Annotated in this window: 47 protein-coding genes (2 of these 47 running past the window's edge); 20 read left to right on the forward strand and 27 right to left on the reverse strand. The window is 70.7% G+C overall.

Translation table 11 applies throughout. From position 1 onward, the window contains the following. A protein-coding gene (locus ACILSK_RS16525) for a PHA/PHB synthase family protein (RefSeq protein WP_395728269.1) crosses the window boundary here: on the reverse strand, window positions 1-891 show its 5' portion. It extends 921 nt beyond the left edge of the window; only the first 891 of its 1,812 coding nucleotides appear in the window; the start codon lies at window positions 889-891; its stop codon lies beyond the left edge, outside the window. Then, window positions 888-1,313 carry a helix-turn-helix domain-containing protein gene (locus ACILSK_RS16530; RefSeq protein ID WP_395728270.1) on the reverse strand — a complete coding sequence of 142 codons (426 nt, stop codon included), beginning with the start codon at window positions 1,311-1,313 and terminating at the stop codon, window positions 888-890. Before ACILSK_RS16530 ends, ACILSK_RS16525 begins: the two co-directional genes overlap by 4 nt. A 432-nt stretch (window positions 1,314-1,745) precedes the next feature. Here ACILSK_RS16530 and ACILSK_RS16535 point away from each other — a divergent pair, with 432 nt between their 5' ends. The 5 genes from ACILSK_RS16535 to ACILSK_RS16555 all read left to right on the forward strand — a co-directional run bounded on the left by ACILSK_RS16535 (window position 1,746) and on the right by ACILSK_RS16555 (window position 8,005). Continuing rightward, window positions 1,746-2,540, forward strand: a complete 795-nt coding sequence (locus ACILSK_RS16535; RefSeq protein ID WP_395728271.1) for a TrmH family RNA methyltransferase — start codon at window positions 1,746-1,748, stop codon at window positions 2,538-2,540. A gap of 64 nt (window positions 2,541-2,604) precedes the next feature. Beyond that, on the forward strand, window positions 2,605-3,090 hold the full coding sequence (locus ACILSK_RS16540; protein WP_395728272.1) for a DUF2537 domain-containing protein: 486 nt from the start codon (window positions 2,605-2,607) through the stop codon (window positions 3,088-3,090). Between the two features lie 136 nt (window positions 3,091-3,226). After that, window positions 3,227-4,495 (forward strand): alpha/beta hydrolase family protein, encoded by a 1,269-nt coding sequence (locus tag ACILSK_RS16545; protein ID WP_395728273.1) that lies wholly within the window; start codon window positions 3,227-3,229, stop codon window positions 4,493-4,495. A gap of 119 nt (window positions 4,496-4,614) precedes the next feature. Further along, window positions 4,615-5,244: a hypothetical protein gene (locus tag ACILSK_RS16550; protein WP_395728274.1), complete on the forward strand. Its 630-nt coding sequence runs from the start codon at window positions 4,615-4,617 to the stop codon at window positions 5,242-5,244. Between the two features lie 22 nt (window positions 5,245-5,266). After that, on the forward strand, window positions 5,267-8,005 hold the full coding sequence (locus ACILSK_RS16555) for a LuxR C-terminal-related transcriptional regulator (RefSeq protein WP_395728275.1): 2,739 nt from the start codon (window positions 5,267-5,269) through the stop codon (window positions 8,003-8,005). A 29-nt stretch (window positions 8,006-8,034) separates the two neighbouring features. On the opposite strand, the gene ACILSK_RS16560 is transcribed toward ACILSK_RS16555, so the two are convergent. Together ACILSK_RS16560 and ACILSK_RS16565 are read right to left on the reverse strand one after the other, a co-directional pair. Further along, window positions 8,035-9,900, reverse strand: coding sequence for an ABC transporter ATP-binding protein (locus ACILSK_RS16560; protein ID WP_395728276.1), 1,866 nt, complete (start codon window positions 9,898-9,900; stop codon window positions 8,035-8,037). Then, window positions 9,897-11,726 carry an ABC transporter ATP-binding protein gene (locus ACILSK_RS16565; protein ID WP_395728277.1) on the reverse strand — a complete coding sequence of 610 codons (1,830 nt, stop codon included), beginning with the start codon at window positions 11,724-11,726 and terminating at the stop codon, window positions 9,897-9,899. The genes ACILSK_RS16560 and ACILSK_RS16565 overlap by 4 nt, the downstream gene beginning before the upstream one ends. A 625-nt stretch (window positions 11,727-12,351) precedes the next feature. Here ACILSK_RS16565 and ACILSK_RS16570 point away from each other — a divergent pair. After that, entirely contained in the window at window positions 12,352-13,674 is a 1,323-nt protein-coding gene (locus ACILSK_RS16570; protein WP_395728278.1) for a glycosyltransferase 87 family protein, read from the forward strand. Here the strand turns inward: ACILSK_RS16570 and sepH are convergent. The 5 genes from sepH to ACILSK_RS16595 all read right to left on the reverse strand — a co-directional run bounded on the left by sepH (window position 13,625) and on the right by ACILSK_RS16595 (window position 19,309). Then, complete coding sequence (gene sepH / locus ACILSK_RS16575; RefSeq protein WP_395728279.1) at window positions 13,625-14,539, reverse strand: septation protein SepH; 915 nt, start codon at window positions 14,537-14,539, stop codon at window positions 13,625-13,627. The two genes, ACILSK_RS16570 and sepH, sit on opposite strands and share 50 nt — an antisense overlap. Window positions 14,540-14,665: 126 nt before the next feature. After that, window positions 14,666-15,793 (reverse strand): phosphoserine transaminase, encoded by a 1,128-nt coding sequence (gene serC, locus ACILSK_RS16580; RefSeq protein ID WP_395728280.1) that lies wholly within the window; start codon window positions 15,791-15,793, stop codon window positions 14,666-14,668. Window positions 15,794-16,437: 644 nt separating this feature from the next. Continuing rightward, complete coding sequence (locus ACILSK_RS16585; RefSeq protein WP_395728281.1) at window positions 16,438-17,346, reverse strand: endonuclease domain-containing protein; 909 nt, start codon at window positions 17,344-17,346, stop codon at window positions 16,438-16,440. 537 nt (window positions 17,347-17,883) lie between these two features. Then, window positions 17,884-18,996 carry a citrate synthase 2 gene (locus tag ACILSK_RS16590; protein ID WP_395728282.1) on the reverse strand — a complete coding sequence of 371 codons (1,113 nt, stop codon included), beginning with the start codon at window positions 18,994-18,996 and terminating at the stop codon, window positions 17,884-17,886. 187 nt (window positions 18,997-19,183) lie between these two features. Next, window positions 19,184-19,309, reverse strand: coding sequence for a hypothetical protein (locus ACILSK_RS16595; protein ID WP_395728283.1), 126 nt, complete (start codon window positions 19,307-19,309; stop codon window positions 19,184-19,186). 59 nt (window positions 19,310-19,368) lie between these two features. Between ACILSK_RS16595 and pdxH the strand changes: the two genes are divergently transcribed. Genes pdxH through ACILSK_RS16610 form a run of 3 tightly spaced genes read left to right on the forward strand, consistent with a single transcriptional unit; the run spans window position 19,369 to window position 22,166 of the window. Then, window positions 19,369-20,046, forward strand: a complete 678-nt coding sequence (gene pdxH / locus ACILSK_RS16600) for a pyridoxamine 5'-phosphate oxidase (RefSeq protein WP_395728284.1) — start codon at window positions 19,369-19,371, stop codon at window positions 20,044-20,046. Next, window positions 20,043-21,512, forward strand: a complete 1,470-nt coding sequence (locus tag ACILSK_RS16605; RefSeq protein WP_395728285.1) for an MFS transporter — start codon at window positions 20,043-20,045, stop codon at window positions 21,510-21,512. Before pdxH ends, ACILSK_RS16605 begins: the two co-directional genes overlap by 4 nt. A 54-nt stretch (window positions 21,513-21,566) precedes the next feature. Continuing rightward, entirely contained in the window at window positions 21,567-22,166 is a 600-nt protein-coding gene (locus ACILSK_RS16610) for a hypothetical protein (RefSeq protein ID WP_395728286.1), read from the forward strand. A gap of 80 nt (window positions 22,167-22,246) precedes the next feature. On the opposite strand, the gene ACILSK_RS16615 is transcribed toward ACILSK_RS16610, so the two are convergent. Continuing rightward, window positions 22,247-23,623: a cryptochrome/photolyase family protein gene (locus tag ACILSK_RS16615; protein WP_395728287.1), complete on the reverse strand. Its 1,377-nt coding sequence runs from the start codon at window positions 23,621-23,623 to the stop codon at window positions 22,247-22,249. Window positions 23,624-23,722: 99 nt separating this feature from the next. Beyond that, a complete protein-coding gene (locus ACILSK_RS16620) occupies window positions 23,723-25,111 on the reverse strand; it encodes a citrate synthase (protein ID WP_395728288.1) in 1,389 nt (462 codons plus the stop codon). Window positions 25,112-25,412: 301 nt separating this feature from the next. Between ACILSK_RS16620 and ACILSK_RS16625 the strand changes: the two genes are divergently transcribed. The 3 genes from ACILSK_RS16625 (at window position 25,413) to ACILSK_RS16635 (ending at window position 29,278) form a co-directional block, all read left to right on the forward strand. Next, window positions 25,413-26,933: a long-chain fatty acid--CoA ligase gene (locus tag ACILSK_RS16625; protein WP_395728289.1), complete on the forward strand. Its 1,521-nt coding sequence runs from the start codon at window positions 25,413-25,415 to the stop codon at window positions 26,931-26,933. A 131-nt stretch (window positions 26,934-27,064) separates the two neighbouring features. Continuing rightward, window positions 27,065-27,979, forward strand: a complete 915-nt coding sequence (locus ACILSK_RS16630) for a hypothetical protein (RefSeq protein ID WP_395728290.1) — start codon at window positions 27,065-27,067, stop codon at window positions 27,977-27,979. A gap of 93 nt (window positions 27,980-28,072) precedes the next feature. Continuing rightward, the gene (locus ACILSK_RS16635) at window positions 28,073-29,278 is read left to right on the forward strand and encodes a polysaccharide deacetylase (RefSeq protein WP_395728291.1); all 1,206 of its coding nucleotides are present in this window, start codon (window positions 28,073-28,075) and stop codon (window positions 29,276-29,278) included. A gap of 204 nt (window positions 29,279-29,482) precedes the next feature. On the opposite strand, the gene ACILSK_RS16640 is transcribed toward ACILSK_RS16635, so the two are convergent. From ACILSK_RS16640 to ACILSK_RS16655, 4 genes are all read right to left on the reverse strand, one after another. After that, complete coding sequence (locus ACILSK_RS16640) at window positions 29,483-30,241, reverse strand: MerR family transcriptional regulator (protein WP_395728292.1); 759 nt, start codon at window positions 30,239-30,241, stop codon at window positions 29,483-29,485. Window positions 30,242-30,338: 97 nt separating this feature from the next. Next, window positions 30,339-32,486 carry an ArnT family glycosyltransferase gene (locus ACILSK_RS16645; protein ID WP_395728293.1) on the reverse strand — a complete coding sequence of 716 codons (2,148 nt, stop codon included), beginning with the start codon at window positions 32,484-32,486 and terminating at the stop codon, window positions 30,339-30,341. Window positions 32,487-32,488: 2 nt separating this feature from the next. Further along, window positions 32,489-33,775, reverse strand: a complete 1,287-nt coding sequence (locus tag ACILSK_RS16650) for a glycosyltransferase (protein WP_395728294.1) — start codon at window positions 33,773-33,775, stop codon at window positions 32,489-32,491. A gap of 138 nt (window positions 33,776-33,913) precedes the next feature. Further along, window positions 33,914-35,134 carry an alpha/beta hydrolase family protein gene (locus ACILSK_RS16655; RefSeq protein WP_395728295.1) on the reverse strand — a complete coding sequence of 407 codons (1,221 nt, stop codon included), beginning with the start codon at window positions 35,132-35,134 and terminating at the stop codon, window positions 33,914-33,916. Window positions 35,135-35,327: 193 nt separating this feature from the next. Between ACILSK_RS16655 and ACILSK_RS16660 the strand changes: the two genes are divergently transcribed. Further along, window positions 35,328-35,558: a hypothetical protein gene (locus ACILSK_RS16660; protein WP_395728296.1), complete on the forward strand. Its 231-nt coding sequence runs from the start codon at window positions 35,328-35,330 to the stop codon at window positions 35,556-35,558. Between the two features lie 16 nt (window positions 35,559-35,574). On the opposite strand, the gene ACILSK_RS16665 is transcribed toward ACILSK_RS16660, so the two are convergent. The 4 genes from ACILSK_RS16665 to ACILSK_RS16680 form a co-directional block, all read right to left on the reverse strand. Next, window positions 35,575-38,400: a BTAD domain-containing putative transcriptional regulator gene (locus tag ACILSK_RS16665; RefSeq protein WP_395728297.1), complete on the reverse strand. Its 2,826-nt coding sequence runs from the start codon at window positions 38,398-38,400 to the stop codon at window positions 35,575-35,577. Between the two features lie 138 nt (window positions 38,401-38,538). Further along, entirely contained in the window at window positions 38,539-38,790 is a 252-nt protein-coding gene (locus ACILSK_RS16670; RefSeq protein WP_395728298.1) for a hypothetical protein, read from the reverse strand. Between the two features lie 66 nt (window positions 38,791-38,856). Then, entirely contained in the window at window positions 38,857-39,855 is a 999-nt protein-coding gene (locus tag ACILSK_RS16675) for a C45 family autoproteolytic acyltransferase/hydolase (protein WP_395728299.1), read from the reverse strand. A 250-nt stretch (window positions 39,856-40,105) separates the two neighbouring features. Beyond that, window positions 40,106-41,044, reverse strand: a complete 939-nt coding sequence (locus tag ACILSK_RS16680; protein WP_395728300.1) for a DNA-3-methyladenine glycosylase family protein — start codon at window positions 41,042-41,044, stop codon at window positions 40,106-40,108. 317 nt (window positions 41,045-41,361) lie between these two features. Between ACILSK_RS16680 and ACILSK_RS16685 the strand changes: the two genes are divergently transcribed. Continuing rightward, window positions 41,362-42,564 (forward strand): hypothetical protein, encoded by a 1,203-nt coding sequence (locus ACILSK_RS16685; RefSeq protein ID WP_395728301.1) that lies wholly within the window; start codon window positions 41,362-41,364, stop codon window positions 42,562-42,564. Window positions 42,565-42,612: 48 nt separating this feature from the next. Here ACILSK_RS16685 and ACILSK_RS16690 read toward each other — a convergent pair whose 3' ends face one another. After that, window positions 42,613-43,824 (reverse strand): PucR family transcriptional regulator, encoded by a 1,212-nt coding sequence (locus ACILSK_RS16690; RefSeq protein ID WP_395728335.1) that lies wholly within the window; start codon window positions 43,822-43,824, stop codon window positions 42,613-42,615. Window positions 43,825-43,927: 103 nt separating this feature from the next. Here ACILSK_RS16690 and ACILSK_RS16695 point away from each other — a divergent pair, with 103 nt between their 5' ends. Further along, window positions 43,928-45,031, forward strand: a complete 1,104-nt coding sequence (locus ACILSK_RS16695) for a ferredoxin reductase (protein ID WP_395728302.1) — start codon at window positions 43,928-43,930, stop codon at window positions 45,029-45,031. 41 nt (window positions 45,032-45,072) lie between these two features. After that, window positions 45,073-46,269 carry a fatty acid desaturase family protein gene (locus ACILSK_RS16700; RefSeq protein WP_395728303.1) on the forward strand — a complete coding sequence of 399 codons (1,197 nt, stop codon included), beginning with the start codon at window positions 45,073-45,075 and terminating at the stop codon, window positions 46,267-46,269. 6 nt (window positions 46,270-46,275) lie between these two features. On the opposite strand, the gene ACILSK_RS16705 is transcribed toward ACILSK_RS16700, so the two are convergent. The 7 genes from ACILSK_RS16705 to ACILSK_RS16735 all read right to left on the reverse strand — a co-directional run bounded on the left by ACILSK_RS16705 (window position 46,276) and on the right by ACILSK_RS16735 (window position 52,246). After that, a complete protein-coding gene (locus ACILSK_RS16705) occupies window positions 46,276-46,776 on the reverse strand; it encodes a VOC family protein (protein WP_395728304.1) in 501 nt (166 codons plus the stop codon). A gap of 110 nt (window positions 46,777-46,886) precedes the next feature. Next, window positions 46,887-47,441 (reverse strand): RNA polymerase sigma factor, encoded by a 555-nt coding sequence (locus ACILSK_RS16710; RefSeq protein WP_395728305.1) that lies wholly within the window; start codon window positions 47,439-47,441, stop codon window positions 46,887-46,889. Between the two features lie 210 nt (window positions 47,442-47,651). Further along, window positions 47,652-48,728 carry an alpha/beta fold hydrolase gene (locus ACILSK_RS16715; RefSeq protein ID WP_395728306.1) on the reverse strand — a complete coding sequence of 359 codons (1,077 nt, stop codon included), beginning with the start codon at window positions 48,726-48,728 and terminating at the stop codon, window positions 47,652-47,654. Window positions 48,729-48,768: 40 nt separating this feature from the next. After that, window positions 48,769-49,179 carry a hypothetical protein gene (locus ACILSK_RS16720; protein WP_395728307.1) on the reverse strand — a complete coding sequence of 137 codons (411 nt, stop codon included), beginning with the start codon at window positions 49,177-49,179 and terminating at the stop codon, window positions 48,769-48,771. Window positions 49,180-49,256: 77 nt separating this feature from the next. Continuing rightward, window positions 49,257-50,840, reverse strand: coding sequence for a sensor histidine kinase (locus tag ACILSK_RS16725; RefSeq protein ID WP_395728308.1), 1,584 nt, complete (start codon window positions 50,838-50,840; stop codon window positions 49,257-49,259). Continuing rightward, window positions 50,818-51,576, reverse strand: coding sequence for a response regulator transcription factor (locus ACILSK_RS16730; protein WP_395728309.1), 759 nt, complete (start codon window positions 51,574-51,576; stop codon window positions 50,818-50,820). The genes ACILSK_RS16725 and ACILSK_RS16730 overlap by 23 nt, the downstream gene beginning before the upstream one ends. A gap of 70 nt (window positions 51,577-51,646) precedes the next feature. Further along, a complete protein-coding gene (locus ACILSK_RS16735; protein ID WP_395728310.1) occupies window positions 51,647-52,246 on the reverse strand; it encodes a Rieske (2Fe-2S) protein in 600 nt (199 codons plus the stop codon). Between the two features lie 371 nt (window positions 52,247-52,617). Between ACILSK_RS16735 and ACILSK_RS16740 the strand changes: the two genes are divergently transcribed. The 4 genes in view from ACILSK_RS16740 to ACILSK_RS16755 are tightly spaced (at most 53 nt apart) and all read left to right on the forward strand, a layout consistent with a single transcriptional unit that may run on beyond the window. After that, the gene (locus tag ACILSK_RS16740) at window positions 52,618-53,940 is read left to right on the forward strand and encodes an extracellular solute-binding protein (RefSeq protein ID WP_395728311.1); all 1,323 of its coding nucleotides are present in this window, start codon (window positions 52,618-52,620) and stop codon (window positions 53,938-53,940) included. A 34-nt stretch (window positions 53,941-53,974) separates the two neighbouring features. After that, complete coding sequence (locus tag ACILSK_RS16745; RefSeq protein WP_395728312.1) at window positions 53,975-55,570, forward strand: ABC transporter permease subunit; 1,596 nt, start codon at window positions 53,975-53,977, stop codon at window positions 55,568-55,570. Further along, on the forward strand, window positions 55,567-56,520 hold the full coding sequence (locus tag ACILSK_RS16750; protein WP_395728313.1) for a sugar ABC transporter permease: 954 nt from the start codon (window positions 55,567-55,569) through the stop codon (window positions 56,518-56,520). The genes ACILSK_RS16745 and ACILSK_RS16750 overlap by 4 nt, the downstream gene beginning before the upstream one ends. 53 nt (window positions 56,521-56,573) lie before the next feature. Then, window positions 56,574-57,205: the 5' portion of an ABC transporter ATP-binding protein gene (locus ACILSK_RS16755; RefSeq protein WP_395728314.1), read on the forward strand. 565 nt of this gene lie beyond the right edge of the window; the window shows 632 of its 1,197 coding nt (coding positions 1-632); it begins with the start codon at window positions 56,574-56,576; its stop codon lies off the right edge, out of view.

The raw sequence follows: 57,205 nt of genomic DNA on the forward strand, positions 1-57,205 counted from the left end.
GCTGATCAGGAACACGGTGTGGCCGTGGTCCACCGCCCACTGCACGAGACTGCGGCCGGGGGACAGATCCATGATGTAGTACTTGTTGATCCACGGCGGGCTGAACAGCAGTGGTATCTCGAACACCTGCTCGGTGGTCGGACTGTACTGGATGAGCTCCATCAGGTCGTTGCGGAACACGACCTTGCCGGGCGTGACGGCCAGGTTCTTGCCGACCTCGTAGACGCCCTTGCGGTACTGGCTGGGCATCCCGTTGTTCTCGGCCAGGTCGTGCAGGAAGTTCTGGGCACCCTTCATCACCGACAGGCCGCCGGTCTCGATGGCCCGGCGCATCGCATCGGGGTTGGTGGCGAACGAGTTCGTCGGGGCGACCGCGTCGACCATCGCCTGGGTGAGGAAGGCGACCTTGACCCGGAGCGCGTCCTCGATCGGCGCACCCTCGACCAGGTCCTCCAGGGCCTGCTCCCAGAGCTCGAACTCCTGGCGGAGCAGCCAGAACGCGGCGTTGTCCTTCCACGCCGGATCGGCGAATCGCTTGTCCCGCTTCTCCTCGACCGGACCGTCGACCTTGGCCCCGACGGCGCGCGCGCCCGCGGTGGCCCAGGCCCGCAGGATGCCGGTGGCGTACCGGGTGCCCACCTGGAGGGCCAGGTTCGGCTCGGTGGCCAGCGCCATCGCCGTTCGGGTGAACGCCGGGATCGCCGCCACGGCGTCCATCCGGCCCAATGGAGTGCTGGAGAACTGGCGCTCGGCCCGGTTCAGGACCTCGGAGATGCTCGCCCGCACCCGCCTGTCGAGCTCGTCCCAGGGGGAGGAGTCCAGGGACGGCTCCGGCTTCGGCCCCACCTCATCCCAGGACAGGTCCAGCGGCTTGGTGTCCGCAGCGGTCATGTGACTTCTCCTCGATCGGCGGTGGGACTCTCGGTCAGGGCCGCGCCGTTGCGGCGCCCTTTGATGCGGCGACGTTCATATGTCACCTGGCGAAAGGCCAGGTATGACTCCTCCAGCGCCTTGCGCTGCACAGTGGTCAGATCGGGATCGGCCCGGATGGCGCCGACGACGGGCGGCGGGTCGCGGTCGAGGTCGGGTTCGGGGGTCGGTGGGCGGAGCGAGTCGGCCGACATCTGCAGCGAGTCGGCGATGGCGTTCAGCACCTGGTCCGACGGATCGCGCAGCCCACGTTCGATCTGCGACAGGTAGGGATTGGAGATGCCGGCCATCGCGGCGAGTTGCCGCATCGGCAGCGAGGCCATTTCTCGCTGTCGGCGAATCATCTCGCCGAGTGACATCGTCTCGGACCACGAATGGTTCATCAATTTCCAGCCTAGGTGCGGCCGCGTCGATCAGTGGCGCAACCGGGCAACTCGAAGGGTGACGAAGATGGCAATTCCCGGAGAAAATCGGGCCAAAGTGTCGATTCGCCCGGCGAAGTACCGGGCAGGCCGCGAAATTCAGGCGACCGACCGATCAAGTCGGCGGCGGCGCCGTGTCGGTGGTGCGCATCGCGCTCTCCTCGCCCGCCGAGGACGTCGGCAGTGACTCCAGGTTAACTCCCGGTTCGCAAGTTAGCAGTGGAGTTGCTAACCGGCTAACGATTCGCCATCATATGTGATGACGGTCACACTTTGTGAGATCGGTCACCGGGCATCACGGAATCGATCGAGCCGTGCGTCGGCTCCGATCGTCGCTGCGACGACTCCGTGACCTGTGCAAACGGAGCCCGCCGGGACCATCAAGATGGGGAGATGAGCAAACCCAGCCGGATCGACGACCCCGACGACCCGCGCCTGGCCGACTTCCGCGACCTGACCCGCGCCGACCGGCGACCGGATCGACCCGGCGGGCGGGGCCTGGTGATCGCCGAGGGCACCGTCGTGGTCCGTCGGCTGCTCGCCTCGCGGTACCCGCTCCGGGCGTTGCTCGGCCTGGCCCGCCGGTACGACGAACTCGCCCCGGATCTGGACGGATCGGACGCCCCGTTCTACGTCGTCGACGCCGAGCTCATGGCGACCGTCATCGGCTTCCACCTCAACCGCGGTGTGCTGGCCACTGCCGATCGCATTCCGCCGTCGCCGGCCGGCGAATTGCTCCGGAATGCACGATCCGTCGCCGTTCTCGAAGGCGTCGGCGACCACGAGAACCTCGGGTCGATCTTCCGCAATGCGGCCGGTCTCGGAATGGGTGCGGTTCTGCTCGGTGATGGCTGTGCCGACCCGCTGTACCGGCGCAGCGTGCGGGTATCCATGGGCACCGTCCTGCACGTGCCCTTCGCGCCGCTGCCGTGGCCGGACGACGGAATCGACCAACTGCGAGACAACGGCTTCCGCATCATCGCGCTGACCCCGGCGGGCGAGCTCCGGCTGACGGACGCGGAGCTGGACGGGCGGATCGCGATACTCGTCGGGTCCGAGGGGCACGGACTGACCGAGGCGGCCATGGCAGCAGCGGACGCGCGGGTCCGGATTCCGATGCACCGCGGCATCGATTCGCTCAACGTGGCCACCGCCGCGGCGATCGCGTTCGCCGCGCTGCCCGGCTGAGGGCGGGCCCCCTGCGGCAGACTGGACCGGTGACGTCCATCAGCCGCCCGAACGGGACCAACCGGTGACCGACGAACCGGATCCGGCCGCGCCGGGCCAGGAGCGCCGCACCCGGCTGCGGGTGGTCGGTGACGTTCCCGATCTGCCGGCGGTGCCGGCCGGGGATCCCGACCTCACGGTCGACCTGATGGACCCGGCCGGCCGTGCCCTGCGCGTCGACGACGAGCCGGTCGATGACCACGCTGTCGATGATGAGGCCCATGAGTGGGCCTGGGTCGCCGAATGGCGGGATTCGGGGGAGCCGGCGCCGTGGGGCACCGGACTTCCCCTGGCGGCATTTGCCGCGCTGCTCGCCGCGGTGGCGATCTGGGTGTTGTCGGCCGGCCTTGCCGATCGTCCGGTGCTGGCGGTCGCGCTCAACCTCCTGGTCGCTGGTGGCCTGGTGCCGGCGATGTGGCTCTCCCGGAACCTTCCGGTGCTCCGCTGGTTCGCGATCGGGGCCGCGGTGGGCGTGGTCGGCGGGTGGATCGCCGCGCTGATGATGCTCTGACCCGTCCGCACCCGCGTCCCGCGCCGGTTCGGCCGATATCCGCCAGTGTGCGGATGTCTCGCGATCCGTTTCCGGACAGGATCGGATCGAGCCGCTCCGAGAACCGGATCGGCGACGACGATTTCAGGAGCAGACGATGACATGGACCGCGGCGGGGACCTTCAGCAAGGATCCGGGATTCGACTTCGAGGCGCGATGCGCGCTGGGCCGCGCGGCGATCGGCGTCGGTGACGTCGGGCTCGTGCTGGCCACTCTGGATCGGATCAGCGGTCCTCGCCCACCACACGGGCCCGACCCGGCCGCACCGGGCGCGTCCGCCGTCGGGGAACCGCAGGTCTGGTTCGACGAGTGGTCGGCCACCGCGCGTGACCTCGCCGCCCGGGCCGATGCCGCGGCCGCCGGCGGCCACCCGCAGACCGCCGGCTGGGCCTACCTCGCGGCCGCCGACTACTTCGCCGTCGCGCTCGGTGCCCTCGACGGGCTGCCCGATCAGTCGGTGCTGGCGCCGACGTTCGAGCGGTACCAACGGTGTTGGCACGGATGGCTCGATGCGTCGGCGGGCGCGCATCTCCGGGTCGAGATCCCCTACGAAGGCACCACGCTGCCGGGTTGGCTGCTGCGCCCGGACGCCTCCGGCGCGCGCCGGACCACCCTGGTCGTGACCAACGGCAGCGACGGATCGCTGCCCGCATTGCTCGCCAACGGTGCGTCGGAGGCGCTGGCCCGCGGCTGGAACGTGTTCCTCTACGACGGGCCGGGGCAGCAGTCGATGCTGTTCCAGCGGGGGGTTCCGTTCCGGCCGGACTGGGAGGCCGTGCTGACCCCGGTCGTCGACGCGTTGGTCGCCCGGGACGACGTCGACCCGGACGCCCTCGTCGGCTACGGCATCAGTCAGGCGGGCTACTGGCTGCCGCGCGCGCTGGCCTTCGAGCATCGGCTGGTCGCCGCCGTCGCCGACCCCGGGGTGATGGACGTGTCGACGTCCTGGCTCGGCCATCTGCCGCTGGTCATGATCGACCTCCTGCGCAGTGGCGACAAGGCCACCTTCAACGGTGACATGGCGCAGATGGGCAGCGACCCGGAAGCCGAGCGCACCTTCCGGTTCCGGGCCCGACCGTACGGGCTGGCCGAGGATCCGTTCGACGTGTTCACCGAGGTCATGGCCTACAACCTGGCCGGTGTCGTCGGTCAGATCCGCACCCCGCTGCTGATCACCAGCCCGGCCGACGAGCAGTTCTGGCCCGGGCAGAGCGAGCAGCTCTCCGACGCCCTCACCGGTGAGAAGCAACTGCTGCGCTTCACCGCCGAGCAGGGCGCCAACTGGCACTGCCAGCCGATGGGACGGCAACTGACCAACAAGCTGATGCTCGACTGGCTGGCCGACCGGCTCCCCGCCGCCCGCTGAACACTGCCCCGCTCGCCGCCGCGGCGCGGCAATCCGCGGCCTTCTGCACCGCACCCCCGACCCCACATCTGAAGCACCGCCGTCCCCGCGGTCGCACCTCGAAACCGAAAGAGTCTGTCATGAAACCCCTGTCGCTGATTCTCGGGTTCATCCCGTGGATCGCCTTCTCCTTCCTGGCGCACCGCATCGCCGCTGACTCCGTCGCCTGGAGTGGCCTGATCGGCCTGCTCCTGGTCCTGGGCACCATGGCGCTGCAGAAGCCGGCCTGGCCGCCGTCCGTGCTCAACATCGGCATGCTGATCCCGTTGACCACGATCACCGTGGTGGGGTTCGTCGGCGGCCCGGATGTCGATGCCTGGTTGTACGACTGGGCGGTGCCCGGGGTAGGGCTCTTCCTCGGCGCCTTCATCCTGGCGCTGGTTCCGTTCGCGCCGTTCACCGAGCGTTTCGCCCGGGAGTCCACGCCCAAGGCGTACTGGGGTTCGCCGACCTTCAACAAGATCAACCGCGTGCTCAGCGCCGCCTGGGGAGCGGCGATCGTGATCATGGGCCTGTGCAGCCTGCTGGTGGCCGCCCTGAACTTGTACAGCGACGACTTCGCCACCCCGGCCACGGGTGAGCTGCTGCTGAACTGGGTGGTCCCGATCGTGGTGATCGTCGCAATGATCAAGTTCACCGTGCACTATCCCGAGAAGGTGCGGTCGCAGGTGCGCGCGCCGCAGGCCCCGGCCGCGCCCTCGACCACATGAACGGCGAACTACGCTGACCCGGATGGCGCAGCAAATCGGTGGCGACGCTCCGGTCGACCGCGCCGCCGTCACCGAGTTGCTGCGCTCGCACGTCGACGCGGCGATCACCGACCGGGTGGGCACCAGCCTGTGCGTGATCGCGCCGGCGGGCATGGGCAAGAGTCATCTGGTCCGCTCGATTCTCGACGCGGCGGTCGGCCCAGCGGCCGCGCTGCGGGCGGTCGGGGATCATCGCCGCCGGAACGAGCCGTTCGCCGTTCTCGGGCAGCTGTCCGGACCGGTGCCGGTCGGGGAGGACCCGGCCGAGATTGCGTTCGACCGCATCGACGAGCTGTGTGCCGCCGGCCCGCTCGTGGTCTGGGTGGACGATGCCCACCACGCCGACGCCGCGTCGTTGGCCGGGCTGCGCCGGCTGGTCTGGGCCAGCCGGTCGTTGCCGTTGACGGTGGTGCTGTCGGCGCGCCCGTTCCCGACGCCCGATCAGTTGCAGTTGCTGCTCCGCCAGGTGCAGGTCACCGTCGAGCTCCCGCCGATGGACCGGATGATGACCGAGCGGTTGGTCCACGACCGGCTCGGCCGCTGGCCGGGGCCGCGGCTGCGGCGGATGCTGGAGGCCGGCGGCGGAAACCCGCTGTTCGTCGGCGAACTCATCCGGGCACTGATCGAGGCCGGCGGGCTGCAGGAGGTCGGATCCGATTCGGTCGAGGTCGCGTCCGGTGCGGTGGCGCCGGCCGCGGCCCTGGACGCCGTGATTCGCGGCCACCTGGAGGAGTTGGACGACACCACCACCGAACTGCTGTCGGCCCTGGCCGTGTGGGGCACGGCCGCCACGCTGACCGATCTCGCCGATGTGCTCTTCAGCTCCGACGACGCGCTGGCGCCGGCCCGTGCCCGGGCGGTCAAATCCGGGGTCGTCCACGCCGATTCGTCAAGAGGCATGCTCGATTTCGCTCACGACTTGTTCCGCGAGGTGGCGTACGCGGCCGTGCCCGACGCGAGCCGGCGGAGCCTGCACCGGCGGGTTGCCGCGGTGCTGACCGAACGCGGCAGCGGGCCGGCGTTGGTGGCCGAACACCTGCTGCAGGCGGCCACGGTCCGGAGCCGGCAGGATGGCGCCGATCGGGAACTGCTCGACGCCCTGAATGCGGCCGTGGAATCCAGCGGTCAGTTCGCCCCGCAGGTCGCGGTCGACCTGTTGAAGGTTGCCGATGAGTTGACCGTCCGGAGCGATCCGGCGGCCGAGGGTCTACTCCTGCAGCGGGCCGCCGAGTTGTTCCGCACCGGACACGGGACCGCCGCCGAACGGCTGGTGCTGGAGCGGATCGGCAGCGTTCGCGATCCCGCGGTGGCCGCCGGCCTGCAACGGGTATTGATCACGTCGCAGATCAACCGGGCCGATGTGGACGCCGCCCTGGTCAGTATGGGTCACACGTTGGCCATCGAGCGGCTGCCCGCACCGGTTCGCCGCGGGCTGTCGGCGCAGCGTCAATGGCTGCTCCTGCTCGGTGGCCGGTTCGGGCTCCTCGGTGACCTGGACGCGATGCTGACCGACGCGCGGGCGGCGGACGACGTCGCGGCGCAATCCACCCTGGTGCTCACCGCGGCCGTCCTGTCCTACGTCCGCGGCGACGGCCGGGGCGCGCTCCGCACCTTCGCCGAACAGCCGGAGCTGATGTCGGCCGACCTCGGTGCCCTGGCGGGGACCACATCGATGGTGTGGCCCGCGATGTTCCGGCTGGACGTCGACGGCACGGATTCGGCCGCGCCCGAGTTGGAGCGGGCCCGGGCGACGGCTGCCCAGATCAACAGCCCGTGGGTGTATCCGTTTCTCGGCTTCGTCGCCGCGGGTGCCGGTTGGGCGTCGGGTGATTGGGATGGTGCCGTGGCCGAGGCCGACGCGGCCCTGGAGATGGCGGAGGAGACCGGTACCGGGTGGATCTCGATCCCGGTGGGCGAGCGCATCGACATCGACGCCCGCCGTGGGCTCGTGCGGGCGGCGCGACAACGTCTGGAAGAGTTCCGGTCCCGACGCCTGCCCGACCAGTTCGGGCGGGGTGACGTGGATGTCGCCGAGCTGTCCATCCTGGAGGCCGAGGGCTCCCTCGACGGCGCCGCCGCGCTGGCCGAGAGCTACTGGACCCGGGTGCGGACCCAGCCCGGGCTCGGCGGCGCCGACTTCGCGATCGATGTGGCGCGACTCGCGCTGGTCGGGTTGCGCCCGCACCTGGTCGAGCAGGTCATCGCCGACGTCGAGCGGTTGCCGCCCGAGCAGCGGACGCCGGGCGTGCTGGAACTGATCCGCGGCGCCGCGCGTTCCGACCCGGCCGAGATCGGGCGAGCCCACGCGATGTTCGTCGAACGTGGATTCCACGTCCGCGCCTGGCACGCCCAGGAGGAACTGGCCTGCGCCCTGGTCGCCGTGGGTGACCGGCCGGGTGCGGTGGCCGCCATGGAGGAGGCGATCGCGGGGTACGAGCGCATGCGGTCGATCGTCGATCGCGACCGGCTGCTGGCCCGGATGCGGCTGCTGGGGATTCGCCGCGGGTCCCGGCAGGCGCACCGCACCCAGGCCAGCGGCTGGGACGCGCTCACCGCTACCGAGCGCCGGATCACCGACCTCGTCTGCGACGGGCTCACCAACCGGGAAATCGCCGCCCGCCTGTACATCTCGCCGCGCACCGTGCAGTCGCACGTGTCGCACGTGCTGGAGAAGACCGGGCTGCGCTCCCGGGTCGAGGTGGCCGCCGCCGCGCCCCGATGAGCCGGTCCGGGCCGGCCGGACGCGCGTCCTCAGACCAGCGAGTCCCGCCAGGCCGCATGCAACGTGGCGAAAGCACCGGTGCCGGCCAGCAACTGCGCCGGCGGACCGTCCTCGACGATCCGGCCGCCTTCCATCACCAGCACCCGCTCGGCGATCTCGACGGTGGACAGCCGGTGGGCGATGATCAGCGACGTGCGCCCGCGGAGCACCGTGCCCAGCGCCCGCTGCACCGCCCGCTCGGCGGGCAGGTCGAGCGACGCGGTGGCCTCGTCGAGGATCAGCACGGCCGGGTCGGCCAGGAACGCGCGCGCGAACGCCACGAGCTGGCGCTGCCCGGCGGAGAGCCGGCCGCCGCGCTTGCGCACGTCCGTGTCGAAACCCTCGGGCAGCGAACGGATGAACTCGCCGGCCCCGATGGCATCGGCCGCGGCCTCGATGTCGGCGCGGGACGCCGACGGCCGGCCCAGCGCGATGTTGTCCGCCACCGAGCCGGCGAACAGGAACGACTCCTGGGTCACCATCACCACCCCCCGGCGCAGCTCGGTGGTGCTCAGCGAGGCGACGTCCACACCGTCCAGCGTCACCGAACCGGTGGTCGGGTCGTAGAACCGGGCCAGCAGTTTGGCCAGCGTCGATTTGCCGGCGCCGGTGGCGCCGACCACGGCCACCGTCTGACCGGCCGGGATCACCAGATCCAGCGGTGACAGCACCGGAACCCGCGGGGTGTATGCGAACTCGACGCCGGCGAAGCGGATCTCACCCGTGGTGGGGGAGGGCAACGGGCGCGGGTCGGCCGGTTCGGGGACTCCGGGGGTCTCCTCGAGCAGCCCGGAGATCTTCTCCAACGCCGCGATCGCGCCCTGGTAGGCGTTGTAGAACATGGCCAGCTCGTCCAACGGGTCATACATCCGCCGCACGTACAGCAGGAACGCGGCGAGGACGCCGATCGCCAGCGTGCCGTCGATCACCTGGACGGCGCCGAGCACCATGGTGGCGACCAGGCTCAGGTTGCCCAGCAGCCGCACGGTCGGGGTGTAGATGCCCAGTGCGACCAGGGCATCGCCGTTGGCGTCGGCGTTCTGGTCGTTCACGGCCGCGAAGATGGCCGCGTTGCGCGACTCCCGGCGGAACGAGACCACCGCGCGCAGGCCGTTCATCGTCTCGGTGAACTGGACGATGACCGCCGCGATGAGGCTCCGGGTCCGCCGGTAGATGCGCCGCGATCGGTGCTGGAACCACCGGGTGGCGAGCAGGATCGGCAGGAAGGCGGCGAGCGCCACCAGGGCGAGGTCGACGTCGAGGACGAGCAGCGTGACGCTGATCGCCACCACCGACAGGACGCCGGAGATCAGCCCCTCCAGTCCCTCGCCGGCCAGATCGTTCAGCGAGTCCAGGTCGCTGGTCAGCCGGGAGATGACCCGGCCGGACGTGTACTTCTCGTGGAAGGCCAGGCTCAACGACTGGGCATGGGTGAACACCCGCCCGCGCAGGTCGAGCAGCATCGCCTGGGTCACCCGCGCGGACAGCCGGACGAAGATCGCCTTGCCGACCGCGTTGATGATGCCGGCCGCCAGGTAAGCCAGGGTGGCCAGCACCAGGGGTCGCCCGTCCCCGTTCGCCAGGGCGGGCACGGCCGAGTCGATGCCGTAGGCCACGGCCAGCGGACCGACCAGGTAGGCGAGCTCACTGATCACGACGACGATGCCGGCGAGCAGTGCCCACCCCCGGTAGGGCCGGATCAACGAGCCGAGCAACCCGCGTGAGCGGGCCCGCAGGCGCAGGCCCACCCCGGTGGAGATGTCGTCGACGTCCTCGGCGGCGACCCCGCGCCAGGCGTCGTCGGCGTCCGGTGCCAGGTCCGGCAGCGGCGTCGGGCTGGTCATGGCATTGTTCATCGCGCGTCTGAAACCTCCGTTCGGCTGGTCAGCAGGTCGCGGTAGTCGGGGTTGGACGCGAGCATCTCGGCATGGGTGCCGACGGCGCTGATCCGCCCGCCGGCCAGCAGCGCGACCCGGTCGGCCAGCAGGACGGTGGACGCACGGTGCGCGACCACCAACGCGGTCGTGCCGGTGAGCACGGAACGCAACGCCTGCTCGACCCTGGACTCGGTGTGGATGTCCAGCGCGGACAGTGGGTCGTCCAGCACCAGCACCTCGGGACGGCCGATCACCGCCCGGGCCAACGCCAGGCGCTGCCGCTGCCCGCCGGACAGCGACAGACCTTGCTCACCGATCCTGGTGTCCAGCCCCCACGGCAACCCGGCCACGAAATCCGCTTGGGCCAGCTGCAGGGCCGCCCACACGTCGTCGTCGGTGCCGTCCGGCCAGCCGAGCAACACGTTCTCCCGGACCGATGCGGAGAACAGGGTGGGTTCCTCGAACGCCACCGCGATCCGGCGGCGAAGCTGCGCCAGGTCAAACTCTCGGATGTCGGTCCCGTCGAGCACGATCCGGCCGCCGGTGACGTCGTACAGCCGGTTGACCAGCGCGGTGAGGGTCGTCTTGCCCGATCCGGTCGCCCCGACCAGGGCGATCGTCTCGCCGGGCCGGACATCGAGATCGATTCCGCGCAGCAGATCGCCGCGGTCGGCCGGGGTGTCGGCGAATCGGAATCGGACCGCCTCGAACCGCAGATGACCCCGCCGCGGAGCCATGGGCCGGACGGGTCGGGCCGGCGAGGTGATCGTCACCGGGCTGTTCATCACCTCGAAGTACCGTTCGGTGGCGCTGGCGGCGTCGTTCGTCATCGCCAGCAGCCAACCGATCGAGTCGATCGGCCACCGCAGGCTCAACGCGACCCCGAAGAATGCGACGAGCGTCCCGGCGGACATCGAGCCGCCGGCGACCTGGACGATGCCGAAGAACAGGGTGAGGCCGAACGCGATCTCCGGAATGACGATGACCGAGCCCCACAACCTGGCCACCACCGCCGCCTTGGTCAGCTCGGTGGCGCGCAGGCCCCGCGCCGACGCGGCGAATCGACGGGAGTAGTGAGAGCTCCGGCCGAACGCCTTGAGGATCCGGATGCCGAGGACCGATTCCTCGACCATGCTGGCCAGATCGCCGACCTGGTCCTGGCTGCGCCGGGCCAGCACCTGATAGCGGGACTCGTAGCGGAAGCACAGCGCGACCAACGGGACCGCCATCACCGCGATGATCAGGCCGAGCTGCCAGCTGAGCATGAGCAGGACGACCAGCCCGACCCCGAAGGTCGCCAGGTTGACGAACAGGAACACCAGACCGAAACCGAGAAAGCGCCGGATCGTCGCCAGGTCGGAGACGGCACGGGACATCAACTGCCCGGTGGGCCATCGGTCGTGGAACGCCACCGGCAGCCGTTGCAGATGGTCGTAGATCGCGGCTCGCATCCTGGCCTCGACCCGCATGGTGGGACGGGCCGACAACATTCGCCGCGCCCAGAACAGCAGCGCCTCCAGCACGCCGAGGGCGAGCAGGGCCGCGCCCGGCACCCACAGGCCGGCGAGGTTCTGCTGGGTGATCGGCCCATCGATGACCTGCTGGATGACCAGCGGAAACGCCACCGCGCACAGGGTGGCGGCGAGCGCGGCCACGGCGCTGAGAATCAGCGCCGGGAGGGCCGGCCGGACGAAGGGCAGCAGGCGGCGCAGGCTCGCCACCGCCGGTACGTGCGCGTCGACCCCCGGCCGCGGCGGGGTGGTGCCGCGGTCGGTGATGACGGATGCTTCGGTGGTCTGGCTCATGGCGCTCGCCAGGCTACGTCCGACCTACGACAACGCTCATCGCCTTTTCTGCCCGCCCGGCACCCCTCCCGCCGGCTGGCCCTCCGCGAGAAGCCGCCCCTCGGCTGAGCCGCCCCGGGCCGGCCCGCCCCGCCCTGCCACGCCCGAACCCGCCCGCCCCGCCCCAACCGCCCGAACCGCCCCGCCCGAACCGGCCCGCCCCGCCCGCCCCGCCCGAACCGCCCCGCCGCCGCCTGAGACCGGCCCGGGCCCCCCGCCCGCGCGGATCAACTACGCCGACACGGCTGAAACGACGCCGAATGTGACGTCCGGGACGGACGTCAACGACTTCATCCGCGCGGCAAAGTTGTCGAAATGAAGATCCGCTTCGAGAAAGATGGGAGTATCGTGTGACCCGGATCACTGGGCAAGTGATCCACCAGTCGGGCCACACGCCGTCCAGCTGACGCACGGCCCGTCTCCGGGTGCCCGCTCGCGCCGAGTGTGGACACCCGGTTCCGGACCGCCGGGGTCCGGGTCCCCGAGCCGGGGAGTCGAAACCCGGCGGTTCGGCTCTTTCTCTGGGCTCGCCCACAGCTCCCTCGGTCACCGTTGCGGTGACATCCGGCGTCCGAGGAGCTCATTCGTGCTGACCACATCCAACAAGGCCGGCGGCCGCGTGGGGCCCGCCATGGTTGTCGTCGCCACCGCCGCGGTGGCGATCGCGGTGCGGTTCGCCTTCGTGAACGAGGTGAACAGCGACTACCGGGCGTTCCTGAGCCCGTGGTACGACGCACTCTCGGCCGGTGGTGGACTGCGGGCCATCGGCCAGCAGATCGGTAACTACAACCCGCCCTACCTGTACCTGCTGGCGGTGATGACGTACCTGCCCATCCCGAAGATCATCGCGATCAAGCTGGTTTCGATGGTGTTCGACGTCGTGCTGGCCGCCTTCGCCGGGTTGATCGTGCGCCGCCGGTTCAATTCCTGGACGTCCGCCGTGGCGTTCGCCGTCGTGCTGGCCGCGCCGACCGTGCTGCTGAACAGCGGCTACTGGGGGCAGTGCGACTCGATCTACGCGGCGTTCTGCCTGGGCAGCCTGTACTTCCTGCTCCGCGGGCGGTCCTGGTGGGCGTGCGTGTTCTTCGGCCTGGCCCTGTCATTCAAGCTCCAGGCGATCTTCTTCCTCCCGGTGCTGCTGATCGTGCTGGTGGCGAACCGGCGGCGACTTCTTCCGCTGCTGGCGGTGCCGGTGACGTTCCTGGTCATGCTGCTACCCGCGGCCGTCGCCGGCCGCAGCTGGCGCAGCCTCCTGACGGTTTACCCGGACCAGGTGACCGGCGGGGCCGGTAGTGGATTCGGCCGTGCCGGTGGCGGCTTCGGCGGCGGTGCCCCGAGCTTGTCGGGCGGCCTGGGCGCCTGGACCCAGAACGGGCCGACGATGTTCCAGTGGGTCGGCGGGTCGGTCGGCTGGGAGGTGTTCGGCCTGGTGGTGGCCGCCGGGTTGCTGCTCGGGCTCGGGGTCCTGGCCTGGCGGACCCGCCCGCTGGGCGAGCCGCAGATCATCCTGCTGACCACCGCGACGGTGCTGGCCGTGCCGTTCTTCCTGCCCCAAATGCACGAGCGTTACTTCTACCTGGCCGACGTCATGACCATTGTCGCGGCGTTCTACCTGCGGCGGTTCTGGCCGGTCGCAGTCGCCGTGTCGGCAAGTTCGCTGCTGGCCTATGCGCCGTTTCTGTGGAGGATCACGCCGGTGCCGCTCCCGTTGGTATCGTTCTTGGAGTTCCTCGCCGTCGTCGCCACCCTGGTGGCCGCGGCGCATGTCCTGACGACACCCGGCAGCCGCTGGATCCGCGGCTCGACGATCGCCGTGGCCAACGGACGGTGGGAGGCGCCGGAGTGGGACCCGGCGCTGATCAGCCCTTCGGGTGGCCGCCCAGCAGAACGTCCTCCCAGCCCGGCATGACCGGCCGCTGCCCACGCCGGGACGGGCGGGTCGGGGTCTGATCGGTCCCGGTGAGTCCGGCTGCCGGCGCCGAGTGATTCGGAGCCGGCAGCGGCTCGGGGACGACCGGGGGCGCGACCGCCGGTGTCGGCGCGACCTCGGCGCGACGGGTCCCGGCGGGATGCCGGGACGACTGCTGGGTCACCGCCGGCGGTTCGGCATCCGGCGGACCGAACAACGACGCCTCCGGCGCCGATGCCGGAGTGGGCGCCGATGTGGTGCCCGCCTCGGCGATGGTGCGCAATGGCCGCGGTGCCGGGTCGAGCAGTTCCCGGGCCGCATCGTCGATGGAGCGCAGGGTGTTCGTTCGGCTCCCGGTATGGATCTCCCAGGTGGCCATGTTGTCGCTGCGCCCGGCCTGCCAGTGCACGGCGACCACCCAGCCCCCGTCGTGCGGCTTGTAGGCGTCCCACCGGATGCTGTCCGCCTGACCGCGCTGCCGCAGGGTGGCGGTGACGAGCTCCTCGAGGGTCTTACGGGTGGGGTTGCCGTCGACCATCGGATGCGCGGCCCGCGCCTTGTCCGCCATGCTGGCCCGCTCGAGCATCACCGGGTAGGCGTAACTCTCGATCCGGGAGACGCTGGTCACCGCTTCGGAAGCAACCGCGGCGACCGTCTTCCCCGCGCGGATCCGAGCCTGGATCTCCTTGGGCCGCAACTGCGGATCGGTTTCCACCGCCCGCCGACCGGCGCCCTTGAGCTCGCCGCGGGCCGCGGCGCGCAGGCGCTCGTCGGAGCGCAGCGAGAAAACCTCGCCGGTGACCGTGTCCTCGCAGAGCAGGTTTTCGCCGTCCTCGGCCATCCCCAGGACCCGCAGCGCGCGCATCGGCGTTCTCCTCCCCGCAGCACTCTTCAAGCGTCACCGGGACGTTATCGCGCGGTTCGACGCCCCTCGCCCAGGCGCGCCGAACGGGTCCGGGCGGCCGCGGGGCGAGGTCGCGATCGAGCGCCCCTACAGCCGTTCGACGACGTAGTCGACGCAGGCGGTGAGCGCGGACACGTCGTCCGGTTCGACGGCCGGGAACATGCCGATGCGCAGCTGGTTGCGGCCGAGCTTGCGGTACGGCTCGGTGTCCACGATGCCGTTGGCCCGCAGCGCCTTCGCGACCGCCGACGCGTCGACGGAGTCCGCGAAGTCGATGGTGCCGACGACCTGCGAGCGCAATTCCGGACGGGCCACGAACGGCGTGGTGAACTCCCGGGCGTCGGCCCAGGTGTACAGCCGCGAGGAGGAGTCCCCGGTCCGCTTGGTCGCCCAGTCCAGACCGCCCTGACCGTTCAGCCAGTCCAACTGATCGGCCAGCAGGAACAGGGTCGCGACGGCCGGTGTGTTGAGAGTCTGATCCTTGACCGAATTGTCCAGCGCGGTGGCGATGGACAGGAACTCCGGGATCCACCGGTCGGTGGCCGCGATCTCGGCGATTCGGTCCAGCGCGGCGGGCGAGGCGATGGCGATCCACAGCCCGCCGTCGGACGCGAACACCTTCTGCGGCGCGAAGTAGTAGACGTCCGCCTGGGTGATGTCCACGGGCAACCCGCCCGCACCGGAGGTGGCGTCGATCAGGACCAGTTGGTCGTCGGTCGCCCCGTCCGGCCGGACGACCGGGACGGCGACGCCGGTGGAGGTCTCGTTGTGCGCCCAGGCGTACACGTCGACGTCGGGGTTCGCCGCGTTGTCCGGCGCGTCGCCGGGTGCCGACTTGATGACGACCGGGTCGGCCAGGAATGGCGCATTGCCGGTGACGGTGGCGAACTTGCTGGAGAACTCGCCGTACGTCAGGTGCTGTGACCGGTTGCGGACCAGGCCGAGCGCGGCGGCGTCCCAGAACGCGGTGGTGCCGCCGTTGCCCAGGATGACCTGGTACCCGTCGGGCAGGCCGAACAGGGTGGACACGCCCTCCCGGACCCGCCGGACCAGCGTCTTCACCGGGGCTTGCCGGTGCGACGTGCCCAGCACGGACGCGCCGGATCCGGCCAGCGCCGCCAACGCCTCCGGGCGGACCTTGGACGGACCGCAGCCGAACCGCCCGTCGGTCGGCTTGAGTTCCTCGGGCAGGACGATGGCGGTGCTGTCGGCCATGGCGGCGCTGTCTCCTTGACGTGGCTGTCGGGCTCCCGCCTGGCCGCGTGGCCGGGGCGGGTCGGCCCCAATCTTGCCAGCCGCGCGGTTCAACTCCGGCCGCACGGATCCTCTGACCGCCGAATGTGACGGGTGTGACGCCGGTCGATCGGTTCATCCGCGCGACGGGTGACGGCGCTGGGCGCCGGGTGGTCGCCGGTGGTCGCCGGCGTCGGGGAGCGAGCACCCTCCTGCGGGTGTTGCGCTGGCGGTGTGCCGGTCGCGCTGGCGGGGCGGGCCCGCGGGGGCGTTGGTCGGCTGTGGGTCGAGCGAGGGTGCGTGGCCGGTGTACTTGCGCTGGCGGTGTGCCGGTCGCGCTGGCGGGGCGGGCCCGCGGGGGCGTTGGTCGGCTGTGGGTCGAGCGAGTGGTGCGTGGCCGGTGTACTTGCGCTGGCGGTGTGCCGGTCGCGCTGGCGGGGCGGGCCCGCGGGGGCGTTGGTCGGCTGTGGGTCGAGCGAGTGGTGCGTGGCCGGTGTACTTGCGCCGGCGGTGTGCCGGTCGCGCCGGCGGGGCGGGCCCGCGGGGGCGTTGGTCGGCTGTGGGCCGCGCGGGGTCGACCTGGTTCGGCGGGGTCGGGGCGGTCGGGGCGACTGGCGCAGCGACAACTATCCGGATAACTGTTGAATGGCGGCGCGGATCTCCCGGACGGCTCGATCGGGTTCCTGACGGAGCTGCCACCAGGTGAAGCGGAGCACGGTCCAGCCGGCGATCGCGAACTCGTTCTGCCGCGCACGGTCGGCTGCGAAGCGCTCGTGACTGGTATGGAACGCGAACCCGTCCACCTCCACCAGCAGTTTGATGCCGGGGAAGACGATGTCACCGACCCGGTTCGTCAATCCCAGCCGGACCGGGGCGTTGGCGACCCACCCGGTGATCCCGGCATCCCGTAACGCGCGGTGCAGCAGCCGTTCGGCCTCGGACTCGGCACCACCCTCCGCCGCTCGGAGGATCTGGGCTCGGGCGACGGAACCGCGTCCCACCCCCAGTGCCCGATGTGCCTCGAGCACCATCTCGACGCTGACCCAGCGCCGGCGCACGGCGTTGTCGAGGAGTTCCGGACCCTGGACAGGGAGGAGCTGCGCGATGGCGAACTCGGTCCGGGCCACGCGTATTCCGTTCCAGTAGGCGATCCAGAAGTCGTGGATGCGCTGGCGGTGCGCAACGATTCGTGGTTTGAGCTCCGGAACTCGCAATCGGTTCGGGGTTGCCAGGTCGACTCTGTCCAACGGCGCATCCGAGCGTCGCTGCCAGAACAGCGCAGCGGCTCCGGTGACGATCGAGTCCGGCCCGGCCCACAGCTGGGCCGCCCGGATGAAGCCGAGATCATCGAGCTTGCCCGGGTTGGTGAGGTACACGCTGGGCAGGACCCGTGACCACTGCTCGCGACGAAGGAAGCCCTCGATCTGCCAGGCGGGGACACCGGCGCCCAATGCCTGGGACCGAGTGAGCAGGCCGCACTGTCGGCGGATGTGGTCGGCGGCCCTACTGGGCAACGGCGGCGCTGGGCGGGGCACCGTGTCAGTGCACACGGCGCAGCCGGTCCGTTGGGCGGCGCGGCCCAGATTGTGGATAACCGGAACCGACCGAGCCGAGCGAGTGGTGCGTGGCCGGTCTACTTGGGCCGGTGGTGTGCCACTGGCGCCGGCGGGGCGGGCCGCGGGGGCGGTGCTCGGCTGTGGGCCGAGCGAGTGGTGCGTGGCCGGTCTACTTGGGCCGGTGGTGTGCCACTGGCGCCGGCGGGGCGGGCCGCGGGGGCGGTGCCCGGCTGTGGGCCGAGCGAGTGGTGCGGGGCCGGTCTACTTGGGCGGGTGGTGCGCCGGTCGCGCCCGACGCCGGTGCCCGGCGGCCGCGACCGGAGGCGGTGAGACCGGAGATTGTGCGCGGGGGACCGACGCCCGGCCCCGGCTCCGACCGGCGCCGGGACCGACCGGCACCAATCGCCGCCCGCGGCCAATCGCCGCCCGCCACCAATCGCCGCCCGGCCAATCGCCGCCCGCCACCCGGCGGCGGCAGGGCCGCCGGGCGCCGAGTCCGTCCGAGGTCGAGAGCCGTCAGACGGTGACGGCCAACGCCGGGTTGCCGGCGACGGCGTCGACGCCGCGCGGGCCGTGCCCGTCGTAGACGGCGGAGGGGCGGACGAGCCGGCCGAGCCGCTTCTGCTCGAGGATGTGCGCGCTCCAACCGGCCGTCCGGGCGCAGGTGAACATGGCCGGCATCATCGCGGCGGGCACGCCGGCGAAGTCCAGGATCACCGCGGCCCAGAACTCCACGTTCGTCTCGATCGCCCGATCCGGCCGGCGTTCGCGCAGGATCGACAACGCGGCCTGCTCCAGCGCGGCGGCCGCCTCGTACCGGGGTGCGTTCAGATCGCGGCAGGTGCGGCGCAGCACGCGGGCCCGCGGGTCCTCGGCCCGGTACACCCGGTGGCCGAAGCCCATCAGCCGTTCGTGGTTGTCCAGGATCCGGGTGACCAGGCCGTGCGGGTCACCGCTGGCCTCGACCTCCTTGACCATCGGCAGCACTCGGGCCGGGGCGCCGCCGTGCAGCGGGCCGGACATCGAGCCGATCGCGCCGGTGATGCTGGCCGGCACGTCCGCGCCGGTCGAGGCCACCACTCGGCCGGTGAAGGTGGAGGCGTTCATGCCGTGCTCGGCCGCCGACACCCAGTACGCGTCCAGTGCGCGCACCTGCTGGGGATTCACCTCGCCGGTCCAGGCCAGGACGAACCGCTCCACGACGGACGCGGTGGCTTCCAGTTCGCCGGCCGGGACCGCGGGCCGCTCGCCGCGGGCGGAGTGGGCGGCGTAGGACAGCACCGCGGACGTGGTCTGCGCCAGGTGATCTCGGGCCTGCTCATCGGTGATGTCGAGCAGCGGGCCGAACCCACGCGCGGGTGCCAGAAGGGGCAGCGAGGCCTGGACGTCGACCCGGACGTCACCGGAGCGGAACGCCGGCGGCGCGGTTTCCACCGGCAGACGGGCGCCGAACTCGTCATCGACGAGCAGCGCCCAGGCGTCCTCGAAGCCGACCCGGCCGACCAGATCCTCGATGTCGACCCCGCGGTACCGCAGTGATCCGCCGTCGCGATCGGGTTCGGCGATTGCGGTGTGGAAGGCGACCACGCCCTCGAGACCGGGGACGAAGCTTGAGCCATTCGTTGCCATCTGTACCTCCACGCCGAGGATGGACCGGAGCGCCGATGCGCCGGGGATGGGTCGAGCGGGAAAGCGGTTGTCCGCGTTCACGACCCACCTGGGGTCCATGTCGGCGGGGTCAAGCTGGGGGAGGTCGCTGAACTCATTGGTGGGTGGACAGGCTCGGCCAACCGGTGAATTGCGCCTCACCGTCACCTCACAATGCCTGCGACCCGGCCGGTAGGGCCAGCGTCAAGAAGGTGGCCTTGATCACGCCTTTACCTTTCTCGGTCGTAGAACGGTGGGTGGACGGGTCGCCGGCGAGGTCGGCGTAGCGTCGCATCGGGCCGGACGAGAGCCCGACCCGAGGACCGACCCGGGTGGACGCGAGCGAGGACGCAGATGGTGCAGCGCGACGACGGGGATCGGGTACGGATGGCCGCGATGCGCGAGGAGTACTCGTTGACCGGTCTCGCCGAGCAGGACCTGGCCACCGATTGGGTCGACCAGTTCGACCGCTGGCTCCAGGACGCGATCGTCGCCGGTCTGCCCGAGCCCAACGCGATGGTGCTGGCCACCGCATCGCCGACCGGTGAGGTGGCAAGCCGCACGGTGTTGTGCAAGGGGGTGGACGCGTCCGGAGTCGCCTTCTACACCAACCTGGGCTCGGACAAGAGCCGTGATCTGGCGGCCAATCCTCGGGCGGCGGTGACGTTCCCGTGGATCGGACTGCAGCGTCAGGTGCACGTGCGCGGCCCGGTGGAACGGGTGTCCGACGAGCAGGCCGAGCGGTACTGGGCGAGCCGTCCGCGCGGATCAAGGCTCGGCGCGTGGGCCAGCCCGCAGTCGTCGGTGCTGCCCGACCGGGACGCCCTCGAACGGCTGCAGACCGAGGTCACCGAGAGGTTCGGCGGCCCGGCGGGGGAGTCGATCGTCATCCCGTTGCCGGACTTCTGGGGCGGTTGGCGGATCGTCCCGGAGACTGTCGAGTTCTGGCAGGGGCGGCGCGCGCGGTTGCACGACCGGCTGCGGTACCGCCGCACCACCGAAGGCTGGGTCATCGAGCGTCTGGCTCCATGACGAGCGACGGCCCCCTGACGGGCGACGGCCTGGGGAGCCGCGCCGACGGGTCGGTGCGGAGCGGTCCGACGAGCACCGGCCCGGTAGGCACCGACCAGCCGGCCGGAACCGGGCCGCAGCAGATCCAGCAGCGCCCAGAACCGGCCGGAACCGGTCCGACGAGCACCGATCGGTCAACAGGTACAAGCCCATCGGACAAGCCCGGCCGGTCGTGGCGCAACGTCGGCCCGGACCTGCGCCCGCTGAGCGTGCCGGCCTACCGGCGGCTGTTCATCGGGCAGGTCTTCACCGTCGTCGGGTCGATGATCACCGCGGTCGCGGTCCAGCAGCAGGTGTTCGACCTGACCGGCAGTTCGGCCTGGGTGGGGTTCGCCTCGTTGGTGGCACTGGTGCCGCTGGTGATCTTCGGACTGCTCGGTGGTGCGATTGCAGACACCTACGACCGGCGCAAACTGCTGATCATCACGTCGATCGGCATCGCGGTCACCAGCATCGGCCTCTGGCTCGCCGCGCTGGCCGCGAGCGAGTCGGTGTGGACGGTGTTCGCGCTGCTGGCGCTGCAGCAGGCATTCTTCGCGGTCAACCAGCCGACCCGCAGTGCGATCATCCCGCGGATCGTGCCGGTGGAGATGGTGCCGTCGGCCAACGCGCTGGGCATGACGGTGTTCAGCATCGGGGTGATCGTGGGCCCGCTGCTGGTCGGCGTGCTGATCCCGCTCGTCGGGCTGGCCTGGCTGTACTTCATCGACGCGCTCACCCTGGTGGCGATCCTCTACGCCGTGCTCCGGCTGCCGCCGATCCCGCCGCTGGGGGAGCAGCGCGGGCGGGCCAAGGTCGTCGACGGCCTGCGCTACCTGTGGCTCAAGCCGCTGCTGCTGATGACGTTTGTCGTCGACATCATCGCGATGGTTTTCGGCATGCCCCGGGCGCTGTTCCCGCAGATGGCCGAGGAGACGTTCGGCGGGGCGATCGGCGGCGGCTACCAGCTCGGCGTGCTCAACGCCGCGCTGGCCGTCGGCACCCTGATCGGCGGGCTGACCGGCGGCTGGATCCACCGGGTGCACCGGCAGGGCATCGCGATCGTCGCCGCGATCGTGGTCTGGGGCGCCTCGATGGCGCTGTACGGCACCACGTCGATCCTCTGGCTGGCGGCCATCTTCCTGGCCGTCGGGGGGTGGGCCGACCTGGTCAGTGCGGTCTACCGATCCACCATCCTGCAGGTCAACGCGACGGACGAGATGCGCGGCCGGATGCAGGGCGTGTTCACCGTGGTGGTGGCCGGCGGGCCGCGGGTGGCGGACGTGGTGCACGGCCTGGTCGCATCCGCCACCTCGACCGCGTTCGCGACGACGGCCGGCGGCATCGCCGCCATCGTGCTGACCCTGCTGGCCGCGGCGATGGGCCGCTCGCTGATCCGGTACGACACCCGCCACCGCCCCGACACCGGCCGCGCGGCGCCCGACTGACCGGACCGGCACAATCAGCGGGCAGAATCAGCGGCCAGGAGGTCCGAGGAAGAGATGATCGCTCCCCGCCCGCACGACCCCCAGGACTGGGCCCCCTACCTCCGGTTGGAGGACGCGGTTCGGGCCTACATCCGCGACGCCGACGCCGCGCTCGACGAGTTGGCCGGGGTCATCGACGCCGCCGACGTGCGCTCGTTCACCTGCGAACTCGTCCCGTCCGGCCAGCCCTGGGGGGAGGCGTTGTGGCAGGAGATCGCGGTGACCGACGGGCAACGGCTCATCCTGTGGCACGGCGACGACGAGGTCGACGACGACCGGCCGGACGCCCTGATGTTCTCCTCGTCGCTGCGCACCATCCCGCTGACCGCGGTCGTCGACCAGGGGTTGCGGCAGCGGTTCCGCACCGAACCGGACGGGTCGCGATCGATGAACGCGGTGATGCTGTACCTGTCGACCCAGACGCCGGAGAAGGCGGTCACCGAACTCGCCGAGGCGAACGAGACCCGCACCGTGCAGTACGTCGAGACGTACCGCTTCAGCAAGTCCGTGACGGACGGTGGGTTGGCGCAGATGCAGCGGCTCCTGCAGTTCGGGCGGGCGTTGTCGCGGGCCGTCGGGACGGGTGCCCGACGCGCGTCCGGCGGCCCCCGATGATCATCGGATCGGTCATGCCAGGCGCAGGAACGGGCTCCTGATCAGCGCGCCGGGATGAGACGATCGGACGGAGTCGCCGGTCAGCGCGCCTCCCATCGGCGCAGGGCCTCGGCCCGCTCCTCGGCGTGGTCGACGATCGGCTCGGGATAGCCGGCGGGCCCGCCCCCGTCCAGTTCCCACGGCCGGTGCACCTTCTTGCCCGGCACGTCCCGCAGCTCGGGCACGTAGGCACGGACGAAATCACCGGACGGATCGAACTTCTCGCCCTGGGTGAGCGGGTTGAAGATCCGGAAGAACGGCGCCGCCTGGGGTCCTGACCCGGCGACCCACTGCCAGCCGTGATTGTTCGACGCGTAGTCGCCGTCCACCAGATGCTCCAGGAAATGCTCGGCCCCTCGCTGCCAGGGCAGGTGCAGATCCTTGATCAGGAACGAGGCGGTCGCCATCCGCAACCGGTTGTGCATCCAGCCCTCGGCCAGCAGTTGGCGCATACCGGCGTCGATGTAGGGGTATCCGGTCCGCCCGGTCCGCCACGCCGCGAACCGCTCGTCGGCGGTCGCCCCGGAATCCCACCGCATGCCCTGGATGACCGGGTCGACCGACGTCCACACCGATGCCGGGAGATGAAAAACGGTGTCCGCGTAGAACTCCCGCCAGGCGAGCTCCCGCCGGTACGCCGCCGCGCCGGTCGACCGCCGCCCGGCCAGCTCGGCCAGCAGCGTGCGGGGGTGGATGCACCCCCACTTCAGGTGGACCGACAGCCGGCTGGTGCCGGGCCGATCGGGCCGGTCCCGGTCCTGGTCGTAGGCATCGATCCGGTCGGCCATGAAGGATTCCCAGGCGGCGGACGCGGCCCCTTCGCCGGCGTCGGGCAACGTCATCCCGGACGGCACCGTGCGCGCGTATTCGGCCGGGTCGTGGGCCGGGACGCCGTCGGCGTCGGCCGGGCGCACCCAGTCGACGCCGGAGCCGGACGTCGCCGGACCCCGCCAGCCGTGCTGTGTCCAGGCCCGGAAGAACGGGGTGAAGACGGCGAACCGGCCGCCGTCGCCCTTGCGCACCCGTCCCGGGCTGATCGCATAGGGCGAACCGGTTGCCACCCAATCGATTCCGGCGTCGGCGAGGGCGGCCGCGACCGCGGCGTCCCGGCGTCGCCCGTACGGCCCGTAGTCGCCGGTGACGTGCACCGCGTCGGCCCCGACGGACCGGGCGATCCGGGGGATCGCCGTGGCCGGCCGCCCGTGGGCGACCAGCAACCGACCGTCCATCGACTCGGCGAGCGCCGCCAACGCGGCCGCCAGGAACGCCCGCCGCGGCGCGCCGGACGCCGTCAGCGGTACATCGTCGGCCAGGAACACGCCGAGCACCCGACGGCCGTCCGCGGCCGCCGCGGCCAGCGCCGGATGGTCCTGCAACCGCAGGTCGCGCCGGAACCACAGCACACTCGTCTTCGTCACTCGACCACGCTCACTCCGACCACGCCCATGAAGACGACGATGCCCGCCCGGCCGCGACGTCAAACGACGTCGGACCGGGCGGGCGTGCCGATCGGAAGGTCAGCGCTGCTCGGTCGGGATGTAGTCGCGCTCGGTGTAGCCGGTGTAGACCTGCCGCGGGCGGCCGATCTTGGTGGCCGGGTCGTTGATCATCTCGCGCCACTGGGCGATCCAGCCGGGCAGCCGGCCCAGCGCGAAGAGCACGGTGAACATCCGGGTCGGGAAGCCCATCGCCTTGTAGATCAGGCCGGTGTAGAAGTCCACGTTGGGGTAAAGCTTGCGGGAGATGAAGTAGTCGTCCGACAGGGCGACCTCCTCCAGCTGCTTGGCCAGGTCGAGCAGCTGGTCGGCGGCCCCGAGGTCGGCGAGCACCTCGTCGGCGGTGGCCTTGACCAGCGCCGCGCGGGGGTCGTAGTTCTTGTAGACCCGGTGTCCGAAGCCCATCAGCTTGACGCCGGGCTCGCGGTCCTTGACCCGCTTGACGAACCGGGCGACGTCGCCGCCGTCCTTGCGGATGCCTTCCAGCATCTCCAGGACCGCCTGGTTGGCGCCGCCGTGCAGCGGTCCGAACAGCGCGTTGATCCCGGCCGAGACGGACGCGAACATGTTTGCGTTCGACGAGCCGACCAGCCGCACGGTGGAGGTCGAGCAGTTCTGTTCGTGGTCGGCGTGCAGGATCAGCAGCTGGTCCAGGGCGCGGACCAATTTGGGGTCGACCTCGTACGGCTCGGCCGGGAACCCGAAGGACATCCGCAGGAAGTTCTCCACCAGCGTCAGCGAGTTGTCCGGGTACAGGAACGGGTGGCCGACCGATTTGCGGTATGCGTACGCGGCGATGGTCGGGAGCTTGGCCAGCAGCCGCACGGTGGACAGTTCGACCTGTTCGGGATTGAACGGGTCGAGCGAGTCCTGGTAGAAGGTCGACAGCGCGCTGACCGCGCTGGACAACACGGGCATCGGGTGCGCGTCCCGGGGGAAGCCGTCGAAGAACCGCTTGAGGTCCTCGTGCAGCATGGTGTGCCGGGACAGCCGCTTGGTGAACGCCTCGAGTTCGGCCGGGGTGGGCAGCTCACCGTGGATCAGCAGGTAGCTGGTTTCGATGAACGTCGAATGCTGCGCCAGCTGTTCGATCGGGTACCCGCGGTACCGCAGGATGCCGACGTCACCGTCGATGTAGGTGATCTTCGACGTGGTGGACCCGGTGTTGGTGAACCCAGGGTCCAGGGTGATCACCCCGAGGGTGGTCAGCAGCTTGGAGATCTCCATGCCCGAGGCGCCCTCGGTGGCCGGGATCACCTTGAGGTCCAGTTGCTCACCGCCGAACTCCAGCGAGCCGGTGGCCGGCGCCTGGATCGTGGCCTCGGTCGGCGGCAGGAACTGGATGGTGCCGGTCGCCTCGGCGGACCCCGGCGGATTGACCGGGGTCGGGGCGGCGTCGGTGCTGGTCATCGCGGTCATTCGCCTCTCGTTCGGGTCAGATGGCAACGGCCAAGCAGGCCAGTGGGGCTGCGGCGGGCACGTCGGAGGTGGCGCTGGTGATGTCGAGATTACTGGTCGGGGGGGACGCGCCGAGCCGCGGGCGGCCCGATCATGGCCCGATCGGGGGGACGCGGGGGAGGTTTACTCGGCAGTAACCTGGATGTGACGCAGCCGACATTCCCGGCGGCCCGAGGTGGTCGACAGTGGGTGTTGTCGCAGCTCCGGCGGGCAATGGTGCTCGCCGACGACTCACGGAAGGTCAGTGACAAGGATGAGTGTGAGCCTGGCGGCGATCCTGTCGGAATCGGCGCTCCGGTACCCGGATCGGGACGCGGTGGTGATGGGGCCGCAGCGGATCTCCTACGCCAGGCTGTGGGAGGAGTCACGTCGCTACGCGGCGGTTCTGCGCGAGCGGGGCATCGGCCCGGGCGACCGCGTCGCGCTGCTGGTGCCCAACGTGCCCGATTTCCCCCGCGCCTACTACGCCGTGCTGTCGTTGGGTGCCGTGGTCGTGCCGGTGCACGCCCTGCTGGTTGCCCGGGAGATCGGCTTCGTGCTGACCGATTCGCAGGCGAAGCTGCTCATCGCGGCCGGTCCGCTGCTCGAGCAGGGGATACCCGGCGCCGAGCAGGCGGGCGTCCCCGTGCTGGCCCTGCTCGGCGCGCCCGACGGGGTCGCCCGGCTGGACGAGCTGGCCGCCCAGGCCGAACCGATCCGCGCCTACGTCGAACGCGAGCCGCAGGACGAGGCCGTCATCCTCTACACGTCGGGCACCACCGGGGCGCCCAAGGGTGCGGTGCTGACCCAGCTCAACATGACGATGAACGCGATCATGAGCGCGTCCAACGTGCTGGGCCTGACCGCCGCCGACGTGATCCTGGGCTGCCTGCCGCTGTTCCACTCGTTCGGCCAGACCTGCGCGATGAACGCCGGGTTCTTCGCGGGCAGCACCCTGGTGCTGCTGCCGCGGTTCGACGGCGCCGCCGCCCTCGACCTGATCATCAACGAGAAGGTCAACGTGTTCGAGGGCGTACCGACGATGTACATCGCTTTGCTGGCCGCCGCCCGCGAGGACGAGCGGCGGCCCGAGCTGCGCCGCGCGGTGTCCGGTGGAGCGAGCCTGCCGGTCGCCGTCATCGACGCGTTCAAGCGGGTGTTCGGCGCCGACATCTACGAGGGCTACGGGCTGTCCGAGACCTCCCCGGTGGCCACGTTCAACCAGGCGGTGTTCGGCCGCAAGCCCGGCACCGTCGGCCGGCCGATCTGGGGCACCGACGCGGAGATCGCCGATCCGGCGATCGAGGACCGGATCGAACTGCTGGCCCAGGGGCAGGTCGGCGAGGTCGTGCTGCGCGGGCACAACATCTTCGCCGGCTACCTCAACAATCCTCAGGCCACCCGGGCGGTGCTGGTGGACGGCTGGTTCCGCACCGGCGACCTCGGCAGCATGGACGCCGACGGCTTCCTGTCCATCGTCGACCGGAAGAAGGACCTGATCATCCGCGGCGGGTTCAACGTCTACCCGCGCGAGGTCGAGGAGGTGCTGGCCGCCCACCCGGGCATCGCCCAGGTCGCCGTCGTCGGCGTGCCCGACGCGACCCACGGCGAGGAGATCTGCGCGGTCGTCGTGCGCTCGCCCGAGGGTCAGGACCTGGACGCCGACACGCTGATGGCGTGGTCCCGGGAAAAGCTGGGCCGGCACAAGGTGCCGCGGCGGGTGGAATTCGTCGAGTCGCTCCCGCTGGGCCCGAGCGGCAAGATCCTCAAGCGGGAGCTGGTCAAACAGCTCTGACGGCCTGTCAAGCGAGTTTGTTCGGCCGGCGTATCTTCCGGCTCCGTCACTACTCCTGAGGTGGTCGCGTGCCGCTTGCCCCGCGCGGGGCGGGCGGCATGCCATCACCAGTGAACATCGACGGAGGAACCATGCATATATCGGCCCGATCGGCCATCACGGCCGCGGCGTCGGCCGGCCTGTTGTTCGTGCTGGCCGCCTGTGGCGGCGTCGGCGGAACCCCGGCGGTGGGCAACGCCGCGGCCGCCGCCGGCAACACCACCGCGCCCACCACCAAGACGTCGACGTCGACCCGGACGGCGACCCCGACCCGGACGGCAACCCCGACCAGCACCGCGACCGATCTCACCCTGGCCAGCGGGGTGACCATCGAAGAACTCAAGGGCGACATCGACGACGCGCAAACCGTCGTCGACGGATTCTGGACCACCCATTGGTCGGACTACTTCACCGGCACCTACGTCGCCCCGACCGTGGTCGGCCTGTACGACGGCACCGACCCGGACACCGCCCCCGAGTGCGGGGGAGAGCCGCTGGAGGCCTACAACGCGTTCTACTGCCCGGCGAACGACTCGGTCGCCTGGGACGCCAGCCTGCTGGTCACCGGAGCCGACCAGATCGGCGACTCCTGGGTATTCCTGGTGGTCGCGCACGAATGGGGCCATGCCATCCAGGCCCGGCTCGACGGAACCCTGGTCGCGCAGGCGGACGAACTGCAGGCCGACTGCCTCGGCGCGGCCGCGCTGTACGGGGCCGCCGCCGACGGCACCCTGAGCTTCGACATGGGCGACGAGCAGGAGCTGGTCACCTCGCTGTCCGCGCTGGCCGACCAGATGCCGTGGACGATGACCTCCGACCACGGCGACGCGTTCCAGCGGGTGCAGTGGTTCACCCTGGGCCGCAACGGCGGCGTCAACGCGTGCATCGACGTGCTGCAGGACCCGTCGGCGTCGACGGTGCCCAGCACCATCGACGTCTCGCCGTCGACCGTCCCCTCCGCCGACGTCCCGCCGCCCACCGGCGGGGGCGCACCGCCCACCGCTTGACGGTTCTTCACGTGACACCCACGCCGATGTCCCCGGCGTGGGTGTCCGTGCGTGACACCCTCGGAATGGAGTCTGAGTCGAAACGAGGGATGCATGCGCTCGCGTCTGCTGGTGGTCGGGGCCGTCCTCGGCCTGACCGTCGTCACCGGTGTCCTGATCTACCAGGGCAACACGGAGAAGGCGACGGCCTCCTCCGCGGCGTCCAGCACTTCCGGCGGGGTGTACGCCGAGGACACGGCCGACCCGACCATCCCGGAGGTCACCGCCCCGGGCGAACGACCGGCGACGAACGTGCCGATGACCAAGCTGGAACCGGGCGACACCCCGCCGCAGTTCATCATCTTCTCGTTCGATGGCGCCGGTTCCCACCAGCGGTGGAACGAATTCATGTCGGTCGCCGACGAGTCGAACTCCCGGTTCACCGGGTTCCTGTCGGGGATCTACCTGCTGGGTGACGAGGGCAAGTACGCCGGTGCCTACACCGGTCCGGGGCACAAGACCGGCGCCGCGGCGATCGGCTACGGTGGTCCGGAATCCGAAATCGTCACCGAGGTCAACGATCTCAACACGGCCTATATGAAGGGCCATGAGATCGGCACCCACTACAACGGCCACTTCTGTGACGACGCCCCGCCCGGCGGCAACCAGTGGACCACCGCCGATTGGAACGACGAGCTGGACCAGTTCTACAAGTTCGTCAAGGACTGGAAGACGATCAACGGCTACACGGACGCGCCCGACCTGATCGTGCCGCCGGAGACGATCAAGGGTGGCCGCACCCCGTGCCTGACCGGCAAGCTCGACACCCTGATCCCGGCGTGGAAGGCGCACGGTATGACGTACGACTCGTCGATGCCGGCGCCCCGCAACGGCCTCTACTGGCCGCAGAAGGTCGACGGCATCTGGGAGTTCTACATGCCGCAGGTCTACTCGCCCGGGTTCGAGGGCATGACGACCGCGATGGACTACAACTTCTGGGCGAAGTTCAACGGCGCCCGGGACGAGCCCGACACCGCGCCCGAGTTGCGGTCGATCGTCAAGGGCACCTACGAGTTCATGTTCGACCAGGCCTACAACGGCAACCGGGCACCGATCCTGATCGCCAACCACTTCAACAAGTGGAACGGCGACTCGTTCAACCCGCCGGCGATGGATTTCATGAAGGAGAAGTGCGGCCAGCCGGACGTCATCTGCGCCACCTACCAGGACGTCATCGCCTGGATGGAGCTGCAGGACCCGGCCGTCCTGCAGGAGCTGCTCGACCGGGCGCCGGTGGCGGCCAAGGCGCCTGATTCCTGACGGCCTGGCCGCAAGGGCCCCGAGGTTGGCTGATCAACCCCGGCCCCCCGAGGTTTCGCTGATCAAAGCCGGTCCGAACCGGACAGAACGCCGGCGGTGACGCGGGTTTGATCAGCCAACCGGGGTCCCGGCGCTGCCGGTCGGGCGCCAGTGGAGCAACGCCGGCTCAAGAGAGCCGGCCCTGCGCCACTGGGCCCGTGCCGCCTACGCCTCGTGCCGGTCGGCGTTGGCGTGGATCGCGTCCCGCAGCCATCGGGCCAGGCCCGGCGCGACGTCTTCGTAGGTGCGGGTGAACCGCTCGTCGGCCAGGTACATGTCGCCCAGCCCCCGATGCATGGCGTACCCGCAGTCGTAGAACGTCGCGATCGAGGCTCGGTGCTCCTCGGCGAGGTCCATCGCCTCGACGCTGTCCGGGGCGGCGCCGCCGGTCATCGCGGCGGCCAGCCGACGGTTCAGGTCGTCACCGGCCTCTTTGATCTCGATCCACTGTTGCTTGGACAGCTTGGACGTCCGTTCCTGCGACTGCTTCCAGGCGTCCGTGTCGCCCCACCGCTGCTCCGCCTCGGTCTCGTAGTCCGCGCTGTAGTTCGGCCCGAAGATCTCGAATTTCTCTTCGGGCGTCAGTTGAATTCCCATGGTGTGGGCCTCCAGTTCCTTGTCGACGGCCGCGACCATGGCCTGCAGCCGGCCGATCCGGTCGGCCAGGAGCTCACGCTGCCGTCGCAGGTGGGCGCCCGTGCCGGCCGTCCGGTCGGCCAGAATGGTCGCGATGTCGTCGAGGGAGAAGCCGAGCTCCCGGTAGAACAGGATGTGCCGCAACCGATCCAGGTCGTCCTCCGAGTACCGGCGGTAGCCGGCGGAGGTCCGGTCCTGGGGTTCCAGCAGACCGATCTGGCCGTAGTGGTGCAACGTCCGGACCGTCACCCCCGCCAGCTCGGCCACCTGCCCGACCGAGTAACTCATCCGCTCTCCTTCGATGACGTCCGGGTTCCGATCACCCGGACGTCATCGAGCATGCGGCCTGACGTTGCGTCAGGGTCAAGGCGAAATCCGGAGAATCTCAGGATGTCGACCGGAGGTCGTACACCGTGACCCCGCCGACGGTGCTCGACGTGAAGGTCGACTGCACCCATTCCTCGATCGCGGAGTTGGTGCCGCCCCGGCCGCCGCCCAGTCCGCCGCCGGCGATGTAGTAGCTGATGTCGCCGTCGGCCACGTACTGCTGGAACTGCTCCAGGGTGGGGTACGGGTCGCCGGAGAAGCCACCGATCGCCATCACCGCGGTGTGCGTGTTCAGGATGTACGGCGCCGCGGACTGTGCTCCCGAGACCGCCGCGGACCAGCGGGTGGCCGTCGCATTCAGCAGGTTGATCAGGTCCGCGCTCACCGTGGTACCCCCGCCGCCGAAGCCGCCGCCCGCACTACCGGCCGGCGGGATGACGCCGGTCCCCGCCTGTCCGGTGCCGCCGGCGGTGCCCTCGGCGGGCGCCTGGCCGTCGCCGGCCGCGCCGGCCGCCGACCCGTCCGGTGTCGTCTCCTGGCTGCCGGTGGTAGCCCGGTCCGGTCGGGCTCCTCCGCCGAAGCCGGCGCGGCCGGCGGCCGCGCCGAAGCCGCCGGCGGACGAGCCCGCGGGCCCGGAGGTCGGGATCGACCCGGAGTGCGCGGTGGCGGCGGTCGCGACGGTCCACGCGGCCGCCCCGGACAGCGCGGTCAGCGACCCGACCAGCAGCCCGACGACCGCGAACCGCCGCCACGCGCCGGCCGAGACCACCAGCAGGGCGGCGCCGAGCAGCGAGCCGACCAGCACGATCCAACGCAGCCAGGGCAGCCAACTCGAGTCCCGCGACAGCAGCACGAACGACCAGGCACCGGTGGTCGCGATCATCAGCGCCAGAATGGCCCGGACGACGTGGTTGCTGCGACCACGCCAGAGCTCGCGGCCGGAGATGGCCACCGTGGCCGCGACGAACGGCGCCATGGCCACCGCGTAGTACGGGTGGACGGTGCCTGCCATGAAGGAGAAGACCAGCGCCGACACCACCATCGCGCCGCCCCACAGGATCAGCCCGGCCCGGATCCGGTCGGTGCGGGGGAACCGCCGGGTGAACCACAGCCCGGCGAGTAACCCGATCAGCGCGGCCGGCAGCAGCCAGGAGATCTCGGTGCCGAACGAGCTACCGAACATCCGGCCCAGCCCGGTGGACCCGCCGAACCCCCCGTTGCCGCCGAATCCGCCGCCGGCCCCGCCGACGCCACCGGCTCCGGCGCCACCGGCGCCTCCGTCGGCGGCCGCGCTCTCCCGGCCGAAGATCCGGGCCAGCCCGTTGTAGCCGATGGCCAGCTGCCACAGCGAGTTGTCGGTGCTGCCGCCGATGTACGGGCGGGAATCGGCCGGCCACAGTGACACGAGCAGCACGTACCAGCCGGCGGAGACGATCAACGCGCCGCCGGCGGCGAGCAGGTGCCAGACCCGGGTCCACCACCCGGCCCGGCCGGCGACCAGGTAGGCCAGGGCGAAGGCCGGCAACACGATCAGGCCCTGCAGCATCTTGGTGAGGAAGGCGAAGCCGAGGGCGACGCCGGCCAACAGCAGCCAGCGCACCGCCGTCCGGCCGCGCTCGGTCTCGATCGCCCGGGCGACGAAGTACGCGGCCAGGGTCATCAGGAACACCAGCAGCGCGTCCGGATTGTTGAACCGGAACATCAGCGCGGCGACCGGGGTCAGGGTGACCAGCGTTCCGGCGATCAGCCCGGCGGCGTCCCCGGACCAGCGGCGGACGGCCGCCCAGACCAGGGCGACGGTGCCGACGCCGAGCAGGGCCTGCGGGATCAGCATGGACCACGAGCTGAACCCGAAGATCCGGCCGGACAACGCCATCAGCCAGATCGACGCCGGCGGTTTGTCCACGGTGATGGCGTTGGCCGGGTCGAGTGAGGCGAACAGCCAGGCCTTGACGTCCTCGGTGCCGGCCTTGACCGCGGCCGCGTAGAAGTCGTTCGCGTCACCGGAGGCGGACAGGTTCCACAGGTACAGCACCGCGGTGACGGCGAGCAGCCCCCACAGGGCCGGCCGGGCCCAGCGTGGGTCCCCGGTTGCGCCGAGGAACAGCCGGCCCGCCCGGCTGCGCTGCATCGGCGGGGGCGGCGGTGGGGGTTGGTGTGCGGGGGGCGGCGCCGCGGTCGCGGGTCCGTCGGTCAGGGTCGACATGGCTATTCCTCGGTGGTGGTCGCGGTGGCGGCAGATGAGGGGGAGGCGGCGGCCCGGAAGACCCAGCCGCGGAGCAGAACGAAGCGGACGACGGTGGCCAGCAGGTTGGCGAGCACAAGCACGACGATCTCGACGGGCACGCTGGGCACCGGGGTGATCGCGGTGAGCAGGGCCAGCGAGCCGCTGGTGATGGCCAGGCCGAGCAGGAACACACCGAAGCCCTGCAACTGGTGCCGGGCCACGCCCGCCCGCCCGCGGATGCCGAAGGTGAGCCGGCGGTTGGCCGCCGTGTTGGCGACGGCGGTGATGGCCAGCGCGAGGAAGTTCGCCGCCTGCGCGCCCATTCCTAGCCGGAACAGGAAGAACAGCACCAGGTAGGCCATGGTGCTGGCCACGCCGACGGCGACGAACCGCACCATCTGCTTGGTCATCCCCGTCGGCACCCCGGGGGTGGCCGGATCGAGCGAGCCGCGGCCGAGTTGCCGGCGCACGTCGGACAGGGGCAGCCGGCCGCCGGCCAGGGCCCGGCCCACCCGCCAGACACCGCGCAGGTCGTCCTTGGCGGTCTGCACGATGTCGACCCGCGAGTCCGGGTCGTCGGTCCAGTCGACCGGCACCTCGTGGATTCGCAGGCCGGAACGCTCGGCCAGCACCAGCAGTTCGGTGTCGAAGAACCAACCGGTGTCCTGCACCAGCGGCACCAATTGCTGGGCGACGTTGCGCCGGATGGCCTTGAAGCCGCACTGGGCGTCGGAGAACCGGGCGGCCAGGGTGCCGCGCAGGATCAGGTTGTAGCAGCGCGAGATGAACTCGCGCTTGGATCCCCGCACGACCCGGGACCCCCGGTGCAGCCGGGTGCCGATCGCCAGGTCGGAATGCCCGGAGACCAAGGGGGCCACCAGCGGCAGCAGCGCGGACAGATCGGTGGACAGATCCACGTCCATGTAGACCAGGACCTCGGCGTCGGACTCGAGCCAGACCTTTTTCAGCGCCCGGCCGCGGCCCTTCTCCGCCAGGTGCACCGCCCGCACCTCGGAGAACTGACCGGCCAACCGATCCGCGATCGCGGCGGTCGCATCGGTGGACGCGTTGTCCGCGATGGTGATCCGGAAGCTCATCGGGACCTGGGTGGCCAGGTAGTCATGGAGCCGCGCCACGCTGCGGGGCAGATCGAGTTCTTCGTTGTAGACGGGGACGACGATGTCCAGGGTCACCCGGGTGCGGGGTCGGTCCGGCTCGCCGTCCGGGGCGACATCCCCGGCCCGGCCGTCGGTCAGCGTCGCAGTCATGACCCTGACGGTGATGGACGGACCTGGGACGAAAGCGCGCTGCCGCTGTGCGGTTGCTATGCCCGAGGGCCCGCCTCGCGGTGGGGGCGGGCCCTTCGGCGCGGTGGACGCGGGCCGGGCGGCCGGCCCCGGGGTGGGTCAGGCGAGCGTCGCCGGATGCAGCCGGTCGTCCAGCCAGCCGAAGGCGCGGGCATCGAACAGGGTGCGGGCACCGGCCTCGCAGTGGTCGCCGGCGCCCTCGGCGGCGGTGAACCGGATGAGCTCCTTGTCGGCGACGGTCAGCGCCGCGAATGTCTGCGGCGCGGAGGCGCCGATCGCATCGCCCTCGGCGTGGGTGATCAGGGTGGGGCAGGTGATCTGCTGCGCGTAGCCGTCGAGCCGGAAGTCGATCATCGCGTCCAGGTAGGCCAGCGGGCTGTCCACCCCGTGCACCACCAGGCCGCGACGCAGACTCCAACCTGCGGTCGGCTTCTTGGCCGTCCCGTCGAGGATCTCGGCCAGCGCCACCCGGGCCAGCTTGTTGCCCTCCTCGTAGCCGTGGGCCAGCGGCTTGGGCATCCGCTCCAGGGCCCCGCCATACATGTCGTACGACCCGGAGTCGGCGATCAGGGCGGCCAACCGATGCTCCTGCGCAGCGGCCCGCGGCGCCAGGAAGCCGCCCAGGGACAGCCCGGCCAACGCGATCCGGGCCGGATCGACATCCGAACGGGACAGCAGGAAGTCGACCACCGGGGTGATCACTGTGGCCCAGTCGGGCCGCATCGTCAGACCCTGCTGGAGCAGCGCGGCTCCCTGGCCCGGCCCGTCGAAGATCAGCACGTTGTACCCGCGGGACAGGGCCGGTGCGGCGAAATAGAAGTAACACTCCTCGGCCGTGCCGTCGTACCCGCCCAGGGCGAGGACGGTCGCCCGGCGCACCCCGGTCTCGTCGGCGGCGCGCAGGAAGTACCCGGGCAGCGTCGTGCCCTCGAACGGGATCTGCACGACCTCCACCGGCGTGTCCAGCAGGGCCGCGGCGCGGCGGAACGCGGCGGTCTGCCTGGTGTTGCTCTCCGCCATCCGCGGGTCGACGGGCGTGCTGTACAGCATGGAGCCGCCGGTGCGCAGGTAGGTGCAGGCCCGCAGGAACGCCTTCCGCGCGCTGATCCGGTGGCCGGCCCGCTCCTGATCCTCGGCGAACGCGAACACCCGCTCGCCCAACGTGTTCCAGGCCTCGTACCAGGAGTCCAGGCTCTTCTCGTCCAGTCCGCGCATGGCCTGGACCACCTCGCCGATGTCGGCGCCCTGGTGGCTGGTCGCCCCGATCGCCCGGATCAACTGGGCGTCGAGCAACTCGTCGTCGAGCAGCAGCCTGGTCATCGGTTCGTCCTCTCGTCCCGTCCGGCCGGTGCCCGCCCGAACTGTGTCAGACAGGAAGCTGCCACAGCCGACTGTTACCCCGCTCTCAGCGGCTGAGAGCGGGCTAACAGTCGCCGCGAGCAGAGTGGCCCCGGTGCCGGCCGGCAGGTGATCGAGACGGCCGTCCATCGAGACCAGGAGGCGGCGATGACGCATGGATGAGGAACGGCGAGCCCGGTTGGCCGGGGAACGGTCGATCACGGTGGCGGATCGGGCCCTGGAGGCCGACGACGAGGTAGCCGCCCGGTCCGGTTACCTGGCCGCGGCCGGCCACTTCCGGCGGGCCGCCGCCTTCGCGACCGCGGCCGGCGACGACGGTGCACGGCGAGCGGACGAATCCGCCGCGGCCGCCGCCGAGCGGGCGGCGCGACCGATCGCGGGGTGAGAACTTCGACCTGACGTCAGATCCACTCGGGGGTGAACCGGGCGGGATCGCCGAGACCGAGCCGTTCACCGCTGGCCCAATAGGTCATGAAATCGTCGGGTGGGACCCGGTTCCGCAGATCGTCCAGCACCGCCGGGGTGAACTCGTGCCACGGCCAGTCCCGGCCCAGTCGCCGGTTCAACGCGGCGGACGCGCCGAGACAGCGGATGGCCTCGGCCGCATCCCCGGCGGCCGCACGGATCGAGGCGCGGGTTTCGATGGTGTCGCTGACGGCCAGCGCGCCCAGCCGGCGATGCGTCAGCAGCAGCTCGTCGGAGTAGCCCAGGGCGCCCACCGGGTCGCCGCCCATCAGGGTCGTCACGGTCAGCGTGACGAGCGCGAAGAGCGCGGCGATGTCGTTGCCCAGCGCCTCGTTGTCGCGCAGAACCTGCCTGGCCTCGGCGATCCCGGCCGACCGGTCGCCGGTGAGGCTCCAGTTCGCCGACCGGATCCCGCGCGCCGCCATGGTCAGGTGCGGGAGCTCGGCGGATCGGCCCAGCGCCAACGCGGTGTCGACGAAATCGGCGGCGACGTCCCAGATGTCACCGGTCCACGCCGCGGCGGCCGCCACCAGCAGGGCGGCGGCGACGTCGTCGCGTCGGTCCGCCGGGGCCGCGGCCAGGATCGGCCGGGAACCGCGCAACAGCGGCGCGGCCTCGTCGCCGCGGTGACGCATGGCCAGCACGCTTCCGGCCGCCGCATCGGCCAGGGCCCGGTCCGTCGGATCCGCCACGAGCCGGTCCGTGCTCGCCCGGAGCAGGGCGGCCCAGTGCTGCGCCTCGGCGAGCCGTCCCCGGTCGTACCAGTAGAGGAACAGCCCGTTGACGAGGCCGAACGCGGCCCGGTCGGGGTTGCGGACCAGCATCGATTCGAGAGTGGCGTGCAATGCCGCGGAATCGTCGTCCAGCCAGTGCAGGACGGCGGTGTGACCCGGTCGTCCGTCGATCGGCGCACCGGCCAGCCGCGCGGAAAACCATCGGTCGCGGGCGATCTCCACGGCCGCCCGCTCCCCGGAATCCAGCAGGTCGGCCGCGTGGGCGCGGATCGGCACCAGTTGGTGAAAGGTGGTCGGGCCGCCCGGCCGGGACGGCCGGCTCGAGGTGAGCAGGGACCGGTGCACCAGGCCGCCGACCAGGCTCAGCGCCGCATCCGGGTGCAGCGGCGGCCGTTCGCACAGCGCTGCGGCCAGATCGAGGGTGAACTGGCCCGGGATCACGGCCAACCGCCGGTGCAGGGCCTGCTCGTCCGCGCGAGCCAACCGGTACCCCCAGTCGACCGTCTCCCACAGCGAGGCCTGCCGGCGCGGCCCGGTGCCCGGCCGGGCCAGCTCGGCCGGATTTCGTTCCAGCGACCGGACGATCTCCGCCAGTTCGAAGGTCCGGACCTGGGCCGCGGCCAACTCGATGCCCAGCGGCAGGCCGCCGACGGCCCGGCAGATCCGCCCGATCAGCTCGCCGTCGGAACCGGACGGGTCGAGATCGGCCGCGGAGCCGACCCGTTCGACGAATAGCTGCTCCGCCGGGCCGGGCGCGGCGCCGGTGCCGTCGATCGGCAGCGGGCCGACCGGATGAATCAGCTCGCCCGCGGCATCCAGCGGTTCCCGGCTGGTGGCGAGCACCCGAACGCCGGGGCAACGCGCGACGATCTCGTCGACCACCTCAGCCGCCGCCGCGACAAGGTGCTCGCAGTTGTCCAGCACGATCAGGGTGGTGCGGTCGCTGAGGAAGTCGGTGACGGCCGCGACCGGGTTCCGTCCCGGCGGCCCGGTCAGTTCGAACGCGCCCGCGAGGGTGCCGCCGAGCAGATCGGCGCCGATCGGCGCCAGATCGACGAACCAGGCCCCGTCGGGGAACGACGCGTGCGCCGCGTGCCCGACCTCGACGGCCAGCCGGGTTTTACCCACGCCGCCCGGGCCGACCAGGGTGATCAGCGGCGTGCCGGCCAGCGCGCCGGTCAGCCGGGCGACGTCGGCGTCGCGTCCGATCAGCGAGGCGCGGCGCCGTGGCAGGGTGCCGGCCGTCACCGCGACGGGGCGCCGGCGGTCGAGGTCAGGGTCGTGGCCCAGGACGCGATGGTGGAGTTCCCGCAACTCCGTTCCGGGGTCGACGCCGAGCTCGTCGGCGAGCAGCCCGCGGATCCGCTGGAATGCGGTCAGCGCATCGGACTGCCGCCCCGCCCGGTACAGGCCGGTGATCCGCAACGCCCAGAGCCGTTCGCGCAGCGGATGATCCGCGATCAAGGGGTCGACATCGCCGATGGCCTCCTCCGGCCGGCCGAGGTCGAGCAGGGCTTGCACCCGGAGCTCGGCGACGTCCAGCCGCGCGGTCGACAGCCGGTGCCGGGCGGGCGTCAGCCAGCCGGTGTCGGGCACCTCCGCGTACGGTTCGCCGCGCCACAACGCCAGTACCGCCGCCGATCTGTCCAGCACCCGGTCGAACCGGCCGGCCGCGGCCCACTCCCGCAGCTGAGGGACGACCGTCCGCAGGTGGGCCGAATCAACGGCGGACGCCGGCAGGTCGAGTCGATAGCCCAGTGGTTCGCGGCGCAGCACCACCGGCTCGGCACGCGCCGCTCGGCCCGGTTCCAGTTCCTTGCGCAGCCGCCAGATCACCGACTCGAGCAGCTGCCCGGCCTTCGGCGGCGGCTGGGGTCCCCAGACCGCGTCGATCAGGATCGCCGGGGTGAGCACCTCGCCGACCCGGTTCGCCAGCGGGCTCAACACGGCGGCGAGCCGCCCGTTGCCGATGGCCGTCGGCAACCCGTCCAGCTCGACCATGAGCGGTCCGAGGTCCCGGATCTCCACCGCCTCAGCGTAGGACCGCGCTGAACAACCAGGCTCCGGCATCGCCAGATTGCCTGCGCGGTCCTACTGCCCCCATGGTGGCCTCGCAAGCTCGGCCGACTACCCGGGCGGGGGATCGCCGGCCCGGTGACGTTCCGTTCAGTGCGCCCGCCAACGCTCCCAGGCCGCCTGCCGGGTGGTGCCGGCCAGCTCGCCGACGCCGGCCCACGAACCGGCGGCCGCGGTGGACCGCGCGGCGATGCCCACGCACTCGCCGGCCACCGCCGTCATCCGCAGCAGATGCGTGAACGCGGCCGGTTCGCCGCGGTCGGCCAGGGTCCGCATGGCCAGTTCGGCCAGTTCGGCCAGCTCGTCGGAGTCTGCTCCGGCCAACTCCTCGCGGCTCCACATTCGACGGTTCCCTCCCGCTGCGTTCCGGTCGTGTCCGGACGACACTGCCGCAGCGGGCGGCCTGCTTCAAGCGAGGGCATCGACCGCGCCGCGGTACCGGGCGTCGTGGATGCCCGGCGGGGAGTCGAAACCCAGCTGCCACCGGGACCCGGGCCAGGCGTAGTCGACGGTGCCCGCCGCCGGGCGGTAGGCGGCGGTGTACAGCGTGCCGAACCCACGCTCGAACTCGGTGTTGTACAGCGGCGGTCGCAGGAAGGCGTCGACGACGTCGCCCCGGTGGGCTCCGGCATCGAGCAGATCGAACAGGGCCCGCTGGCGCTCCACGCTCCGGAACCGGGCCGCGTGCGCCGGGTCGAGCGGCGTCGTGCCGCGGTGGTTGGTCACCGCCGGCAGGTCGAACACCTCGGCCGGTCGGCCGGGCCGCACCAGCACCGTGCAGCTCCGGCCGCGCCGGTCGAGCAGCATCAGGTTGTAGGCCATGTGCACTGGCACCCGGCGCAGCACATCCACCCCATCGGCGATCGTCGCAGCCGTCTCCAGCAGGTAGCGGACCACCAGCGGAATACCGAAACCCGGTCCGCTGCCCCGCTCGCCGGCGAAGGTCAGCGACACGGCCAACCCGTCGTCGTTCATCCCGTCCAGCAGACCCCACAGGCAGTCGCCGGTGCCGATCACCCAGCGGTCGGCGAAACGGCTTGAATAGATCACCCTTTCGAGCAGATCCGGGTGGTAGTCGTAGTTGCGGACGAGCGTCGGCTCCGGGTGGCGCACCGCGAGCTGGGCGCAGCCGGGCAGGAACCGCGGTGGGTCGAACAGGGTCAGCATCCGGGCCGCGGTCGGATCGCCATCGGCCAGTTCGACGAGCCTGCGCCAGGTCGGGACGAGCTCGGGCATGAAGCGCCGCAACGCATCTGCCGCGCGGGTCAGATCGGGCCGGGCCGCGTCGCCGTCCTGCAGGTACCAGGACCGGTAGCCGGGCCACAGGGCCTGGAACAGCAGTTGCCAGCGCTCACCGGGCACGGGTTCGTTGATGTGGTGGAAGGTCAGCGAATCGGGGTGGGTCACGGTGTCAAGAGTTCCTTGACATCGAATCCTTGTCAAGGAGAGCCTGACATGGGTGATTCGGGACGGACGGACCGGCCGGACTCCGCCGCTGCCCTGCCCGTTCCCTGATCGGCCGCGGCCGGCGGGCCCCGAGCCGGCCGGGTCGGGGACGGGCGCGCTCGGACACAGCGCGGCAGCGACCGGCACCACCGCACGTGGGTGATTCGGGACGGACGGACCGGTCGCCGGGCGGGTGGCGCTCGTGGGCGGCTCAGTGGTGGCGGTGGTCGACCCGCGGTGCGCGGTGGCCGAAACGGGGCTTCCGCACGCCGCTGGATTCGATCAACCGCATCACCCGCTGCCGGTGCCCCCGCCACGGCTCGAGCAGCTCGAGCATGCCGTCGTCGTCGACCGGACGGCCGATCAGCGCCCAGCCGACCAGGGCGGGTAGGTGGTAGTCGCCGACGCTGACGGTGTCCGGGTCGCCGTGCGCGCGCTGCACGATCTCGGCCGCGGTCCAGACGCCGATCCCCGGGACGCTGCGCAGGGCCGCGGTGACGTCCGGGCCCCCGCGGCCGCGCTCGACGGTGCGCTGCAGGCCGTCGGCAACCTTGGCCGCCCGCAGCACGGTGGCCGCGCGCCCCGGGTCGACGTTCGCCCGGTGCCACTCCCAGGACGGGATGCGGCGCCACTGCTCGACCGCCGGCGCCACCAGCATGCCGGCGGGGGCGGGCCCGGGAGCGGGAGAGCCGAAGCGGGTCACCAGGTCTCGCCACGAGCGACGCGCGTCCGCGCCGACCACCCGCTGTTCCAGCACCGCCGGCACCACCGCCTCGAACACCACCGTGGTGCGGGGGATCCGCAGCCCCGGATGGGCGCGGCGGCTGCGCGCCAGCACCGGGTGGGTGCTCGTGTCCAGATCGGACCAGTCGTCGTCGGCACCGAGCAGTTCGGGCACCTGCGCGGTCGCCCACGCGGCTCCGGGCCCCCAGGCTGCGGACCGCACCTCGCCGCGGACCTGCGTGTCCAGGTGCAGCGTGACCGGTCCGGCTGGGGTGAGCGACGTGCGCCAGATGCCGCCGGGGTCGAACCGCATCGTCGGGTCCTGCGTGCCGCGGCGGATCGGCCACAGGGTCTGCGCCGGGTCGACCGGATGCGGGGGCAGCCAGGTGTTGACCAGCGGCTGGCCGGTGGAGGGCGCCTCGGTCACGCCCGCCACTGTGCCACGGCCGTCCGGCTCCGGGCCGCCCCCACGGAACTCCCGTCGGGTGAACCCCGGCGCCAGGTCGATCAGGAGTCGCGTTCGCCCGACGGGAGTTGCCATGCGGCGGCGGCGGCCGACGACGAGGCCGCCTCCGGGTGGGGGAGGTCACCGAGCGCCTCATCGCTCCGACACCGTCCGCACAGCTTCCGGACAGGCGCCCCCACCACCCTCGAACTCGGCCCCGCCGCGTCTCGGGCCGGCTCGGGCCGGCCGAGCCGGAACGCCGGGGGCCGCCCCTGGTCCGGCCGAGCAAGGAGCAACACATGACTCGCAACGACGAAGAACGTCCCGAACCGGACGCCGAGATCGGGCCGCCGGCTCGATCAGAGGCCACCGAGACGACCGGGACCTGGGCATTCATCTCGCCGTTCGCGGCCGCACCGGGCTCGTACCTGGCGCCCGTCGAGCCCGTCGAGCCCGTCGAGCCCGCCGGGATGCGGCCGGACCCGGTCGGGCAGCCGGGCATGGTCGATCGGCCGCCGCCCGCCGGGCCGGAGCGGCCGGAAGCACCGTCATGGGCAGACCCGGGCGGCTCGACCGCACTTCCTCCGGGTGACGGTCAGCCGCACCCATGGGCGGCTCCACCAGGATCGACGGCCGCACCGACCACCGACTTCGGCCGGCCGGAATGGGGATCCGCCCATCAACCCGGGTGGCAGAACGCGGCCACCGGCGCCGTCGGTGGCGGGTCGTGGGCACCCGAGGCGCCGCTCGGGCCGCCGTCGTCCGCGGGTGCCCACGGTGCACCGGACGTGGCGGCATCCTGGGGTGCACCGGCCGGAGCGGGTCAGCCGCCGACCTGGGGTGCGCCGGCCGCGCCGGATCCCGACAAGCCGCCGTCCCGGTGGAAGACCTGGCAGAAGGTCACCGCCGGCGGAGTCCTCGCCGGCGTCGTCGCGATCGGCGGCGTCGCCGCTGTCTCCGCGGCCAACGCCTCGTCGAACAGCGACACCACCCAGGCCGGTTTCAGCGGAGGTCCGGGCGCCGGGGGCGGAGAGACCGGGCGCTTCGACGGCGGCGGGATGCGCGGCGGGTCGGCCGGCGCGATGGCGCTGGCAAATGCGCTGCACGGTGACTTCGTGGTGTCGAGCGGCAGCGGCACCCAGACCATGCGCCTGCAGACCGGCGAGCTGACTGCGGTCGCCGCCGACTCCATCACGGTGAAGAGCGCGGACGGCTACACCTCGACGTACGCGATCGGCTCCGGGGTCGACGTCTCCGGCCTGACCCAGGGCGCCACGGTCCGGGTGCTGGCCACCGTGGCCGGCGACACCGCCAGCGCGACCGCGGTCACCTCGGGCAGCACCGGCGGCTTCGGCGGTGCGGCGGGTGCGGGTGAGTCCGGGTCCGGCCGCGGCGGATCCGGCCTGGAGCCACCCGAGGGCATGCAGCCGCCTGATGGCATGGAGCGGCCGCCGGGCCTGACGCCGCCCACCGGCGCCGATCAGGCGCCGCCAACCTCCTGAGCTCGGCCGTCCTCGCCGACCGATCCGGGTCGTCCCGGGTCGCGCAGATCACCCCGGGCCGGGGTTGACCAGCGCGACGGTCAGGGCGGCGACGGTGTCCGGGTCGTCCAACCGGTCACCGAAGAGCTCGCGCAGCTGACCGACCCGGTACCGGACGGTCTGCGGGTGCACGTGCAGCGCCCGTGCGATTTCGTCCCGCCGGCCGTGGTGGAGCAACCAGGCGCGCAGGGTTTCCACCAGACGATCGGCGCTGGCCGATCGGAGGCCGGCGAGCGGGGCGAGCACCTGGGCCCGCAGGTCGGCCAACGCATCGGGGTCGGCCGTGACGACCAGCGCCGTCAGCTGCTCCTCGGTGTCGATCAGCCCCCCGGCGCCGGGCAGCGTCAACCGCCGGGCCCGTAGCACCCGTTGATACGACAGCCGGGCCAGGGTCCAGGGTTTCGCCGGCCCGAGCGACGCGCTCAAGCCGCGCAGGGCCCGGGAGACGCCGGCCCGGCCGGCGCCATCGGCGTCCGGGACGAGCAGCAGGGTCAATTCCGACTGCTCGTCCGGCGCCAGCCCGGGCAACTCGTCGGAGCGCAGGGTGCGGTCGTCCAGGCTGGTCACCGCGCGGGATGCGTGTCCGGTGGGCAGAACGACCGCGGCCAGGGTCGTGGTCGGGCGCCATCCCGCGCGATCGGCGGCCTCGGCCAGGCGGGTTGCCGACTCGCCGGCCAGCAGGCCGCGGACCAACAGGTTCAGGTATCGCTCGCGAACCCGGCCGGTCGTGGCGAGCTCGTCGGTGTGGCCGGCGGCACTGGCGGCGGACAGCTCGTCGATGTAGGCGAACACGAGTTCGGCGAACCGGGCCATGGTGTCGGCCGCCAGATCGGTCTCGACGGCCGCCCGGGAGAACTGCCGCCAGGACTCCCGGGCGCCGATCCGGTAGGCGGCCAGCAGTGCCTCCATCGACCGGCCGGCCCGCGCCTCGCCCCGGCCCAGCGCGTACGCACCGTCGAGCACGGGCGAGCGCGGCCCCGCGGTGGCCCCGCTGGGCCGCGCCGCCACTTTGAGGAAGCCACCGAGGGCCAGCTCGACCGCCGATCGGATGTTCGCGCCGATCGGCCCGGACAGCGCGTCCGTGTAGGGCGGCACCTGTTCGATGATGGCCTGCACGGTCAGCTCGGCCACCGCCGGCAGCCGCGACCTCAGCAACGCGAGCGTTCGGTCGCCGAGGTCGAGGTCACCGGCACCGGTGGTGACCCGACCGCCGTCGTCAATACTCACCTTGAGTCACCTTTTGTTCGTTGCGAACAAGATCAGTCCGCTTTTTCACGTCGCCGACGCAGGAAACTAGTCGTCGACAACAGGCAGAGTAGCTCCTATGACCACAACCAACGGGGGAACAGAGCGCGACCGCGGGGTTCGCGACCGTCTGCGCCGCCGGCTGTGGTCGGTCGCCGATGCGATGGCCTCGCCCCGGCGCCCCGAGGACTACCTGGACATGTTCCACCCGCTGCGCCGTGGCGCGGATCTGCGGGGGAAGGTGGTCGCGGTCCGGCCAGAAGCCGGCGACGCGGTCACCGTGGTGCTGCGACCCGGTGCGGCGTGGCGACCCCACGTCCCGGGCCAGTACGTCCGGGTAGGCCTGGACGTCGACGGGATCCGGCGCTGGCGGTCGTACTCGATCACCAGCCCACCTGTCACCCCGGACGGCACCATCTCCATGACCGCCCGGGCGGTGCCCGGCGGGATCGTCAGCGCCCATCTGGCCCAGCGACTCGCCCCCGGCGACCTGGTGCACCTGGACCAGGCCTGCGGCGACTTCGTGCTGCCCGATCCGGCGCCGCCGAAGGTGCTGTTCATCACCGGAGGCAGCGGCATCACCCCGGTGATCGGCATGCTGCGTTCGGGCCTGCAGCGGCTCCGGGACGTCGTGCTGGTGCACTCCGACACCACCCAGGGCGACGTCCTCTTCGGTCCGGAGCTGCGGGAGCTGGCGGCGGGCGGCCGGATCCGGCTCGTCGAGAAGCACACCGGACAGGCCGGCCGGCTGGCCATGGACGAATTGCAGTCGCTGGTACCGGATCTGATCGAACGCGAATCCTGGGCCTGCGGGCCGGCCGGGCTGCTCGACGAGATCGAGACCTACTGGGCGGATCTGCATTCCGAGCAGCGCCTGCACACCGAACGGTTCCGGACGCGGCTGGCGGCCCCGGGCGAGGGTGGCACGGTCGAGTTCACGGTCAGCGGGGCGGCCGTCGAGTGTGCCGGGACATCGTCCATCCTGGATGCCGCGGAGGCGTCCGGCGTGCTGATGCCGTCGGGATGCCGGATGGGCATTTGCTTCTCGTGCGTCCTGCCCCTTCGTGACGGCACGGTCCGCGATCTGCGCAGCGGCGAGATCACCCGCGCGGCGCCGGGTGACGGTGTGCTGGTGCAGACCTGTGTGTCGTCCGCCGCCGGACCCTGCCAGATCGACAACTGAATCACCGCCATTCCTAGCAATCGAGGGAGCTCAGCAATTCGATGACCGTCATGCAGCGCAAGGACGTCAACCCCATCGCCCATCTGACCGCCGACGACATCACCGAGATCGGCCGCCGGCTCGACGTGATCCGGGCCGAGGTGGTCGAGTCCCGTGGTGAACGGGACGCCGCCTACATCCGGCGGGTCATCGACGTGCAGCGCAAGCTCGAGCTGGGCAGCCGGATCGTGCTGTTCGCCTCGCTTTTCCCGCCGGCCTGGATCCTGGGCACCGCGGGACTGTCGGTGGCCAAGATCCTGGAGAACATGGAGATCGGGCACAACGTCATGCACGGGCAGTGGGACTGGATGCGGGACCCGAAAATCCACTCGACCACCTGGGAATGGGACAACGCTTCCCCGGCCGAGCAGTGGAAGCACGCCCACAACGAACTGCACCACACCTACACGAACGTCATCGGCCGGGACAACGATCTCGGCTACGGGATCATGCGCGTCGACGAGGATCAGCGCTGGCACCCGATCTACCTGGCGCAGCCGCTGTGGTGCTTCATCAATGCCTGCTTTTTCGAGTTCGGCATTGCTGCTTACGATCTCGAGCTCGGCAAGAACCTGAGCTCACGCAAGCGCCGATCCGATCCGGAGTTCAAGGCCCGGACCCGGCAGGTGCTCCGCAAGATCGGCAAGCAGGCCCTCAAGGACTACGTGGTGCACCCGCTGCTGACCGGGCCGGCCTTCCTGAGCACCATGGCCGCCACCGCCACCGCCAACCTCGTCCGCAACCTGTGGACCAACTCGGTGATCCTCTGCGGCCACTTCCCGGAGGGCGTCGAGACGTTTGAGAAGCGTTCCATCGACGGCGAAACCAAGGCCGAGTGGTACCTGCGGCAGATGCTCGGCTCGGCCAACATCTCCGGCGGCAAGGCGATGCACATCATGACCGGCAACCTGTCGTACCAGATCGAACACCACCTGTTCCCCGACCTGCCCAGCAACCGGTATCAGGAGATCGCGCCGAAGGTGCGGCAGATCTTCGACGACTACGGGTTGCACTACGTCACCGGCCCGTTGCCCAAGCAGGTCGGCTCCGCCTGGGGCAAGGTGTTCCGGCTGTCGCTGCCGAACGAGCTCGCGGTCAAGCTGAAGCGGCGCCGGCCGGCCCGCGCCCTGCCGTCGCCCGGGATGCTCCAGCAGCGGCGGGCGGCCTACGGACTCGCCCCGCAGCCGGTCGCGGTCTGAGCCGGCTCACAGCACCTTCGAGCCGTACATCTCGCCGAGCGGGTCGGCGATCAACTCGATGCGGGCGCCGTCGGGATCGCGGAAGTACAGCGACACCTCGCTGTGTTCCACGAGCTCGACCCCCGCGTCGGTGAGCTTGTCCCGCAACCGCTCCCACTTGTCCGGGGCGACGCTGATGGCCATGTGGTGCAGGCCGCCGAGTACCTCCTGATAGGGGCCGACGTCCAGCCCCGGGAAGTCGAAGAACGCCAGCAGGTTGCCGTTGCCGATGTCGAAGAAGAAGTGTGACGATCCGGCGTAGTCCCGGTTCTCGATCAGTTCGGTCAGCGGGAACTCGAGCAGGTCCTGGTAGAACCGGATGGTTCGCTCGACGTCGCCGGCCAGTAGAGCGGTGTGGTGCAGGCCCCGGGCGGCCGACGCCGGCCGCTCGCCGGGCGGCATCAGGTACTGGTTCCGCAGGACCGCGCGCCGGTCTTCGAAGCTCTGTGGGTCCGCCGCTCCGCTCATCGCTGCCGCCCTTCCGTCGATGCCGGGCGAGTCGAGCCGCCCGTCTCCACATCAGTATGACCTGACGTGCCCGCCCGGCGTCGCCTGCGCAAAGGCGACCATGCCTCTGGTCATGCGGTGTCCCGGTCCGTGGATGATCCCAGGTAGCGACGCAGGGCGGTGGTCCTGCGGAGTTTGGCCAATGTGCGGGCCCTGGTCGGCCCGATGCTCCCGGTCGGGATACCCATCGTCAGGCTCAGTTCCCGGTAGCCAACTCCGGCCCGCGCATACATCCTTCCCAGCAACTCTCGCTGGGCATCGGGAAGCTCGGCCAGACCCTCCCGCACCGCCTGGTCGGCTTCGCAACGCAGAATGCGGGCGCTCGCATCCGGGCCGGTGTTCGATTCCACTATCCGACCCAACACCACCGGGTCCGTTGGGATGACGCGTCGCTCGGCTGCGGTCAGTCGCATCGCCTCGCGATGCGCCGTCGTCCTGAGCCATCCGGGTAGGGCCGCGGGATCGCGCAGGTCGTTGAGATGTTCCAGGCAGCGAATCCAAACGTTCTGCTCAACGTCGTGCACGCTGGACGACCCCAGCCGATGCTGGCGCGCGACGGCCCTGACCAACGGCGAATAGCGGCGCACGAGTTCGGTCCAGGCAGCTGAGTCGTTGCGCCCGGCCATTGCTATCAGTCGTTCGGTCTCGCGTCCGGGATCTGTTTCGTCACCGGAGGGATGTCGGAATGGAGTGCTGGTGGACGGCATGTCGGTGCCCCCTGCTCGACGGTGGAAGTCCAGGGTCGAACAGCAGGTGACCCGTTAACCTCCGCCAAAGTGCGGAGATTGAGCCAAGGACCGCGCCAACGGACGAAGGGCCGGGGTCCTGGACGACGGTCAGGCGGGCGGATACCGGCGCGCCGCCTCAGCGGCGATCGCGCTGCGCTTTTTGGCATCGAGCTTGCGCAGGACATTGGTGATGTGGGATTGCACCGTCCGTGGGGAGACGAAAAGGCGTTCGGCGATCTGTCGGGTCGTCAGCCCGTCGCCGACCGCCCGCGCCACTTCCAGTTCCATCGGGGTCAAGCTCTCCCAGCCGACCGATGGCCTCCGCCGGCGGAGCTTGAGCGCGTGGCCGGCTACTGATTCTCCGAGAAAGTGCCGGATCGAGTCGATGGTCTCCCGTTGATCACCCAGCCAGTACATATGGTCGGAGCCGGGCAGTTCGCGAAAAGCGCAGCCGGGAACGTGTGCCGCGGCGTACCGCGCGCAGGTCACCGGGATCACCATGTCATCGGTTTGGTGAATGATGAGCGTGGGCACCCGTAGGTTCGCCAAGTCAGGTCGCACGTCGACGTCGAAGTGCATCATCAGCGAATTGGCAACTGCCCCGGGGCTGGCCGAATGTCGTTGGTATGCCGCCCACCAAGCCGCGAACCGCGGGTCGTCGACCGCGCTGGGCGCATACAGTGGCAACGACACACCCCTGCCCCATTCCTCCTGCCACACGTCGACGGCCATTTCCAGCAGGTCCCGCGGAATCCCCTCGGGAAAGTCCGGCGCGCTGGAGAAGCGAGGGGTGGTCCCCACCAGAATGAGTGCCGCCGCGCGGTCTGCGTGGGTGATGGCAAATCGAATGGCGGTCGCCCCGCCCTCGGACCAGGCGAAGAGTGCAGCCCGCCGACTTCCTGCGGCGTCCATCACCGTCCGGATGTCGGCGACCCGTTGGGCCAGCGATGGGGTGACATCGCCGGGATCGCGATCCGAGAGGCCCATTCCCCTCTTGTCGAATCCGATCACCCGGCTGAAGGTCCCGAGGTATCGGAGGAAGCGGGCCAGTGCCGGTTCTCGCCAACGTAGCTCCACATGGGAGATGAATCCGGGCACCATCACCAGGTCGACGGGGCCCTCGCCGGTCACCTGATACGCCAGGTGCACGCCGTCGTCGGTGACCGCGTAGCGCGTGTCGTCCATCAGCGATCCGGCCCGGATCGATCGAGCTGTCGCCGGCCGACTACGCGACGGGAAAAGTCGTGTCCATTCGGCCGGCATTCTCGCACATCACGAGAATCGCGCCCCGGTACCGCAGTAGATCTGGAAGGTGACCCCTGACGATCACTCGTCCCTGCAGGACGCCACGAATAGGATTCAGTTCCTGTCGAATCACCTGCTGCCAGACGGCGTACCTGGCGGTCAGTCGAATGCGCTCGACGGAGGCCGGATCCGGCGCCTTCAAGACCGAGTAGCTCGACCATCGTCCCTCCCGTCCGTTCAGCCGGATGAAACTCGGTCGACCTTTCGGACCGTCCTGGACGACGACACCGACCGTGCCCACCCATCCTTGTCCGGCCGCGCGGAAATCTGCGTCGTCGTTGGTCGACGAGACCCAAGCAGCCACCCACTCCGCACTGGGAAAGATCAGCATCGACTCTCACTATCCCAACGAAAGGGGTCAGACGATTCAATGGGCCCGAACAGCCTATCGCTGCCCAATGGTGGCATTCAGCCGCGCGCGCCCGGCAGCCATACGGTGAACACCGTCCGGCCGGGACGGCTGTCCACCGACACGCTGCCCCCGTGGGCGCCGACCACCGCGGACACGATGGCCAGACCCAACCCGGTCGAGCCGGCCGCCCGGGACCGGGACGAGTCGCCGCGGACGAACCGGCCGAAAATGTTCGGCTGGAGCGCGGCGGGGACGCCGGGCCCGTTGTCGGTCACGGTGATCACCGCGAACCGGCCCCCCGGGCCGGGCTCGGTCCGCACGCCGCAGGACACCACGGTGCCGGCCGGGGTGTGCGTGCGCGCGTTGGTCAGCAGGTTGACCAGCACCTGGTGCAGCCGGGCGCCGTCGCCGGTCATCGTGACCGGTTCCTGCGGCAGGTCCAGCAGCCAGCGGTGGGTCGGGCCCGCCACCCGGGCGTCGGACACCGCGTCGATCGCCAGCTTGGTCAGGTCGACATCCTCGGCGGACAGCGGCCGCCCGGAATCCAGGCGGGCCAGCAGCAGCAGGTCGTCCACCAGGGTGGACATCCGGGCCGACTCGGATTCGACCCGCCGCAGCGCATGGCTCACCGTCCCGGCGTCGTGTTCGTCCCGGCGGGCCAGTTCGGCGTAGCCGCGGATCGAGGCCAGCGGGGTGCGCAGCTCGTGCGAGGCGTCGGCCACGAACTGTCGCACCCGGGTCTCGGACTCCTGCCGTGACTCGAGCGCGCCCGAGACGTGCCCGAGCATCTGGTTCAGCGCCGCGCCGACCTGCCCGACCTCGGTGCGGGTGTCGGTGTCCCGGGCGGGTACCCGGACGCCGAGGTCGACCTCGCCCCGGTCCAACCGCAGCGTGGTGACCTGCCGTGCGGTAGCGGCGACCCGGTCCAACGGGCGCAGGGATCGCCCGACGATCCAGATGACGGCGAAGGCCCCGGCGACCAGCGCCACCCCGGTGACGATCAGCAGGATCATCGCCACCTGGAACAGCGAACCGTCGACCTGCGTGGTGGACAGCCCGCTGACCACCGTGACGCCGTTCTTGGTGGTGGCCATCACCCGGTAGCTGCCGTCCAGGCCGGGCAGCGCGACGGTCTGCGGGCTGCTGGTCGGGGCGAAGGCCAGCAGGGCGGCCTCGACCCCGGCACTGGCCGCCGTGCAGCCGTTCTTGTAGTCGGTCGTGGCGGCGCTGACGACCTCCCCGCCCCGGATGTAGGCCGTGACACTCGGTGGGCCGAACCCACCCCGCGGGCCGAAGCCGCAGGGCTCGGCGATGAACCGGGGCCCGTCCGGGCCCCCGGTGGCCGATTGGTTGGCCTGCGCCAGCTGGGTGTCCAGTTGCTTGGTCAGGTAGCGGGACAGGAACACCTCGGTGGTCACCCCGACGACGGCGCAGACCCCGACGATGAGCGCCACGATGCCGACCACGAGCTGGTTGCGCAGGGTCAGCGGCGCCCGCGGCCGGAACCACGCGCGCCGGGCGGGGGCCGAGTCGGCCGGCGGCCAGCGGATCGGCTGCGTGGTCGGGTCGCCGGTCGGCGGCTGGTCGACCAGAACGGCCGTGTCGTCGGTCGGCGAGTCAGGCGGCCGGCTTGAGGACATAACCGAAGCCCCTCATGGTGTGGATCATCGGTTCCCGCCCGGCGTCGATCTTCTTGCGCAGATACGAGATGTAGAGCTCGACGATATTGGCCTGGCCGCCGAAATCGTAGTTCCAGACCCGGTCCAGGATCTGCGCCTTGGACATCACCCGCTTGGGGTTGCGCATCAGGAAGCGCAGCAGCTCGAACTCGGTGGCGGTCAGGTTGATCAGGTCGTCGCCGCGTCGCACCTCCCGGGAATCCTCGTCGAGCACCAGGTCGCCGACCACGATCGTCGACGAGTCGGTGGTGAGCGCCAGGTGCGAGCGGCGGAGCAGGGCGCGCAGGCGCAGCACCAGTTCCTCGATGGAGAACGGCTTGGTGACGTAGTCGTCGCCGCCGGCGGTCAGGCCGGCGATGCGGTCGCTGACGTCGTCCTTCGCGGTGAGGAACAGCACGGGCATGCGTTCGATGTCCGCGCGTAGCCGGCGGAGCACCTCCAACCCGTCGATGTCGGGCAGCATCACGTCGAGGACCACCAGGTCGGGCCGGAATTCCCGCGCGGCGGCGATCGCGGACGTCCCGTCACCGGCGGTCCGCACCTGCCAGCCCTCATACCGCAGGGCCAGGCTGACCAGCTCGGACAGCGCCTGCTCGTCGTCGACGACCAGCACCCGGATGGGGCGGCCATCGGGTCCGCGCAGGGCCGCCCGTTCGGCCGGGGTGGCGGTGCTGGACAACGGGCTCGGTGCGGTCATGACTCGATCCTGGGCGTCCGCTGTGTGACCGCTCTAGGGCAGACCTGTGCGGTTCCTGTGCGATCAGGAGTCAGGTCAGGTACACCTGCCCGCCACTGACCGTCACCCCGCGTTCGGCGAGCGGGCGCAGCGCCGGACCGTTGATCACCGCGCCGGTGGCCACGTCGAAGCGCGACTGGTGGCACGGGCACAGGCCGCTCGCGCCGACCGTGCATCGCTGATGGGTGCACACCGCGGTGTGCGCGACGACCGTGTCGCCCGCGTACGCGAGGAGGTAGGCGTCCTCGTTCTCGCCGACGACGAGAGAGCCGGCCGCCTGGACCTCCGCGACCGATGCCACCGGGGTTCCGCTGGGCGCCGGCTCGGCCGGTCCCGCCGCGGCGCTCGGCGGAGCCGGCGTCGTCGCATCGGCGGTCGGCGGGGCGGGCGGGGTCGACGCCGAGGCTGCGGACGCGGCTCCCGCCGGAACGGAGGACGCGGATGGGCTGCCCGGGGCCGAACTCGGCGCGGCGGTGGTACCGGTCGCCGCGGTTCCGGAGGAACAGGCGGCCGCTGCGGCCAGGACGGCCGTTCCGGACACGGCGAACATGGTGCGGCGGGGGAGCGGGCGGGTCGGGTCGGACGGCACGGTCGTTTCCTCCAGGTCGGCGGTGGTCGAAGCGGGGGACATGGTGATCTTCACCTGCTTACTCGCCGGCGGACCTGTGAAGGTTCAAAGACTGCTCCACGTGTCCGGATGTGAACACGACTGGGCAAAGGCCAGGTCACAATTCGGCAACGTCCGCTTCGCGGCCGGGGAGGTGGCAAGTGGACCTTGCTAGATCGGTTCAGCATGAACGGCCCAGGTGAGCCGGTCTTTTCGCCACCCATTCCGTGGCGGGCGCCTGCTAAATCGAGTCGGGCAACGGGGTTTGCGCCGAGTTGCGTCATTGGTCACAGAGGTTTGTGATCGCTGGCACAACGTCCACACACGTCGGGGACCGTCCGGGTGCCCGGCCGCCGCCCATCCATCTCAGTGCAGAGGGGCACAGAATGCGTCGAATGCTCAAGGTTGGCCTGACGCTGGCCGCCGTCCCACTCGTGATCTCCGCGTGTAGCAGCGGGAGCAGTTCATCGAGCACCACCAGCGCCGCGGCCACCTCGGCCGCGTCCGGCGCGGCCAGCGGCTCGGCCGCGGCCACCGGCGGCGCCGCCGGCGGCAACAGCGCGTCCACCCTGGTCGTTTGGGCCGACAACTCGGCCAACACGGCCAAGGCGATCCAGCCGCTGTGCGAGAAGTGGGCGTCCGAGAACGGCGTCACCTGCCAGATGCGGTTGTTCAACGGTCCCAGCGACCTGCAGAACGCGCTGATCCAGGGCAACACCAGCGGCGACGTGCCCGACGTGTTCGAGGGACCGCACGACCAGATCGGCCGGTTCCAGCAGAACGGCATCCTGGCCCCGGTCGACCTGGGCGCCAACACCGACAAGTTCACCAAACCGGCCGTGCAGGGTGTCACCTACAACGGGTCCATCATGGGCGTGCCGTGGGCGACCGAGAACGTCGCACTGCTGACCAATAAGTCGCTGTCGCCGACCTGCCCGGCCACCATGGACGACGCCGTGGCCACCGCGAAGCAGCTGCAGGCCGCCGGCACCTCCGCGGCCGGCCTCGGCATCGGCCTGCAGATCAGTTCGACCGGTGACGGTTACCACTGGCAGCCGCTGTTCAGCGCCGACGGCGGGTACGCGTTCAAGCAGAACGCCGACGGCACCTTCGACCCGAAGGACATGGGCATCGGTAGTGCGGGTTCCATCGCCGCCGCCACCCGCCTGCAGCAGCTGGCCACCGAGGGCGTGATCGGGCCGAACGTGACGTTCGACAACGCCAAGGACGCCTTCAACGGCGGCAAGATGGCCTTCTGGATCACCGGTCCGTGGGCGATCCCGGACGCCAAGGCCGCGCTCGGCGACAACCTGATGGTCTGCCCGGTTCCCAACTGGGCGGGCAGCTCGAACGTCTCGCAGCCGTTCATCGGCGTGCGCGCGTTCTTCCAGCCGAACAACGCCAAGAACCCGGTGCTGGCCTCCACCTTCCTGTCCGACGAGGTGCAGACCACCGAGTTCATGGACGCGATGTACGCGGTCGATCCGCGCACGCCGGCCTGGATTCCGACGCTGGAGACGGCGTCCGCCGACGCGATCGTCAAGGCCTTCGGCGACTACGGCAAGAACGGCATCCCGATGCCCAACATCCCGCAGATGTCCAACGTCTTCGAGGACTGGGGTCTGGCCGAGTTCCAGGTGGCCAGCGGGGCCGATCCGACGACCACCATGACGAACGCGGCGAACTCGATCAATCAGCGCAACGCCAGCCTGAACTGACCGATACCACCGCTTCGAGAGGATCGACGGCGACATGACCGACACCGCTCCGGTGGTCCAGGACGAACGTGAGGCTCCGGCCTCCCGCTCGGTGGGCGCCGGCAACCTGATCATCAAGATCATTCTTGTGGGGCTGATCGACGCCCTGCTGATCTGGTGCCTCGCCCAGGCCTGGACCGCCGAGTGGTGGCCCGCGGTCGTGTTCTTCGCGATCGTGCTGATCGCCGTCAATGCCGTCTACTTCACCAAGGGCAACCTGCCGCTGAAATACCTGGTTCCCGGCCTGATCTTCCTGGTCGTGTACCAGCTGTTCACCATGTTCTTCACCGGCTACCTGTCGTTCACCAATTACGGCACCGGACATTTCGGGGACAAGGACGCGTCCATCGCGGCCATCCAGGCCAGCAACGTGGTGCCGGTGGAGGGCGGCCAGGAGTACGCCGTGGTGCCGATCGAGCAGGACGGCACGGTGTCCATGCTGGTCACCGACCCCACCACCGGGTCGGTGCGGATCGGCACCAACGAGGGCTTCACCGACGTGCCGGCCGGCGACGTCCAGCGCAACGGCGAGCAGGTGACCGGGGTGACCGGTTATCAGAGCCTGAACCTGGCCACCCTGTCCGGCAGCCCGGACCTCAAGGCGCAGTGGGACGCGCTGAACCCGCCGATCAACGCCGAGCAGGGCACCTACCTCCGAGCCATTTCGATCACCCGGGCCCGTGAGGCCAAGTCCGGGTTCGCGTATGACCAGGCGCAGGACGCCATGATCAACACCCAGACCAATGAGGTGTTCCCGGCCAACAACGACGACGGCGCCTTCGTCAATCAGGCCAGCGGGCAGAGCCTGAACCCGGGCTGGACGGTCGGCGTCGGCTTCGACAACTACGTGAAGCTGTTCACCGACGCGACCATCCGGTCGTCGTTCCTGCCGATCCTGTTGTGGACCTTCGCGTTCGCCGTCCTGACGACGTTCCTCAACTTCGCGCTCGGCCTGATCCTGGCGCTGATCCTGCAGGAACGCCGGATGCGCGGAAAGAGCATCTACCGGGTGTTGCTGATCATTCCGTACGGGCTTCCGGTCATCCTCACCGCATTGGTCTGGCAGGCCATGCTCAACTCCGACTTCGGCATCATCAACCAGATCCTGGGTGCCAATATCCAATGGTTGAACGACCCGTGGCTGGCCAAGTTCTCCGTCCTGTTCGTCAACCTGTGGATGGGCTTCCCCTACTTCTTCCTGGTCTGCTCGGGCGCGCTGACCGCGGTGCCGGCGGATCTGAAGGAGGCCGCGTTCGTCGACGGCGCCTCCAGCCGGTACGCCTTCCGCACGGTCGTGTTGCCGTTGTTGCTGGTGGCCACGGCGCCGTTGCTGATCACCACCTTCGCCTTCAACTTCAACAACTTCACCCTGATCAACCTGCTGACCGGCGGCGGGCCGTTCTCCGGCTCGACCATCAACGGCGGCGGCACCGACCTGCTGATCAACTACACCCTGCGGGTCGCCTTCAGCCCGGCGAACCAGCAGATGGGACTGGCTTCGGCCATCGCGATCCTCATCTTCGTGATCGTCGGCACGGTGTCGGCCTACGGCTTCCGGCTCACCCGCAGACTTGAGGAGATCGGACGATGAGCGTCGACACGTCCACCCCGGCGCCGGCCACGGAGACCAAGCTCAAGGCCGAGCGGATGCCGTTCGGTCGATGGATGCGCATCGTCGGCTGGCGGCACATCGTCGCGATCATCATGGTCATCTGGGCGCTCTTCCCGGCGCTCTATGTCATCAACCTGGCCTTCTCCGGGAGCAACTCGCTCAATGCCGCGTGTCCGTCCGACCGCACCGGGTTCTCCGCGCTGCTGTGCCTGGTGCCGAACAACCTCTCGCTGGACAACTTCACCGCGATCCTGACCAGCGACCAGTTCCCGTTCGCCATCTGGTTCCGCAACACCATCATCCTGGCCACCCTCAATTCCGCGCTGGCGCTGTTGATGGGAGCCTGCGCGGCCTTCGCGTTCAGCCGGTTGCGGTTCAAGGGCCGCCGGATGGGGCTGCTCACGCTGATGCTGGTGCAGATGTTCCCGGCCGTGCTCGCCCTGACCGCCATCTTCATCCTGCTGCAGTCCATCGGCGACGTCTTCCCGTTGTTCGGCCTGCGCAGCATCTGGGGCCTGTTGCTGGTGTACCTCGGTGGCGCGTTGGGCGTGAACACCTTCCTGATGAAGGGCTTCTTCGACACCATTCCGGTGGACATCGACGAGTCGGCGCGGATCGACGGCGCGGGTCACGTCAAGATCTTCTTCGGGTTGATCATGCGGCTGGCCCTGCCGATCCTGGTCGTGGTCTTCTTCGTCAGCTTCACCTCGACGTTCAACGAGCTGCCGATGGCTGCGCAGATCCTGCCGGACCCGGACAACACCACCCTCGCCGTTGGCCTGCGCAGCCTGGTCATCGACCCGCTGCGCCAGCAATGGGGCCTGATGGCGGCCGGTGGGTTGATTGCGGCCATCCCGATGCTGCTCGTCTTCGCGGTCACCCAGCGATCCCTGACCACCGGCCTGACCGCCGGCGCGGTCAAGGGCTGACCGACGTCCATCCCCTCGTCGACCCTGCGAACTCGCGAAACCTGGAGAGCCACATGGCACCCGTGGTACTGGACAAGATCAACAAGTTGTACGAGAACGGCTTCCATGCGGTCAAGGACCTGAGCATCGACATCGCCGACGGCGAGTTCCTGGTGCTGGTCGGCCCGTCCGGCTGCGGGAAATCCACCGCGCTGCGGATGGTGGCCGGGCTGGAGGACATTTCCACCGGCAACCTGCTGATCGGTGGCCGGCGGGTGAACGACGTCGACCCGCAGGGCCGGGACATCGCCATGGTGTTCCAGTCGTACGCGCTGTACCCGCACATGAGCGTGCGGGACAACATCGCCTACGGGCTCAAGCTGCGCAAGATGCCCAAGGACCTGATCGAGCAGCGGATCGCCAAGGCCGCCGACATGCTGGAGCTCACCCCGCTGCTGGACCGCAAACCCAAGCAGCTCTCCGGCGGCCAGCGGCAGCGGGTGGCGATGGGACGGTCCATCGTCCGGGAGCCGCAGGTGTTCCTGATGGACGAGCCGCTGTCCAACCTGGACGCCAAGCTCCGGGTGCAGATGCGGGCCGAGATCTCCGCCGTGGTCCGCTCCCTCAACACCACGACGCTCTACGTCACGCACGACCAGACCGAGGCCATGACGATGGGCGACCGGATGGCCGTGATGAAGGCCGG

Source organism: Nakamurella sp. (genome assembly GCF_044224575.1).
Classification (GTDB): Bacteria; Actinomycetota; Actinomycetes; order Mycobacteriales; family Nakamurellaceae; genus Nakamurella.

What these genes read in the sequence shown, in the direction of transcription:
- ACILSK_RS16735 (WP_395728310.1), bottom strand. Translation starts at nt 52,246, where the DNA reads ATGTCCCCCGCTTCGACCACCGCCGACCTGGAGGAAACGACCGTGCCG.
- ACILSK_RS16530 (WP_395728270.1), bottom strand. Translation starts at nt 1,313, where the DNA reads ATGAACCATTCGTGGTCCGAGACGATGTCACTCGGCGAGATGATTCGC.
- ACILSK_RS16605 (WP_395728285.1), top strand. Translation starts at nt 20,043, where the DNA reads ATGACGAGCGACGGCCCCCTGACGGGCGACGGCCTGGGGAGCCGCGCC.
- ACILSK_RS16745 (WP_395728312.1), top strand. Translation starts at nt 53,975, where the DNA reads ATGACCGACACCGCTCCGGTGGTCCAGGACGAACGTGAGGCTCCGGCC.
- ACILSK_RS16685 (WP_395728301.1), top strand. Translation starts at nt 41,362, where the DNA reads ATGACTCGCAACGACGAAGAACGTCCCGAACCGGACGCCGAGATCGGG.
- ACILSK_RS16550 (WP_395728274.1), top strand. Translation starts at nt 4,615, where the DNA reads ATGAAACCCCTGTCGCTGATTCTCGGGTTCATCCCGTGGATCGCCTTC.
- ACILSK_RS16635 (WP_395728291.1), top strand. Translation starts at nt 28,073, where the DNA reads ATGCGCTCGCGTCTGCTGGTGGTCGGGGCCGTCCTCGGCCTGACCGTC.
- ACILSK_RS16555 (WP_395728275.1), top strand. Translation starts at nt 5,267, where the DNA reads ATGGCGCAGCAAATCGGTGGCGACGCTCCGGTCGACCGCGCCGCCGTC.
- ACILSK_RS16640 (WP_395728292.1), bottom strand. Translation starts at nt 30,241, where the DNA reads ATGAGTTACTCGGTCGGGCAGGTGGCCGAGCTGGCGGGGGTGACGGTC.
- ACILSK_RS16730 (WP_395728309.1), bottom strand. Translation starts at nt 51,576, where the DNA reads ATGACCGCACCGAGCCCGTTGTCCAGCACCGCCACCCCGGCCGAACGG.
- pdxH (WP_395728284.1), top strand. Translation starts at nt 19,369, where the DNA reads ATGGTGCAGCGCGACGACGGGGATCGGGTACGGATGGCCGCGATGCGC.
- ACILSK_RS16620 (WP_395728288.1), bottom strand. Translation starts at nt 25,111, where the DNA reads ATGACCAGCACCGACGCCGCCCCGACCCCGGTCAATCCGCCGGGGTCC.
- ACILSK_RS16535 (WP_395728271.1), top strand. Translation starts at nt 1,746, where the DNA reads ATGAGCAAACCCAGCCGGATCGACGACCCCGACGACCCGCGCCTGGCC.
- ACILSK_RS16630 (WP_395728290.1), top strand. Translation starts at nt 27,065, where the DNA reads ATGCATATATCGGCCCGATCGGCCATCACGGCCGCGGCGTCGGCCGGC.
- ACILSK_RS16545 (WP_395728273.1), top strand. Translation starts at nt 3,227, where the DNA reads ATGACATGGACCGCGGCGGGGACCTTCAGCAAGGATCCGGGATTCGAC.
- ACILSK_RS16710 (WP_395728305.1), bottom strand. Translation starts at nt 47,441, where the DNA reads ATGGCCGGGCGCAACGACTCAGCTGCCTGGACCGAACTCGTGCGCCGC.
- ACILSK_RS16590 (WP_395728282.1), bottom strand. Translation starts at nt 18,996, where the DNA reads ATGGCAACGAATGGCTCAAGCTTCGTCCCCGGTCTCGAGGGCGTGGTC.
- ACILSK_RS16720 (WP_395728307.1), bottom strand. Translation starts at nt 49,179, where the DNA reads ATGCTGATCTTTCCCAGTGCGGAGTGGGTGGCTGCTTGGGTCTCGTCG.
- ACILSK_RS16655 (WP_395728295.1), bottom strand. Translation starts at nt 35,134, where the DNA reads ATGACCAGGCTGCTGCTCGACGACGAGTTGCTCGACGCCCAGTTGATC.
- ACILSK_RS16595 (WP_395728283.1), bottom strand. Translation starts at nt 19,309, where the DNA reads ATGCGACGCTACGCCGACCTCGCCGGCGACCCGTCCACCCACCGTTCT.
- ACILSK_RS16695 (WP_395728302.1), top strand. Translation starts at nt 43,928, where the DNA reads ATGACCACAACCAACGGGGGAACAGAGCGCGACCGCGGGGTTCGCGAC.
- ACILSK_RS16670 (WP_395728298.1), bottom strand. Translation starts at nt 38,790, where the DNA reads ATGTGGAGCCGCGAGGAGTTGGCCGGAGCAGACTCCGACGAGCTGGCC.
- ACILSK_RS16740 (WP_395728311.1), top strand. Translation starts at nt 52,618, where the DNA reads ATGCTCAAGGTTGGCCTGACGCTGGCCGCCGTCCCACTCGTGATCTCC.
- ACILSK_RS16645 (WP_395728293.1), bottom strand. Translation starts at nt 32,486, where the DNA reads ATGTCGACCCTGACCGACGGACCCGCGACCGCGGCGCCGCCCCCCGCA.
- serC (WP_395728280.1), bottom strand. Translation starts at nt 15,793, where the DNA reads ATGGCCGACAGCACCGCCATCGTCCTGCCCGAGGAACTCAAGCCGACC.
- ACILSK_RS16725 (WP_395728308.1), bottom strand. Translation starts at nt 50,840, where the DNA reads ATGTCCTCAAGCCGGCCGCCTGACTCGCCGACCGACGACACGGCCGTT.
- ACILSK_RS16750 (WP_395728313.1), top strand. Translation starts at nt 55,567, where the DNA reads ATGAGCGTCGACACGTCCACCCCGGCGCCGGCCACGGAGACCAAGCTC.
- ACILSK_RS16700 (WP_395728303.1), top strand. Translation starts at nt 45,073, where the DNA reads ATGACCGTCATGCAGCGCAAGGACGTCAACCCCATCGCCCATCTGACC.
- ACILSK_RS16705 (WP_395728304.1), bottom strand. Translation starts at nt 46,776, where the DNA reads ATGAGCGGAGCGGCGGACCCACAGAGCTTCGAAGACCGGCGCGCGGTC.
- ACILSK_RS16660 (WP_395728296.1), top strand. Translation starts at nt 35,328, where the DNA reads ATGGATGAGGAACGGCGAGCCCGGTTGGCCGGGGAACGGTCGATCACG.
- sepH (WP_395728279.1), bottom strand. Translation starts at nt 14,539, where the DNA reads ATGCGCGCGCTGCGGGTCCTGGGGATGGCCGAGGACGGCGAAAACCTG.
- ACILSK_RS16715 (WP_395728306.1), bottom strand. Translation starts at nt 48,728, where the DNA reads ATGGACGACACGCGCTACGCGGTCACCGACGACGGCGTGCACCTGGCG.
- ACILSK_RS16560 (WP_395728276.1), bottom strand. Translation starts at nt 9,900, where the DNA reads ATGAACAATGCCATGACCAGCCCGACGCCGCTGCCGGACCTGGCACCG.
- ACILSK_RS16565 (WP_395728277.1), bottom strand. Translation starts at nt 11,726, where the DNA reads ATGAGCCAGACCACCGAAGCATCCGTCATCACCGACCGCGGCACCACC.
- ACILSK_RS16625 (WP_395728289.1), top strand. Translation starts at nt 25,413, where the DNA reads ATGAGTGTGAGCCTGGCGGCGATCCTGTCGGAATCGGCGCTCCGGTAC.
- ACILSK_RS16650 (WP_395728294.1), bottom strand. Translation starts at nt 33,775, where the DNA reads ATGACTGCGACGCTGACCGACGGCCGGGCCGGGGATGTCGCCCCGGAC.
- ACILSK_RS16610 (WP_395728286.1), top strand. Translation starts at nt 21,567, where the DNA reads ATGATCGCTCCCCGCCCGCACGACCCCCAGGACTGGGCCCCCTACCTC.